The 57,180-nt window shown below is 61.0% G+C and carries 51 protein-coding genes (1 of these 51 only partly in view); 13 read left to right on the top strand and 38 right to left on the bottom strand.

From position 1 onward, the window contains the following. Positions 1 to 35: 35 nt before the first annotated feature. The 5 genes from KVG87_RS05145 to KVG87_RS05165 all read right to left on the bottom strand — a co-directional run bounded on the left by KVG87_RS05145 (position 36) and on the right by KVG87_RS05165 (position 7,316). A complete protein-coding gene (locus tag KVG87_RS05145; protein ID WP_122692366.1) occupies positions 36 to 1,061 on the bottom strand; it encodes a putative 2-aminoethylphosphonate ABC transporter substrate-binding protein in 1,026 nt (341 codons plus the stop codon). A 37-nt stretch (positions 1,062 to 1,098) separates the two neighbouring features. Next, positions 1,099 to 2,823 carry a putative 2-aminoethylphosphonate ABC transporter permease subunit gene (locus KVG87_RS05150; RefSeq protein ID WP_217849624.1) on the bottom strand — a complete coding sequence of 575 codons (1,725 nt, stop codon included), beginning with the start codon at positions 2,821 to 2,823 and terminating at the stop codon, positions 1,099 to 1,101. Further along, entirely contained in the window at positions 2,823 to 3,899 is a 1,077-nt protein-coding gene (locus tag KVG87_RS05155; RefSeq protein WP_076564467.1) for a putative 2-aminoethylphosphonate ABC transporter ATP-binding protein, read from the bottom strand. Before KVG87_RS05155 ends, KVG87_RS05150 begins: the two co-directional genes overlap by 1 nt. Positions 3,900 to 4,130: 231 nt before the next feature. Next, a complete protein-coding gene (locus KVG87_RS05160) occupies positions 4,131 to 4,994 on the bottom strand; it encodes a LysR family transcriptional regulator (protein WP_038861192.1) in 864 nt (287 codons plus the stop codon). A 15-nt stretch (positions 4,995 to 5,009) separates the two neighbouring features. Beyond that, on the bottom strand, positions 5,010 to 7,316 hold the full coding sequence (locus tag KVG87_RS05165; RefSeq protein WP_217849626.1) for a heavy metal translocating P-type ATPase: 2,307 nt from the start codon (positions 7,314 to 7,316) through the stop codon (positions 5,010 to 5,012). An 84-nt stretch (positions 7,317 to 7,400) separates the two neighbouring features. Here KVG87_RS05165 and cadR point away from each other — a divergent pair, with 84 nt between their 5' ends. Continuing rightward, positions 7,401 to 7,850, top strand: a complete 450-nt coding sequence (gene cadR, locus KVG87_RS05170; RefSeq protein ID WP_016772685.1) for a Cd(II)/Pb(II)-responsive transcriptional regulator — start codon at positions 7,401 to 7,403, stop codon at positions 7,848 to 7,850. A 125-nt stretch (positions 7,851 to 7,975) separates the two neighbouring features. On the opposite strand, the gene KVG87_RS05175 is transcribed toward cadR, so the two are convergent. From KVG87_RS05175 to KVG87_RS05185, 3 genes are all read right to left on the bottom strand, one after another. Continuing rightward, the gene (locus tag KVG87_RS05175) at positions 7,976 to 8,947 is read right to left on the bottom strand and encodes a thymidylate synthase (RefSeq protein WP_217849628.1); all 972 of its coding nucleotides are present in this window, start codon (positions 8,945 to 8,947) and stop codon (positions 7,976 to 7,978) included. Between the two features lie 50 nt (positions 8,948 to 8,997). Then, the gene (gene lgt / locus KVG87_RS05180) at positions 8,998 to 9,813 is read right to left on the bottom strand and encodes a prolipoprotein diacylglyceryl transferase (RefSeq protein WP_016772683.1); all 816 of its coding nucleotides are present in this window, start codon (positions 9,811 to 9,813) and stop codon (positions 8,998 to 9,000) included. A gap of 79 nt (positions 9,814 to 9,892) precedes the next feature. Beyond that, complete coding sequence (locus KVG87_RS05185; RefSeq protein WP_016772682.1) at positions 9,893 to 10,675, bottom strand: sulfite exporter TauE/SafE family protein; 783 nt, start codon at positions 10,673 to 10,675, stop codon at positions 9,893 to 9,895. A gap of 130 nt (positions 10,676 to 10,805) precedes the next feature. Here KVG87_RS05185 and KVG87_RS05190 point away from each other — a divergent pair, with 130 nt between their 5' ends. After that, entirely contained in the window at positions 10,806 to 11,552 is a 747-nt protein-coding gene (locus KVG87_RS05190) for an NRDE family protein (RefSeq protein ID WP_076564470.1), read from the top strand. 122 nt (positions 11,553 to 11,674) lie between these two features. Here KVG87_RS05190 and ptsP read toward each other — a convergent pair whose 3' ends face one another. Together ptsP and KVG87_RS05200 are read right to left on the bottom strand one after the other, a co-directional pair. Continuing rightward, on the bottom strand, positions 11,675 to 13,954 hold the full coding sequence (gene ptsP, locus KVG87_RS05195; RefSeq protein ID WP_041476855.1) for a phosphoenolpyruvate--protein phosphotransferase: 2,280 nt from the start codon (positions 13,952 to 13,954) through the stop codon (positions 11,675 to 11,677). 22 nt (positions 13,955 to 13,976) lie between these two features. Further along, positions 13,977 to 14,456 carry an RNA pyrophosphohydrolase gene (locus KVG87_RS05200; protein ID WP_003229203.1) on the bottom strand — a complete coding sequence of 160 codons (480 nt, stop codon included), beginning with the start codon at positions 14,454 to 14,456 and terminating at the stop codon, positions 13,977 to 13,979. Positions 14,457 to 14,599: 143 nt separating this feature from the next. Here KVG87_RS05200 and KVG87_RS05205 point away from each other — a divergent pair, with 143 nt between their 5' ends. Further along, on the top strand, positions 14,600 to 15,256 hold the full coding sequence (locus tag KVG87_RS05205) for a histidinol-phosphatase (protein ID WP_041476856.1): 657 nt from the start codon (positions 14,600 to 14,602) through the stop codon (positions 15,254 to 15,256). 105 nt (positions 15,257 to 15,361) lie between these two features. Here KVG87_RS05205 and KVG87_RS05210 read toward each other — a convergent pair whose 3' ends face one another. Both KVG87_RS05210 and ilvA read right to left on the bottom strand, forming a co-directional pair. Next, positions 15,362 to 15,775: a DUF2269 family protein gene (locus KVG87_RS05210; RefSeq protein ID WP_076564472.1), complete on the bottom strand. Its 414-nt coding sequence runs from the start codon at positions 15,773 to 15,775 to the stop codon at positions 15,362 to 15,364. A 41-nt stretch (positions 15,776 to 15,816) separates the two neighbouring features. Next, entirely contained in the window at positions 15,817 to 17,331 is a 1,515-nt protein-coding gene (gene ilvA / locus KVG87_RS05215) for a threonine ammonia-lyase, biosynthetic (RefSeq protein ID WP_071172186.1), read from the bottom strand. Positions 17,332 to 17,648: 317 nt separating this feature from the next. Between ilvA and rpiA the strand changes: the two genes are divergently transcribed. Beyond that, on the top strand, positions 17,649 to 18,323 hold the full coding sequence (rpiA, locus tag KVG87_RS05220; protein WP_007913886.1) for a ribose-5-phosphate isomerase RpiA: 675 nt from the start codon (positions 17,649 to 17,651) through the stop codon (positions 18,321 to 18,323). A gap of 142 nt (positions 18,324 to 18,465) precedes the next feature. On the opposite strand, the gene KVG87_RS05225 is transcribed toward rpiA, so the two are convergent. The 4 genes from KVG87_RS05225 to KVG87_RS05240 all read right to left on the bottom strand — a co-directional run bounded on the left by KVG87_RS05225 (position 18,466) and on the right by KVG87_RS05240 (position 22,818). Then, complete coding sequence (locus KVG87_RS05225) at positions 18,466 to 19,383, bottom strand: SdiA-regulated domain-containing protein (RefSeq protein WP_056786260.1); 918 nt, start codon at positions 19,381 to 19,383, stop codon at positions 18,466 to 18,468. A 117-nt stretch (positions 19,384 to 19,500) separates the two neighbouring features. After that, positions 19,501 to 20,424, bottom strand: coding sequence for an SdiA-regulated domain-containing protein (locus KVG87_RS05230; protein WP_217849630.1), 924 nt, complete (start codon positions 20,422 to 20,424; stop codon positions 19,501 to 19,503). A gap of 292 nt (positions 20,425 to 20,716) precedes the next feature. Next, positions 20,717 to 21,382, bottom strand: a complete 666-nt coding sequence (locus tag KVG87_RS05235; protein WP_024014705.1) for a fumarylacetoacetate hydrolase family protein — start codon at positions 21,380 to 21,382, stop codon at positions 20,717 to 20,719. Between the two features lie 41 nt (positions 21,383 to 21,423). Continuing rightward, a complete protein-coding gene (locus tag KVG87_RS05240) occupies positions 21,424 to 22,818 on the bottom strand; it encodes a D-2-hydroxyglutarate dehydrogenase (RefSeq protein ID WP_217849632.1) in 1,395 nt (464 codons plus the stop codon). 205 nt (positions 22,819 to 23,023) lie between these two features. On the opposite strand from KVG87_RS05240, the gene serA reads away from it, so the two are divergent. After that, positions 23,024 to 24,253 (top strand): phosphoglycerate dehydrogenase, encoded by a 1,230-nt coding sequence (gene serA / locus KVG87_RS05245; RefSeq protein ID WP_024014707.1) that lies wholly within the window; start codon positions 23,024 to 23,026, stop codon positions 24,251 to 24,253. A gap of 119 nt (positions 24,254 to 24,372) precedes the next feature. On the opposite strand, the gene KVG87_RS05250 is transcribed toward serA, so the two are convergent. Beyond that, positions 24,373 to 24,798: a DUF4399 domain-containing protein gene (locus KVG87_RS05250; RefSeq protein WP_217849634.1), complete on the bottom strand. Its 426-nt coding sequence runs from the start codon at positions 24,796 to 24,798 to the stop codon at positions 24,373 to 24,375. A gap of 135 nt (positions 24,799 to 24,933) precedes the next feature. Here KVG87_RS05250 and KVG87_RS05255 point away from each other — a divergent pair, with 135 nt between their 5' ends. Continuing rightward, positions 24,934 to 25,503, top strand: a complete 570-nt coding sequence (locus tag KVG87_RS05255; protein ID WP_076564476.1) for a transporter substrate-binding domain-containing protein — start codon at positions 24,934 to 24,936, stop codon at positions 25,501 to 25,503. A 117-nt stretch (positions 25,504 to 25,620) separates the two neighbouring features. On the opposite strand, the gene KVG87_RS05260 is transcribed toward KVG87_RS05255, so the two are convergent. Both KVG87_RS05260 and KVG87_RS05265 read right to left on the bottom strand, forming a co-directional pair. Next, positions 25,621 to 26,106 carry a 2-thiouracil desulfurase family protein gene (locus tag KVG87_RS05260; RefSeq protein ID WP_076564477.1) on the bottom strand — a complete coding sequence of 162 codons (486 nt, stop codon included), beginning with the start codon at positions 26,104 to 26,106 and terminating at the stop codon, positions 25,621 to 25,623. A gap of 2 nt (positions 26,107 to 26,108) precedes the next feature. Beyond that, a complete protein-coding gene (locus KVG87_RS05265) occupies positions 26,109 to 26,741 on the bottom strand; it encodes a 2OG-Fe(II) oxygenase (RefSeq protein WP_076564478.1) in 633 nt (210 codons plus the stop codon). Between the two features lie 108 nt (positions 26,742 to 26,849). Between KVG87_RS05265 and KVG87_RS05270 the strand changes: the two genes are divergently transcribed. Then, positions 26,850 to 27,581, top strand: a complete 732-nt coding sequence (locus KVG87_RS05270; RefSeq protein ID WP_024014712.1) for a DUF2059 domain-containing protein — start codon at positions 26,850 to 26,852, stop codon at positions 27,579 to 27,581. A gap of 132 nt (positions 27,582 to 27,713) precedes the next feature. Here the strand turns inward: KVG87_RS05270 and bipL are convergent, their stop codons facing one another. After that, positions 27,714 to 28,661, bottom strand: coding sequence for a phospholipase BipL (gene bipL, locus KVG87_RS05275; protein ID WP_217849637.1), 948 nt, complete (start codon positions 28,659 to 28,661; stop codon positions 27,714 to 27,716). Positions 28,662 to 28,760: 99 nt separating this feature from the next. On the opposite strand from bipL, the gene KVG87_RS05280 reads away from it, so the two are divergent. Beyond that, the gene (locus KVG87_RS05280) at positions 28,761 to 29,339 is read left to right on the top strand and encodes a DUF6436 domain-containing protein (protein WP_056786241.1); all 579 of its coding nucleotides are present in this window, start codon (positions 28,761 to 28,763) and stop codon (positions 29,337 to 29,339) included. A gap of 102 nt (positions 29,340 to 29,441) precedes the next feature. Then, the gene (locus KVG87_RS05285; RefSeq protein WP_217849639.1) at positions 29,442 to 31,853 is read left to right on the top strand and encodes a penicillin acylase family protein; all 2,412 of its coding nucleotides are present in this window, start codon (positions 29,442 to 29,444) and stop codon (positions 31,851 to 31,853) included. A gap of 200 nt (positions 31,854 to 32,053) precedes the next feature. Here the strand turns inward: KVG87_RS05285 and KVG87_RS05290 are convergent, their stop codons facing one another. From KVG87_RS05290 to KVG87_RS05320, 7 genes are all read right to left on the bottom strand, one after another. Further along, positions 32,054 to 32,944, bottom strand: coding sequence for an ABC transporter permease subunit (locus KVG87_RS05290; RefSeq protein ID WP_217849641.1), 891 nt, complete (start codon positions 32,942 to 32,944; stop codon positions 32,054 to 32,056). Beyond that, positions 32,941 to 33,822, bottom strand: coding sequence for an ABC transporter permease subunit (locus KVG87_RS05295; protein WP_217849941.1), 882 nt, complete (start codon positions 33,820 to 33,822; stop codon positions 32,941 to 32,943). The genes KVG87_RS05290 and KVG87_RS05295 overlap by 4 nt, the downstream gene beginning before the upstream one ends. Positions 33,823 to 33,857: 35 nt before the next feature. After that, on the bottom strand, positions 33,858 to 35,000 hold the full coding sequence (locus KVG87_RS05300) for an ABC transporter ATP-binding protein (protein WP_016772662.1): 1,143 nt from the start codon (positions 34,998 to 35,000) through the stop codon (positions 33,858 to 33,860). Positions 35,001 to 35,063: 63 nt separating this feature from the next. Next, complete coding sequence (locus KVG87_RS05305; protein ID WP_217849644.1) at positions 35,064 to 36,161, bottom strand: polyamine ABC transporter substrate-binding protein; 1,098 nt, start codon at positions 36,159 to 36,161, stop codon at positions 35,064 to 35,066. Between the two features lie 186 nt (positions 36,162 to 36,347). Next, positions 36,348 to 37,460, bottom strand: a complete 1,113-nt coding sequence (locus KVG87_RS05310; RefSeq protein WP_016772660.1) for a polyamine ABC transporter substrate-binding protein — start codon at positions 37,458 to 37,460, stop codon at positions 36,348 to 36,350. A gap of 171 nt (positions 37,461 to 37,631) precedes the next feature. Next, positions 37,632 to 38,996, bottom strand: a complete 1,365-nt coding sequence (locus KVG87_RS05315) for an aspartate aminotransferase family protein (RefSeq protein ID WP_217849646.1) — start codon at positions 38,994 to 38,996, stop codon at positions 37,632 to 37,634. Between the two features lie 56 nt (positions 38,997 to 39,052). Continuing rightward, the gene (locus KVG87_RS05320; protein ID WP_016772658.1) at positions 39,053 to 40,411 is read right to left on the bottom strand and encodes a glutamine synthetase family protein; all 1,359 of its coding nucleotides are present in this window, start codon (positions 40,409 to 40,411) and stop codon (positions 39,053 to 39,055) included. A gap of 728 nt (positions 40,412 to 41,139) precedes the next feature. Here KVG87_RS05320 and KVG87_RS05325 point away from each other — a divergent pair. Beyond that, positions 41,140 to 42,516, top strand: a complete 1,377-nt coding sequence (locus KVG87_RS05325; protein WP_016772657.1) for a glutamine synthetase family protein — start codon at positions 41,140 to 41,142, stop codon at positions 42,514 to 42,516. A gap of 283 nt (positions 42,517 to 42,799) precedes the next feature. Beyond that, positions 42,800 to 43,432 (top strand): TetR/AcrR family transcriptional regulator, encoded by a 633-nt coding sequence (locus KVG87_RS05330; protein WP_041476873.1) that lies wholly within the window; start codon positions 42,800 to 42,802, stop codon positions 43,430 to 43,432. Positions 43,433 to 43,593: 161 nt separating this feature from the next. Here the strand turns inward: KVG87_RS05330 and KVG87_RS05335 are convergent, their stop codons facing one another. From KVG87_RS05335 to KVG87_RS05370, 8 genes are all read right to left on the bottom strand, one after another. Then, positions 43,594 to 43,809: a TOBE domain-containing protein gene (locus KVG87_RS05335; protein ID WP_003229256.1), complete on the bottom strand. Its 216-nt coding sequence runs from the start codon at positions 43,807 to 43,809 to the stop codon at positions 43,594 to 43,596. A gap of 106 nt (positions 43,810 to 43,915) precedes the next feature. Further along, positions 43,916 to 44,722, bottom strand: coding sequence for an aliphatic sulfonates ABC transporter ATP-binding protein (ssuB, locus tag KVG87_RS05340; RefSeq protein WP_217849648.1), 807 nt, complete (start codon positions 44,720 to 44,722; stop codon positions 43,916 to 43,918). Then, the gene (ssuC, locus tag KVG87_RS05345; RefSeq protein WP_217849649.1) at positions 44,719 to 45,501 is read right to left on the bottom strand and encodes an aliphatic sulfonate ABC transporter permease SsuC; all 783 of its coding nucleotides are present in this window, start codon (positions 45,499 to 45,501) and stop codon (positions 44,719 to 44,721) included. The genes ssuB and ssuC overlap by 4 nt, the downstream gene beginning before the upstream one ends. A gap of 9 nt (positions 45,502 to 45,510) precedes the next feature. Then, entirely contained in the window at positions 45,511 to 46,659 is a 1,149-nt protein-coding gene (ssuD, locus tag KVG87_RS05350; protein WP_016772653.1) for an FMNH2-dependent alkanesulfonate monooxygenase, read from the bottom strand. A gap of 25 nt (positions 46,660 to 46,684) precedes the next feature. After that, on the bottom strand, positions 46,685 to 47,659 hold the full coding sequence (locus KVG87_RS05355) for a sulfonate ABC transporter substrate-binding protein (RefSeq protein WP_041476876.1): 975 nt from the start codon (positions 47,657 to 47,659) through the stop codon (positions 46,685 to 46,687). Positions 47,660 to 47,748: 89 nt separating this feature from the next. Next, positions 47,749 to 48,342 (bottom strand): NADPH-dependent FMN reductase, encoded by a 594-nt coding sequence (gene ssuE, locus KVG87_RS05360; protein ID WP_217849651.1) that lies wholly within the window; start codon positions 48,340 to 48,342, stop codon positions 47,749 to 47,751. A 315-nt stretch (positions 48,343 to 48,657) separates the two neighbouring features. Next, a complete protein-coding gene (locus KVG87_RS05365; RefSeq protein ID WP_024014725.1) occupies positions 48,658 to 49,296 on the bottom strand; it encodes a peroxiredoxin in 639 nt (212 codons plus the stop codon). A gap of 291 nt (positions 49,297 to 49,587) precedes the next feature. Continuing rightward, positions 49,588 to 50,943, bottom strand: coding sequence for an OprD family porin (locus KVG87_RS05370; RefSeq protein ID WP_130928457.1), 1,356 nt, complete (start codon positions 50,941 to 50,943; stop codon positions 49,588 to 49,590). A 364-nt stretch (positions 50,944 to 51,307) separates the two neighbouring features. On the opposite strand from KVG87_RS05370, the gene tauA reads away from it, so the two are divergent. Continuing rightward, a complete protein-coding gene (gene tauA, locus KVG87_RS05375) occupies positions 51,308 to 52,297 on the top strand; it encodes a taurine ABC transporter substrate-binding protein (protein WP_217849942.1) in 990 nt (329 codons plus the stop codon). A 139-nt stretch (positions 52,298 to 52,436) separates the two neighbouring features. On the opposite strand, the gene argA is transcribed toward tauA, so the two are convergent. Next, entirely contained in the window at positions 52,437 to 53,738 is a 1,302-nt protein-coding gene (gene argA, locus KVG87_RS05380; protein WP_016772647.1) for an amino-acid N-acetyltransferase, read from the bottom strand. Positions 53,739 to 54,000: 262 nt separating this feature from the next. Next, the gene (argE, locus tag KVG87_RS05385) at positions 54,001 to 55,155 is read right to left on the bottom strand and encodes an acetylornithine deacetylase (RefSeq protein ID WP_136493149.1); all 1,155 of its coding nucleotides are present in this window, start codon (positions 55,153 to 55,155) and stop codon (positions 54,001 to 54,003) included. A 156-nt stretch (positions 55,156 to 55,311) separates the two neighbouring features. Between argE and KVG87_RS05390 the strand changes: the two genes are divergently transcribed. Beyond that, on the top strand, positions 55,312 to 56,682 hold the full coding sequence (locus KVG87_RS05390; protein WP_217849653.1) for a CYTH domain-containing protein: 1,371 nt from the start codon (positions 55,312 to 55,314) through the stop codon (positions 56,680 to 56,682). A gap of 120 nt (positions 56,683 to 56,802) precedes the next feature. Here the strand turns inward: KVG87_RS05390 and KVG87_RS05395 are convergent, their stop codons facing one another. After that, positions 56,803 to 57,180, bottom strand: the 3' portion of a protein-coding gene (locus KVG87_RS05395) for an Lrp/AsnC family transcriptional regulator (protein WP_024014730.1). The gene runs 87 nt beyond the window's last position; the window shows 378 of its 465 coding nt (coding positions 88-465); the start codon falls outside the window, past its right edge; it ends in the stop codon at positions 56,803 to 56,805.

Here is a 57,180-nt window from a genome sequence, read left to right on the forward strand (position 1 = left end):
TGCTCGCGAAGGGGCCTTGTCAGTCGATAAAGATCTTACTTGGCGACAACTTTCTCGGACTTGCCGTCATACCGCTTGCGCCATTCAGCCAGGATCTCGTCGCGATTCTTCGAGGCCCAGGCAAAGTCGTTCTTGATCAGACGCTGCTCATAGTCGGCTGGCAATTCGGTCTGCGGCTTGGCAATCCCCGGCTGCGCGAGCACGGCGAAGTTCTCTTTGTACAGATCCATCGCCTCGGCGCTGGCAGAGAAGTCCGCCAGTTTCTTCGCTGCCTCTTCATGCGGCGTGCCTTTGATCACCGCTGTCGCTTCGATCTCCCAGCCCAGACCTTCCTTCGGCAGGATGATGTCCAGTGGCGCGCCCTGGCGTTTCAGCTGTACGGCTGGATATTCAAAGGAAATCCCGATCGGAAACTCCCCCGCCGCCGCCAGTTTGCACGGCTTGGAACCGGAGTGAACGTACTGGCCGATGTTCTGGTGCAGGCCGTCCATATACGCCCAGCCCTGCTTCTCGCCGAAGGTCTGCAGCCAGGCGCTGACGTCGAGGAAACCGGTGCCGGACGACGCCGGATTGGGCATGACGATCTTGCCCTTGTACTCAGGCTTGGTCAGGTCCTGCCAGCTCACGGGCTTGGTCAGACCTTGCTTCTCGGCCTCGACGGTGTTGAAGCAAATGGTCGCGGCCCACACGTCCATGCCGACCCAGGCTGGCGGGTTGGCGGCGTCGCGGTAGTTCGCGCCGATCTTGCCGAGATCCTTCGGTGCATAGCTTTGCAGCATGCCTTGCTGATCGAGAATCGCCAGGCTCGACGCGGCCAGGCCCCATACCGCGTCAGCCTGCGGTCGAGCCTTTTCGGCGAGCAGTTTGGCGGTGATGATCCCGGTGGAATCGCGCACCCATTTGATCTCGACGTCCGGGTTGGCCTTTTCAAAGGCCTCCTTGTAGGACTTCAGTTGTTCGGCTTCGAGGGCGGTGTACACCGTCAACTCGGTTTTTGCCGCGAAGGCATTCAGGCTGAAAGTCGCGAGCACAGCAGCGGCCAGGGCCATAGGCTTGAACATGAGCGTTTTCCTGTAGTTGAGTTGATCGGGTTTGCAATCAGTGACCGGGCGCGGTTTGCCGCCAGGCCTGGGAGCGGCGCAACAGGCCGCGCGAAGCCCACGCCAGCAGCAGCGACACGCCGGCCGAGGTGAACAGAATCAGGGTCGACATCGCCGCCGCGCCGCCCACGTTGCCGGCGTCATCCATGTTCAGCACCGCCACCGCCGCGAGGATGGTGTCGGGGCTGTAAAGGAAGATCGCAGCGGAAACCGTGGTCATCGCCGAGACGAACAGGTAGCGCACGATGTCCAGCAGCGCCGGCAGGCAGATCGGCACGGTGACGCGCAGGTAATGCCGGTACAGCGGCGCCTTCAGCGACAGCGCCGCAGCCTCGAACTCAGCATCGAGCTGGCGCAGCGCGGTGGTCGCGGTCATTTGTGCGGTGGTCAGATAGTGCGCAATGGTGCAGACGATCAGCAGCGTCATTGTCCCGTACAGCACGTGCAGCGGATTGCCGCTGAGGTTGAAGAAGAAGACGTAGCCCAGGCCCAGCACCAGCCCCGGCACCGCCATCGGCACGAAGCTGAGCATGCGCAAAGCCAGGTTCAACCCGCGCTGGGTGCGGGTTTTCTCCATCAGATAGGCGCCAGTGAAAATCAGCACGCTGCCAATCAGCGCCGTGCCCAGCGCCATCTTCAGACTGTTGCCGTAGGCGAGCCAGCCACCGCCGGCGGTCTCGTTGAACTGATAGTGGTTGAGCGACAGCGACAGGTTGTACGGCCAGAACTTCACCAGCGACGAGAACACCGCCATGCCGAACACCAGAATCAACGCCGCGCTGATCAGCAAAACAATGGCCAGATAGCAGCCGTCGCGCAGCTTGCACGGCAGCGGTTTGAACACCTGCGCGCGTCCGCTCATCGAGTCACCATGGCGGCGACGCAACCAGGCATCGACACCAAAGCTGAACAGCGCCGGCAGCAACAACACCATGCCGATCAACGCGCCGCGCCCGAATTGCTGCTGGCCGACCACGGCTTTGTAGGCTTCCAGCGCCAGCACTTGATAGTCGCCACCGACCACCACCGGCACACCAAAATCGGTAATCGTCAGGGTGAACACCAGACAGAACGCGGCGAACACCGCCTGGCGCGTCGCCGGCCAGGTGATGCTGCGAAACGCCTTGGCCGGACTGGCGCCCATGCTCGATGCGGCATCGAACAAACGTGCATCGGCCAGCGACAATGCCGAGAGCAAAATCATCAGCGCATGGGGGAAGGTGTAGATCACCTCGCCCAGCACAATGCCCCAAAACCCGTAGATATTGTCCGAGAGCAGTCCACGCAGCATGCCCTGATTGCCGAACAGATAGACCAGCGCAATTCCCGGCAGCATCGACGGCGCCATCAGCGGCAGCAGGGAGATCCCGCGCCAGATGCCTTTGCCCGGAATCAGCGTGCGTTGCAGCGCGTAGGCAAACAGGTAGGCCAGCGGTACGACAATGGCCGCAACGCTGAGGGACACTTTCAGGCTGTTGCCGAGCAGCCAATGGAAATTGGCGCTGGTCACCAACTCTTTCGCCGCGAGCCAGCCACCGCCCTGCCCGGCGTCGTTGCTGAAGCCGCGCCAGAAGATCGCCAGCAACGGCAGCAGCACCGCGAGGCCGAGCAACACCAGCAGGAGGACTTTGCCGCCGAGCACGAACAGGCGATCGCCGATCTCGGCTTTCGAGGACTGTCGCACCTGCTTGTGCGGTAGCGGCAGCGCGAGGTTGCTGTTCATCAGGCGAACACCTGCAAACTGCGCGGCGGCAAGGCGACCATGATCTGCTGGGCGCCGAGGCGCGGCATGGCTTCTGGCGCGATTTCGGCGAGCAGTGCGTGGCCCGGCAATTGATCAAGTTCGAAGCTCATCCGGCAGCGGTTGCCGAGGAAAGTGACTTCGCGAACCCTGGCCGGGAACAGGTTCTCTTCGTGCACCAGCGGGTTGACGTTGATCGCCTCCGGGCGGCAGAACAGTCGACCCGAAGCGCCGTGTACGCTGCCCTCGGCCAGGCGCAGATTCATCCCGCCGACCTGGGCGTGACTGTCGCTGCTGCGCTGGAACGGCAGCCAGTTGCCCTGGCCGACAAACTCGGCCACGAACGGCGTGGCCGGACGGTTGTAGATTTCCTGCGGCGTGGCGTACTGCTCGACACGGCCGTTGTTCATCACGGCGATGCGATCGGCCATCAACATCGCTTCGTCCTGATTGTGCGTGACCATCAGCGTGGTGATGCCGAGGTTGCGTTGCAGCTGACGCAGCTCGGTGCACAGATGCTCGCGCACCCGCGCGTCGAGGGCCGACATCGGTTCATCGAGTAATAACAGCGACGGCGCCGGCGCCAATGCGCGAGCGAGCGCTACTCGCTGTTGCTGACCGCCGGACAATTGCCCTGGGTACTTTTTCTCACTGCCAGTGAGGCCGACCAGTTCCAGCATCTGACCGACACGCCGGCGCACTTCATCGCGACCGCTGCCCGCGAGGCCGTAGGCAATGTTCGCCTCGACCGTCAGATTCGGGAACAGCGCGTAGGACTGGAACAGAATCCCGTAATCCCGCGCTTGCGGGGCAAGATGCGAGACATCGCGATCGCCCAGATACAGCTCGCCACTGTCCTGCTGTTCCAGCCCGGCAATGCAGCGCAGCAATGTGGTCTTGCCACAGCCCGAGGGGCCGAGCAGGCACACCAGTTCACCGGCGGCGACGTCGAGGGAGACGTTATCCAGCGCAGTGAACGCACCGAAACGCTTGTGCACGCCGCGCACTTTCATCGGCGCGCCGGGGTTGGTCAGGGCAGTTGCGATGGCAGGATTCATGGACAGGCCTCATCAAACGGATGAGGCCAATCCTAGAGTTGTAATGCGTCCGTCATGTGGCAGCGAGGCAAAAACGGCTGATAGTGGTATTCGGTAATTTGGGTTGCTGATTTGTCGCCTGAACTGGCGCCTTCGCGAGCAGGCTCGCTCCCACAGAAGTCGCACGTTGTGAATACGATCAATGTGGGAGCGAGCCTGCTCGCGAAGAGGCCAGCTCGCACACTGAAGATCTCAGGCCGGGGACATTTCCTGTGCCAAGCCGAGAAACGCCGCCGGCAACCGCGCACCCTTCCTCTCTTTGAGGCAATACAGATACTCCGGAATCTGCGGCGCATTCTCGATGGTCAGCACGCGCAACTGCGGATCATGCGGCACCTCCTGCCGCGCAATGATGCTGATACCGATATTGCGCAGCACGGCTTCACGAATCGACTCACGGCTGCCGATCTCCAGCAACGGCCCGAAACTGACCCCGGCGCTGGCCAGCAACTCTTCGGTCAAGCGCCGCGTGGTCGAACCCGGCTCGCGCATCAACAACGTATGCCCGGCCAGTGCGTTCAGCGTCACATGTTCCTGCGCCGCCAACGGATGATTGCGATGCACCGCCAGCACCAGCGGATCGGTGCCGAGTACCCGGCGAATCAACCGCGCATCATCGAGCAACTGCGACGATGCCGCGACATCCACGCGGTAATCCTCCAGCGCTTCCAGCACCTGCTGCGAGTTGCCGATTTCCACCGACACTTCCACCTGCGGCAAACGCTCGCGGAAGGTCTTCACCAGATCGAGGATGTAATACGGCGCCGTCGCGGCAATGCGCAACGTGCCCTGGACCTGACCGCTGTTGCGCAGGAAAAACTCGATGTCGGCCTCTTGCTGCAACAGGGTCTTGACCATCGGCAGCAAGCGCGCGCCTTCGTCGCTGACGCTCAGTCGGCGGCCGCCACGGTAGAACAACTCCACCGAGTACTGACTCTCCAGATTGCGGATTTGCGTGGTCACGGTCGGTTGGCTGAGGCCGAGTTTTTTCGCCGCCAGCGTGATGCTGCCCAGGCGGGCGACCATGTAAAACGCTTTCAGCTCGGCACTCAGCACAACCATCCCTCACGTTTACTTGCGCAGCAGGCGCAAACCGTTGAACACCACCAGCAGGCTCACGCCCATATCGGCAAACACCGCCATCCACATGGTGGCAAGCCCGGCAAAGGTTACCGCAAGAAATATCGCCTTGATCACCAGCGCCAGTGCGATGTTCTGTTTCAGAATGCTCGCGGTGTTGCGCGACAGGCTGATGAACGCAGGGATCTTGCGCAGATCGTCGTCCATCAGGGCAACATCGGCGGTTTCGATCGCGGTGTCGGTGCCGGCGGCGGCCATGGCGAACCCGATCTCGGCGCGGGCCAGTGCCGGGGCGTCGTTGATGCCATCGCCGACCATACCGACCCGGTGGCCCTGCTTGTACAGATCTTCAATGGCTTGCAGCTTGTCGGTCGGCAGCAAATCGCCGCGCGCCTCGTCGATGCCGACCTGGGCGGCAATCGCTTGCGCGGTGTGGACGTTGTCGCCGGTCAGCATCAGGGTTTTCACCCCGAGTTCATGCAACTGAAGAATCGCCTCGCGGCTGGTTTCCTTGACCGTATCGGCGACGGCGAACAGTGCCAGTGGGCCTGAGCTGTCGAGCAGCAGCACCACGGATTTGCCCTGCTTTTCCAGCGCGAACAGCTTTTCTTCCAGCTGCGGCGAGCACAGGCCGAGCTCTTCGACCAGACGATGATTGCCCAAGTGATAAGTCTGGCCGTTGATGTCGCCTTTGACGCCCCGCCCGCCCAGCGCGGCGAAGTTATCCACAGGCAGTGCGGCGAAGTTTTTATCCACAGCGGCATTGGCAATCGCCAGCGACACCGGGTGATCGGAGCGACCGGCCAGCGCGGCAGCGATGGCCGGCGCGCTGGCATCGGCCGTCGGGTCGAGTGACAGGTAATCGGTCTGCACCGGTTTGCCGTGGGTGATCGTGCCAGTTTTATCCAGCGCCAGATAATCAAGCTTGAAGCCGCCCTCCAGATACACGCCGCCCTTGACCAGAATGCCCTTGCGCGCCGCCGCCGCGAGGCCGCTGACGATGGTCACCGGGGTGGAAATCACCAGTGCGCACGGGCAGGCAACCACCAGCAACACCAGCGCGCGGTAGATCCAGTCGAACCACGCCGCGCCCATGAACAATGGCGGGATGATCGCCACGGCCAAGGCGAAGACGAACACCGCCGGGGTGTAGATTTTCGAGAATTGATCAACGAAACGCTGCGTCGGCGCCCGCGCGCCCTGGGCCTGTTCGACGGCATGAATGATCCGCGCCAGGGTCGAATTGTTCGCCGCAGCGGTCACCGTATATTCCAGCGAACCGGCCTGATTGATGGTGCCAGCGAAGACTTTATCGCCGACAGTTTTCTCCACCGGCAGGCTTTCGCCGGTGATCGGCGCCTGGTCGATGGTCGAGCTGCCGCTGACCACCGCACCGTCGAGCGCAATCCGCTCGCCGGGTTTCACCCGCACGCGGGCGCCGAGATCGACGCTTTTAACCTCTTGTTCGCGCCAGTTGCCGTCGGCCTGCAAGACCGTGGCTTGCTCGGGGGTCATTTGCATCAAGCCACTGATCGCGTTGCGCGCGCGATCCAGCGAGCGTGCTTCGATCAGCTCGGCGACGGTGAAGAGGAACATCACCATCGCCGCTTCCGGCCACTGGCCGATGAGGATCGCGCCAGTGACGGCGATGCTCATCAGCGCGTTGATGTTGAGGTTGCGGTTCTTCAGGGCAATCCAGCCCTTTTTATAAGTGCCAAGGCCGCCGCTGAGGATCGACACCAGCGCAACGACTGCCACCACCCAGTCCGGCGCGGCGCTGGTGAAATGAATGACTTCGGCGCCCAGCGCGGTCAGGCCGGACAGCGCCAGTGGCCACCAGTGTTTTTTCACCGCAGCCGGTGCCGGCGCATCGACGCCCGCCTGCAGCGGCTCGGCGTGCATGCCGAGGGATTTGATCGCCTCGGTGATCGGCTCGGTGCCCGGAAGATTGTGGGTCACGCCAAGCACGCGGTTGATCAGGTTGAATTCCAGCTGCTGCACACCGGCCAGTTTGCCGAGCTTGTTCTGGATCAGCGTCTGCTCGGTCGGGCAGTCCATTGCCTCGATGCGGAAGCTGCTCAGGCGCGCGTCGGCGCTGGTCTTTTCGCTCAGTTGCACCAGGGCAGGCGCTGCGGCTTTCGACGAGCAGCAGGAGTCTTCGTGCGAATGAACCGGGGCCGGCGCAGCTTTCGAAGCGCAGCAGGAATCGCCGCCATGCGCATGTTTATGCACGGGCTGCAATTTATGACTGTGATCGTGACCGTCGCCGGGCTTGTGGGTGTGCAGGGAATCGCTCATTGGTTGCGTCCATGAAGGTGCCTGTTGCCAAGTAAAGACCCTGTAGCCACTATAGGGTCAAGCACCCTTTTGGAGATGGCCGTCATGAAGATCGGCGAACTGGCGAAACTCACCGACTGCGCCGTGGAAACCATCCGCTACTACGAGCGCGAAAATCTCCTGCCGGAACCGGCGCGCAGCGACGGCAATTACCGCGTGTACACCCAGGCCCACGCCGAGCGCCTGACCTTCATCCGCAACTGCCGCACCCTCGACATGACCCTCGAAGAAATCCGCAGCCTCCTCGCCCTGCGCGACAGCCCGCAGGATCAGTGCGAGAGCGTCAATGCGCTGATCGACGAACATATTCAGCACGTGAAGGCGCGAATTGATGGCTTGCTGGCCTTGCAGACACAACTGCTCGACCTGCGCCAACGCTGTGGCGAAGGGCCGGAGGCGGATCAATGCGGGATCTTGCAGCGGCTGGAAGTGAGTGGCGGGGTTGTTGCGACGGAGGTTGAGCATTCCCACGTCGGCCGCAGCCACGGCCACTAAGCACACCGCAAAAACAAATGTGGGAGCGAGCCTGCTCGCGAAAGCGGTGTATCAGTCGACACATCTGTGACTGACACGCCCTCTTCGCGAGCAGGCTCGCTCCCACAGGGATATTGCGGTGTGGTTTAGACCGCCATCGGCGCAGTCATCGGCGGATGGTGCTCATAGCCTTCCAGCGAGAAATCGCTCGGCTCGACCAGCTCCAGCCATTCCGGCTGATACACACCGGTCTTGGCAAACTTCGGCACGCGGTCGGAGATTTTCAGTTTCGGCATGGCAAACGGCTCGCGCTTGAGCTGTTCGTTGAGCATGTCCAGGTGGTTTTCGTAGACGTGCGCATCGCCGATGAAATAGGTGAACCAGCGCGGCGTGTAACCGGTCAGGCGCCCGATCAGGCTCAGCAGTGCGGCGCCCTCGGTGAGGTTGAACGGCGTGCCCAGGCCCAGATCGTTGGAGCGGATGTAGAGCGTCAGGGAGATTTCCTTGGTCTCGACGTTCGGGTGGAACTGGTACAGCAGATGGCATGGCGGCAGGGCCATTTCATCGAGCTGGGCGACGTTCCAGCCGTGGAACAGAATGCGGCGGCTGCCCGGATCCTTGATGATCGTGTCGACGCACTGGCGTACCTGATCGATCGCCTTGTACAGCACGACGTAGGCCTGGCCGTCTTCCTCGCCCTGAGCGATCTGCTTGTAGCCGTTGCTCAGGGTCTGTTCGATGGCGGCAGTGTTGCTCAGCGGGATCTGCTTGTACGCCGGCCACTTGCGCCATTGCACGCCGTAGATTTCACCGAGGTCGTCGTCGCCCTGGCGGAACGGGTTGGCCAGCCACTGTGCGTTTTCGTTGGCGTTCTGGTCCCAGACCTTGCAGCCCAGCGCGCGGAATTCAGCGGCGTTGTTCACGCCACGCAGAAACCCGCACATCTCGCCGATGGCCGATTTGAAGGCCATCTTGCGCGTGGTGATCGCCGGGAAACCTTCCTGCAGATCGAAACGCAGCATCGCTCCCGGGAAACTGATGGTGTTGATGCCGGTGCGGTTGGCCTGCTTGGTGCCGTTCTGAATGACGTGCGAGACCAGTTCGAGATATTGCTTCATGAGTTACCTGTGTCCTTTGAGCCCCGGCGTCGCGCGCCGGGGTTCGTAGTTTAAGCCGTCGGCGCGAGCGGCGCTGCCGGGGCGCGACGATAGGCCAGCCAGATCAGCAACAGCCCGCCGACGATCATCGGCACGCAGAGCACCTGACCCATGGTCAGCCAGTTCCACGCCAAGTAGCCGAGCTGAGCATCCGGGACGCGGACGAACTCGACGATGAAACGGAAGATGCCGTAGAACAACGCGAACATGCCGGAGACCGCCATGGTCGGGCGCGGTTTGCGCGAGAAGATCCACAGGATCAGGAACAGCGCCACGCCTTCGAGGGCGAACTGATACAACTGCGACGGGTGGCGCGGCAACTGCGCCGGATCGCTGAACGGCGGGAACACCATCGCCCACGGCACGTCGGTGGCCTTGCCCCACAGCTCGGCGTTGATGAAGTTGCCGATGCGCCCGGCGCCCAGGCCGATCGGCACCATCGGCGCGACGAAGTCCATCAGCTGGAAGAACGACTTGCCATTGCGCTTGCCGAACCACAAGGCCGCGAGCATCACGCCGATGAATCCGCCGTGGAACGACATGCCGCCCTTCCACACTTCGAAAATCAGCGTCGGGTTGGCCAGGTACGCGCTCAGGTCATAGAACAGCACGTAACCCAGACGGCCGCCGACGATCACGCCCATCGATAGCCAGAACACCAGATCGGAGAGTTTCTCCTTGGTCCAGGTCGGGTCGAAGCGGTTGAGCCGGCGCGACGCCAACAGCCACGCGCCGCCGATGCCGATCAGGTACATCAGACCGTACCAGTGGATTTTCAGCGGACCGATGGCCAGGGCCACCGGGTCGATCTGCGGGTAAGGCAGCATTGCGACTCCTTGTTAGAGTTGAAAGCGAAATTCCCGGGCGACGCTGCCACCTCAGGATTAAGCCAGGATTGCCACGCGGTCAGAGCAGAAAGCTCAAACCCACGCAGAACAGCAAAGCGGCGAACAGCCTTTTCAGCAAGCGCGGCGACAATCTGTGCGCCAGACGCGCGCCGAGCCGAGCGAAGACCATGCTGGTCAGGGCGATGCCCAACAATGCCGGCAAATACACAAAACCGAGACTATGGGCCGGCAACAACGGATCGTGCCACCCCAGAATCATGAAACTTGCTGCACTGGCCAGAGCGATCGGCAGGCCACAGGCCGACGAGGTCGCCACCGCCTGCTGCATCGGCACGCTGCGCCAGGTCAGAAACGGCACGGTCAGCGAGCCGCCACCGATGCCGAAAATCGCCGAGGCCCAGCCAATCACCGTACCGGCGGCAGTCAGACCGAGTTTGCCCGGCACCGTTCGGCTGGCCTTGGGTTTGACATCCAGCGCCAGTTGCACGGCGATCACCAGGGCAAATACGCCGATGATCTTTTGCAGGTTCGGCCCGGAGATCGCTTCTGCGGTCAGCGCCCCGAAACCGGCACCGAGCAGGATACCCACGGTCATCCAGCGAAAAATCGCCCAGCGCACCGCGCCCCGGCGGTGATGCTCACGCACGGCGTTGACCGAGGTGAAAATGATCGTCGCCAGCGACGTGCCCACCGCCAAGTGCGTAAGAATCGACTGATCGAAGCCCTGCAAAGTGAAGCTGAACACCAGCACCGGGACGATGATGATCCCGCCGCCAACGCCAAACAGCCCGGCGAGCACGCCCGCACAGGCGCCGAGCGCCAGGTAGAGCAGAAATTCCATGACCGTCTCCAGCACTCGTCGGCAAAACAGGAGCGGCATGTTAACGGATGCGCAGCGTTCTGCTCCACTGGCGATGGATGCACGGACGCCGGATGCGTAGAGTGGGCAAAAAACACACAAGGACCACCTTATGTGCCTGATCGTTTTCGCTTGGCGCCCGGGCCATGCCCAGCCGCTGATCGTCGCGGCCAACCGCGACGAATTCTACGCCCGCCCCAGCCTGCCATTGGCGCCGTGGCCCGAGGCGCCGCATGTGCATGCCGGGCGTGATCTTGAAGCTGGCGGCACGTGGCTGGGGATCGGCGCCAACGGACGCTTCGCCGCGCTGACCAATATCCGCGATCCACAGCAGCCATCGGCAACCAAATCCCGGGGCGAGCTGGTGGCGCGCTTTCTTGCGGGTGATCTGTCGATTGACGATTATTTGAGCGATGTGGTGGGTCGTGCCGCCGAATACGCCGGGTTCAATCTGCTGCTGGGCAATGCCCATGAGTTGTGGCACTTCAATGCGCGGGCGTCAGAGCCGGTGATGTTGCAGCCCGGGGTTTATGGTTTATCCAACGCGGGGCTGGATACGCCCTGGCCGAAACTGCTCAAGGCCAAGGCTGCGTTGAGCGCGGTGCTGGATGATCCGCAGCCGGAGCGCTTGTTGACCTTGCTCAGCGATGCGCAGACCGCACCCGAGGCCGAGTTGCCCGATACCGGGGTGGGCATGGCGACGGAGTCGTTGTTGTCGAGTGTGTTTATTGCCAGCCAGAGCTATGGGACCCGAGCGAGTACAGCGTTGATCGTGCGAGCGGACGGTACGCGGCGGATGGTAGAGCGCAGCTTTGGGCCGTACGGTGGGCATTTGGGCGAGGTGGAGATTGTGGTTTAGCGGTGCCTGAACTGGCGCCTTCGCGAGCAGGCTCGCTCCCACATGGGTTTCGTGATCGATACGAATCCCTGTGGGAGCGAGCCTGCTCCGGGCGGCGTTCCGACGAAGAGGGCATCAGCCTTTTAGAGAGCCTTGGTCACCACCGGCGAATTCATCTTCGCCAACCCGAGATTCTTCAGCGCCAGTTGCAGCGAGCTGTGGATAACCTGCGGGTTATCGATCTTCATCAATTCCGCCAGCATCTCCTGGGCCTTGCTCAGGTTCACCTGGCGCAACATCCACTTCACCTTCGGCAGGTTGGTGGCGTTCATCGACAAGCTGTCGAAACCCATCGCCATCAACAGCACCGCCGCCGCCGGATCACCGGCCATCTCGCCGCAGATACTCACCGGTTTGCCTTCGGCGTGGGCGTCAGTGACCACGGTTTGCAGGGCTTGCAGCACCGCAGGGTGCAAATAGTCGTAAAGGTCGGCGACGCGCGGGTTGTTGCGGTCGACCGCCAGCAGGTACTGGGTCAGGTCGTTGGAGCCGACGGAGAGGAAGTCGACCATCCGCGCCAGTTCCTTGGTCTGGTACACCGCTGCCGGGATTTCGATCATCACGCCGATCGGCGGCATCGGCACGTCGGTGCCTTCGTCGCGCACTTCGCCCCAGGCACGGTGGATCAGGTGCAGGGCTTCTTCGAGTTCGTGAGTGCCGGAGATCATCGGCAGCAGAATCCGCAGGTTGTTCAGGCCTTCGCTGGCCTTGAGCATCGCGCGGGTCTGCACGAGGAAGATTTCCGGGTGGTCGAGGGTGACGCGGATACCGCGCCAGCCGAGGAACGGGTTGTCTTCCTTGATCGGGAAGTACGACAGCGACTTGTCACCGCCGATGTCGAGGCTGCGCATGGTCACCGGTTGCGGGTGGAACGCGGCGAGCTGTTCGCGGTAGATCGCCAGTTGTTCCTTCTCGCTCGGGAAGCGCTGGTTGATCATGAACGGCACTTCAGTGCGGTACAGACCGACCCCTTCGGCGCCACGCTTCTGCGCCCGCGCCACATCGGCGAGCAGGCCGGTGTTGACCCAAAGCGGCATGCGGTGGCCATCAAGGGTCACGCACGGCAGGTCGCGCAGGGTGTCGAGGCCCAGCGCCAGTTGTTTCTCTTCTTCGACGACTTCGGCGAACTGCTTGCGCAGTACTTCGCTGGGGTTGGTGTAGACCTCGCCACGGGTGCCGTCGACGATCATTTCGATGCCGTCGACCTTGGCGTACGGCAGGTCGACCAGGCCCATCACCGTCGGAATGCCCATGGCCCGGGCCAGAATCGCGACGTGAGAGTTACCCGAACCGAGTACCGAAACCAGACCGACCAGCGTGCCTTCCGGCACCTCGCCGAGCATCGCCGGCGTCAGCTCTTCGCTGACCAGAATGGTTTTTTCCGGGTAGACCAGGTTCTGCTGGCGCTCTTCCTGCAGATAGGCGAGCAGACGGCGGCCAAGGTCTTTGACGTCCGAAGCACGCTCGCGCAGGTAGGCGTCGTCCATCAGTTCGAAACGGTTGACGTGCTCAGTGACCACCTGACGCAGCGCGCCCTGAGCCCACTGCCCCGTCTTGATCACGGTGGTGATTTCGCTGCCCAGCGAGGCATCGTCGAGCATCATCAGGTAGACGTCGAACAGCGCGCGTTCTTCCGGGCGCAGCTGGGTCGCCAGTTTGGCGGACAAGGCGCGCATGTCGGCGCGCACGCCTTCGATGGCGGTCTTGAACAGCGCCAGCTCAGCGTCGATGTCGGTGATGGTCTTGTCCGGCACCACGTCCAGGTCCGCCGGCGGCAGCATGACCACGGCGGTACCGACGGCAGCACCCGGCGAACCCGGTACGCCGACGAACTTGGCTTCCTGAATGCCCTTGCCCTGCCGGCCCAGACCACGGATCGAACCGGTGGCCTCGGCGTGGGCGATCACGCCGGCAAGCTGCGCGCTCATGGTCACGAGGAAGGCTTCTTCACCTTCGTCGAACTGGCGGCGTTCTTTCTGCTGGATGACCAACACGCCGACGACGCGGCGGTGGTGAATGATCGGTGCACCGAGGAACGAGGCGTAACGCTCTTCACCGGTTTCGGCGAAGTAGCGATAACGCGGGTGGACCGAAGCGTTCTCGAGGTTCAGGGGTTCTTCACGCGTGCCGACCAGACCGACCAGACCCTCGTTGGGGGCCATGCTGACCTTGCCGATCGAGCGCTTGTTCAAGCCTTCGGTGGCCATCAGGACGAAGCGATTGGTTTCCGGATCAAGCAGGTAGACCGAGCAGACCTGGCTGCCCATGGCCTCTTTGACGCGCAACACAATAATCCCCAACGCCGCCTTGAGATCCTTGGCGGAGTTAACTTCCTGGACGATCTTGCGCAGCGTATTGAGCATGGCTCGGGGTCGAACTCCGTCGTCAGTCGCGCGCTAAAAGGCGCGGGGCAAGCTCTTTGAGAGCGCGTCGATACACCTCGCGCTTGAATGTCACCACCTGGCCCAACGGATACCAATAGCTGACCCAGCGCCAGCCATCGAACTCCGGTTTACCGGTCAGATCCATCCGCACCCGCTGCTCGTTGGAGATCAGGCGCAGGAGAAACCATTTCTGTTTCTGGCCGATGCACAGCGGTTGGCTGTGGGTACGCACCAGGCGTTGCGGCAAACGATAGCGCAACCAGCCTCGGGTACAGGCCAGTATTTCAACATCTTCACGTTCCAGGCCAACTTCTTCGTTCAGCTCGCGGTACAAGGCGTCTTCCGGCGTCTCCTCGGGGTTGATCCCCCCTTGCGGAAACTGCCAAGCGTCCTGATTGATACGGCGAGCCCATAGCACCTGGCCGGCGTCATTCGTCAGAATGATCCCGACATTGGGGCGGAAACCATCGGGGTCGATCACGGCAACAACCTCGCAAACGCATGTCGCCGCATTGTTCCACAAAGCTTGATCAGGCGGCAACGAAGGTTCCTACCTTATGTGCACTCTTGTGAAAAGACCGTATTCTTGTCGCCTTTTTACTGACTTTTCAGCGGGTAACTGCAATGCGCCTGGCTTTATTCGATTTGGACAACACCCTTCTGGGCGGCGACAGCGATCACGCCTGGGGCGATTATCTGTGCGAGCGCGGCTTCCTCGACCCGATCGCCTACAAGGCGCGCAACGACGAGTTCTATCAGGATTACCTGGCCGGCAAGCTGGACAACGCCGCCTACCTGAACTTCTGCCTGGAAATTCTCGGCCGCACGGAAATGGCCGTGCTTGAGCAATGGCACAGCGATTACATGCGCGACTGCATCGAGCCGATCGTGCTGCCCAAGGCACTGGAGCTGCTGAAAAAACACCGCGATGCCGGCGACAAACTGGTGATCATCACCGCCACCAACCGCTTCGTCACCGCGCCGATCGCCGTGCGCCTGGGCGTGGAAACGCTGATCGCCACCGAATGCGAAATGATCGACGGCCGCTACAGCGGGCGCAGCACCGACATTCCGTGTTTCCGTGAAGGCAAGGTCACGCGCCTCAATCGCTGGCTGGAAGAGACCGGCTATTCGCTTGAGGACAGCTATTTCTATAGCGATTCGATGAATGATCTGCCGCTGCTGGAGCAGGTGGCGAATCCGGTGGCGGTGGACCCGGATCCGAATCTGCGGGCCGAGGCCGAGAAGCGTGGCTGGCCGGTGATTTCGTTGCGCGACTGATATCGCCTTCGCGAGCAGGCTCGCTCCCACATTGGACCTGTGTCATTCACAAATCCCCTGTGGGAGCGAGCCTGCTCGCGAATGGCCGCAACCGGGCCTCAAGCCTTAAACCGGCTTCGCCCCCATCAACGCCGCTATGGCGACAAATCCGACGCCGCTGACAATCGCCAGGGCCAGATTGAACTTGCGATTGCCCACCCCGCTTGTCCACAGCCGATCCAGCCGGACCAGCAGCCAGACCGCACTGAATGTGGCCACGGCGTAGATCACGCTGGATCCCAGAATCCACAATTGGCCCAATGGCCAGCCAACCAGATGCACCAGCCACCAGCCGGTGAAAGGCATGCTGAGCATGCCGATCAGCATCAGACACCAGATGAACAGCCAGGGACGGCGCATCGTACTGGCCGGGCCTTCGCTGCGATTACGCCAGGTCAGGGCGGCGAGCCCCAGCCCGCTCGCGAGGATGACCACGGTCGCCGCGACGTGAAGGACTTTCAGGGTGGTCAGGGTTTCCATGTCGTTCTCTTCCGTAGATCCATGCCCATCAGCGTAGCCGCTTAGCCAAGAAACAGCTGATAGGCCGGGTTGTCGCTTTCATCCCAATACGGGTAGCCGATTTCCGCCAGTGCCGCCGGCACCAGATGACGTTCGTCATGGGGCACTTGCAGGCCGGCGACCACGCGGCCGTCCGCTGCGCCGTGGTTGCGGTAGTGGAACATCGAGATATTCCAGCGCCCGCCGAGCTTGTTGAGGAAGTTGAACAAGGCGCCCGGACGCTCCGGGAACTCGAAACGCAGCACCACTTCATCGACCACCTGCGCCGCGCGGCCACCGACCATGTGGCGGATGTGCAGCTTGGCCAGTTCGTTGTCGGTCAGGTCGATGACCGGGAAACCCTGCTCGGTCAGGCTCGCCAGCAAGGCGCTGCGCGGGTCGTTGTCCGGGTGAGTCTGCACGCCAACAAAGATGTGCGCTTCGCTGCCGGTGTTGTAGCGGTAATTGAATTCAGTGATCTGGCGCTTGCCGATGGCTTCGCAGAACGCTTTGAAGCTGCCGGCCTTCTCGGGAATGGTCACGGCGATGATCGCTTCGCGACCCTCGCCCAGCTCGGCGCGCTCGGCGACGTGGCGCAAACGGTCGAAGTTGACGTTGGCGCCGGAGTCGATGGCGACGAAAGTCTGGCCGCTGACGCCACGCTGCTCGACGTACTTCTTGATCCCGGCCACGCCCAATGCGCCCGCAGGCTCGGTGATTGAGCGAGTATCGTCGTAGATATCCTTGATTGCTGCGCAGATCTCGTCGGTGCTGACAGTAATCACTTCGTCGACGTAATCCTTGCAGATCTCGAAGGTGTACTGGCCGATCTGCGCCACCGCCACGCCGTCGGCGAAGATGCCGACGGTCGGCAGAACCACGCGTTCGCCCGCTGCCATTGCCGCTTGCAGGCAGTTGGAATCGTCCGGCTCGACGCCAATTACCTTGATGTCCGGACGCAGGTATTTCACGTACGCCGCGATACCGGCGATCAGGCCGCCACCGCCGACCGGGACGAAGATCGCGTCCAGCGGCTGCGGGTGCTGACGCAGGATTTCCATGGCCACGGTGCCCTGCCCGGCAATGGTGTGCGGATCGTCGTACGGGTGGATGTAGACGTAGCCTTTTTCGTCGACCAGTTTCAGCGAGTAAGCCAGCGCTTCCGGGAACGAGTCACCGTGCAGCACCACTTTGCCGCCGCGCGAACGCACGCCTTCGACTTTGATTTCCGGGGTGGTCTTGGGCATGACGATGGTGGCTTTGACGCCCAACACTTTCGCCGCCAGAGCCAGACCCTGCGCATGATTGCCCGCCGACGCGGTGACCACGCCGCGGGCGCGCTCTTCGTCGCTCAGTTGCGTCAGCTTGTTGTAGGCGCCGCGAATCTTGAACGAGAACACTGGCTGCAAGTCTTCACGCTTGAGCCAGATGTCATTGCCCAGCCGCTCGGAGAGCTGGCGGGCGTTCTGCAGCGGGGTTTCTACGGCAACGTCATAAACGCGCGAGGTGAGGATCTTTTTGACGTACTGTTCGAGCATCGGAAAGCATCACTGGCGATTGGGCGGGACCAGCGAGTCTAACCCGCCTTTTGCCGAGGCGACCACACTAAACAGGTGGTTTTAAGGTCTGGGAACCCTTTCTTGAGTGAGCACTGTCGTGGCGAGGGGATTTATCCCCGTTGGAGTGCGAAGCGCTCCCCAGCATTTTTTCAGTTACACCGCGTTCCAAGGTCTTACGACGACTGCGTCGCCGAACGGGGATAAATCCCCTCACCACAGCTTGTTTCCCCCTCTACCACCGCGAGGCCTATAATGCCGGCCTTTCTGCCCAACCCTTGCCCGCTTCCGGAGCCCGCATGACCCAGGATCAACTCAAACAGGCCGTGGCCCAGGCCGCCGTCGACTTCATCCTGCCGAAACTCGACGACAAGAGCATCGTCGGCGTCGGCACCGGCTCCACCGCCAATTGCTTCATCGACGCCCTGGCCCAGCACAAGGGCGCGTTCGATGGCGCGGTCGCCAGCTCCGAAGCCACCGCCGCGCGCCTCAAGGGCCATGGGATTCCGGTGTATGAGCTGAATACCGTCAGCGATCTGGAGTTCTACGTCGACGGCGCCGATGAGAGCGATGCGCACCTGAACCTGATCAAGGGCGGCGGCGCGGCCCTGACCCGCGAGAAGATTGTCGCCGCAGTGGCCAAGACCTTCATCTGCATCGCCGACGCCAGCAAACTGGTGCCGGTACTCGGCGAGTTCCCGCTGCCGGTAGAAGTGATCCCGATGGCCCGCAGCCACGTGGCCCGCCAACTGGTGAAACTCGGTGGCGACCCGGTGTACCGCGAAGGCGTGCTGACCGACAACGGCAACATCATCCTCGACGTGTTCAACCTGCAGATCACCAACCCGGTGGAGCTGGAAGCACAGATCAATGCCATCGTCGGCGTGGTCACCAACGGCCTGTTCGCCGCGCGCCCGGCGGATCTGTTGTTGCTGGGCACCAGTGAGGGTGTGAAGACGCTGAAGGCTGAGTAACAGACTGCCCACTTGCCATGGGCTGATAAATAACCTGTGGGAGCGAGCCTGCTCGCGAAAGCGTCGGGTCAGTCAACATATTCAGAGACTGATCAACCGCCTTCGCGAGCAGGCTCGCTCCCACAGTGTTTTGTGATGTCAGTTAGTTTGGTGTGGGTTTTTTGAATACGTAAAACAGATTCGGCTCGCTCACCAGGTACAACGTGCCGTCATCATCCATTGCAATTCCCTCCGCCTGCGGCACGGTTTTCTGCAAACCCTGACGCCCGCCGCTGATCGACATGGTGCTCAACGGGCGCCCGTCGACATCCAGCTCGATGATCAACCGCGACTCGTCCGACAGCGCCAGCAAGTGCCCGCTGCGCTCGTCGTACTGCAGACTCGAAAGATCACGCACAAACATCCCGGCATCGCGCTTGGGGTTGTTGATCACGTGCACCGCGTAGGTCTTGTCCGGTTTGAAATGCGGGAAGCCGTGGACTTCGTAGATCAGCATCGGGTCGCGTTCTTTCGCCACGAACAGCCGCTTGCCCACAGAATCATAAGCAAGCCCTTCGAAACCCTTGTTGCCGGACATGTGCACGCCAAGGGTCATTTGCTCGGCATCCTCGGCATCGAGAAAAGTGGTGTCGGCCTCGAGGTGAATCTTGATCAGGCGTTGCTGACGCTCGTCGGTGATCACGTAGGTGTCGGCACTGATGTACTCGACGGCTTCCGGATCGCCAAACCCCACGAGAGCGATGCGCCGCAGAATCTTGCCTTCCAGGGACAATTCGACCAGTTCGGAATTCTTGTTGGTGACCGTGAACAGACTTTTGCGCACCGGATCGTAGGTCAGCGCCGAGACGTCATCGTCGAGCCCCTCGATCGGCCGCGCCTCGATCGTCACCCGATACTGGTCGAGCCCGATCGCCTCGCTGCTCACCGGTTGCCACAGCGTGTGCAGGTTGAACCAGGCGCGCTCGAACAGACGCAGGTATTGGCCGATCGCGATCAACGCAATCAGGACAATCATCAACAGGACGAGAATCAGCGGTTTGGGGCGGGCAAGTCGACGCATTCAGGCAGGCTCGGATTCATGACAGGCCGATGAAATATCACGCCCGTCTGAATTGAAGCTTAATGGCCACTTGCCTCGCACGACAACTGCGCAATTCCGCAATTGCTGTAGGGAAAGTTACCGATGTTTTTCGAATCGGTAGAACAGGTTCGGCTCGCTGACCATGTACAGCGTGCCGTCCTCATCCATGGTCATGCCTTCGGCGCGGGGAATGGTGTCTTTCAGACCGTTGAAATTCCCAAGCAACGTCATGAAGCTGACTTGCTTGCCATCCTCGTCGAGTTCAAGCAACAGATGTGAATCCGCCGACAGCACCAGCAGATGGCCAGTGCGCGGATCGACAGCCAGCGCCGACAGGTTGCGCAGATCCAGCTGATCGCTGGCCAGTTTCTGCTTGTCGCCCTGCAGGGTCTGGCCGCCATCGCTTTTCCAGGTGAACAGCGCTGGCGGGCGCTCCTCACCCAGAATCAGTTGCTGATTGCGCCGGTCCCAGGTGATGGCCTCAAAAGCCTTGTTCTGGTCTTTCGACGGCCCAAGGTCGTACTTCGGAAAATCAGCAATGTTCAGCTCCCGAGTCGCGGCATCGACCTTGACGATCGACAACGTATGCTCACGCTCATCGACAATGGCCAGCAAACCGTTTTCCATGACCGTCAAGCCTTCCGGATTGCTCCACCCCACCAGCGGCATCTTGCGCAACACGTCGCCCTCAAGCGTCAGCTCGACCAGGAAGGCATTCTTGCCCATCACCGCAAACAGGGTCTTGGTCTGCGGGTTGTAGGCCAGGTCCGAGGCTTCGTCTTTCTCCATCCCCGGCAGCAGCTTGGCATCAATCACCACTTGGTAATCCGGCAGCCACACGCTCTCCTTCTGCTCAGCCTTGCTCTCGAAGCGCTCCAGCACCCATAGCACGCCGCGATCATCCCAATGCATGGCGAACGCCAGCCCATAGGCTGCGGCGATGACCAGCAACAGCCAGACATACCAGCGCAGGACGAAGCGCGAACGGGAGGGGGATTTCTGCTGAGTTCGAGATGCCATCGAGGGATGCGTTCCGTTAATTCAGGCCAAGGGTAATAGCACAAAGAGGCCGGCTGAGACGCCAGAATCGCGGGAATTATCCAGAGAGGATGTGAAAAAAACGGGAAATGGCGGGATTGGCGTGTGCATTTTGCCAGCAGCAACACATTACAGATATGGAATGGCCCTTGTGGCGAGGGGATTTATCCCCGTTGGCGCGCGAAGCGGGCCCAAAAATCTTGGGCCTGCTGCGCAGTCCAACGGGGATAAATCCCCTCACCACAAAGCTCACCCCCTGCAAGGGGTTCTGCGGTTAGCGCACGCTGCTGCTGAAGCTGCTCGCCCCCGGCAGTTCGAGGACGATTTCATCGCCGACGTTCAGCGGGCCGACGCCCACTGGCGTGCCGGTGAGGATCACGTCGCCGGCCTGCAGCGAGAAGCAGCCGGCCATGTGCTGGATCATCGGCACGATCGGGTTGAGCATCGCGCTGCTGTTGCCGTCCTGGCGCACTTCGCCGTTGATGGTCAGGCGGATGCCGATGTCGGTCAGGTCAGCGAAGGTGCTGCCGACCACGAACGGCGCGATCACCGCCGCGCCGTCGAACGACTTGGCGATTTCCCACGGCAGGCCCTTGGCTTTCAGCTCGGCCTGCTTGTCGCGCAGGGTCAGGTCCAGCGCCGGGGCGAAACCGGAGATCGCATCAAGGACTTCTTCACGGCTTGGTTTGGTCGACAGCGGCTTGCCGATCAACACGGCGATTTCCGCTTCGTAGTGCACCGAACCGCGCTCGGTCGGAATGCTGAACCCGCCTTCCAGCGGCACCACGCAACTGCCCGGCTTGATGAACAGCAGCGGCTCGGTCGGCACCGGATTGTCCAGTTCCTTGGCGTGTTCGGCGTAATTGCGGCCAATGCACACGACTTTCCCGATCGGGAAGTGAATGCGCGTGCCGTCGACGTACTGGTGCTGATAGCTCATTTACCGACTCCTGCCTTTATTGATTCAACAGAGATTACCGATCAAACCGGGAAAATCTTGCCCGGGTTCATGATGCCGTTCGGGTCGAACACTGCCTTGACCGCTTTCATGTACTCGATCTCGGCCGGCGAGCGGCTGTAGGTCAGGTAATCACGCTTGGTCATGCCCACGCCGTGCTCGGCCGAGATCGAGCCGTTGTATTTCTCGACGGTTTCGAACACCCACTTGTTGACGGTGGCGCACTTGGCGAAGAACTCGTCCCTGCTCAGATTTTCCGGCTTGAGGATGTTCAGGTGCAGATTGCCGTCGCCGATGTGGCCGAACCAGACGATTTCGAAATCCGGGTAGTGCTCGCCAACGATCGCGTCGATTTCGCGCAGGAACGCCGGCACTTTCGAGACGGTAACCGAGATGTCGTTCTTGTACGGCGTCCAGTGGGAGATGGTTTCGGAGATGTACTCGCGCAGCTTCCACAGATTGTGCAGCTGGGTTTCGCTCTGGCTCATCACGCCGTCGAGCACCCAGCCCTGTTCTACGCAGTGTTCGAAGGTTTCCAGCGCGCTGTTGGCCACTTCTTCGGTAGTCGCTTCGAATTCCAGCAGGGCGTAGAACGGGCACTCGGTCTCGAACGGCGCCGGCACGTCACCACGGCCCATGACCTTGGCCAGGGCCTTGTCGGAGAAGAATTCGAACGCGGTCAGGTCGAGCTTGCCCTGAAAGGCATGCAGCACCGGCATGATCGAATCGAAATCGGCGGTGCCGAGGACCATCGCCGTGAGGTTTTTCGGCGCGCGATCGAGGCGCATGGTCGCTTCGACGACAAAACCGAGCGTACCTTCGGCGCCGATAAACAGCTGACGCAGGTCGTAACCGGTGGCGTTCTTGATCAGGTCCTTGTTCAGTTCGAGCACATCGCCCTTGCCGGTGACGACCTTCATGCCGGCCACCCAGTTGCGGGTCATGCCGTAGCGAATCACTTTGATGCCGCCGGCATTGGTGCCGATGTTGCCGCCAATCTGGCTGGAACCCGCCGAGGCGAAGTCGACCGGATAGTACAGGCCGTTTTCCTCGGCGACGTTCTGCAGATGCTCAGTGACCACACCCGGCTGGCACACGGCGGTGCGGTCGGTGAGGTTGACGTCGAGAATCTGGTTCATGTAATCGAACGAAACCACCACTTCGCCATTGGCCGCCACCGCAGCGGCGGACAACCCGGTGCGCCCGCCGGACGGCACCAGCGCGACCTTGTGGGTGTTGGCCCAACGCACCACGGCCTGCACTTGCTCGATGGTTTTGGGAAACACGATGGCGCTCGGTGCCGGGGCGAAGTGTTTGGTCCAATCCTTGCCGTAAGTGCTCAGGGAGTCGGCGTCGGTGAGGACTTTGCCAGGCTCAACCAGGGTCTTCAGTTCATCAATCAGCGCAGGATTGGTCATCGACAGAACTCTCGAACAATTCATGGTCATCCTGAGAACGCTTCACGTCGCAGGAATGAGTGTTTAGCGGGGTGGCTATGCTAGCATACCGACCCCGCAGGACAGTGCCCAAGGCCAGATCCGCGGTGACGGCTTTGTTGCCGTGCGGGTCAGCTCCAGGCTGCTCCCTCCCTGCCATTTTTCTCCGGGATACAGGTTTACGCAGATGAGCAAGACTTCTCTCGATAAGAGCAAGATCAAGTTCCTTCTTCTCGAAGGCGTCCACCAATCGGCTGTCGACGTCCTCAAGGCGGCGGGCTACACCAGCATCGAATACCTGACTGGTTCCTTGCCGGAAGCCCAGCTCAAGGAAAAGATCGCTGACGCTCACTTCATCGGCATTCGCTCGCGCACGCAACTGACCGAAGAGATCTTCGATCACGCGAAGAAACTGGTCGCGGTCGGCTGTTTCTGCATCGGCACCAACCAGGTTGACCTCAGTGCGGCCCGCGAGCGCGGTATTGCCGTGTTCAACGCGCCGTACTCCAACACCCGTTCCGTAGCCGAGCTGGTACTGGCCGAAGCGATCCTGCTGCTGCGCGGCATCCCTGAGAAGAATGCATCCTGCCACCGTGGCGGCTGGATCAAGTCCGCCGCCAACTCGTTCGAGATCCGTGGCAAGAAGCTGGGCATTGTCGGCTACGGCTCGATCGGCACGCAGTTGTCGGTGCTGGCTGAAGGCCTGGGCATGCAGGTGTTCTTCTATGACACCGTGACCAAGCTGCCACTGGGCAACGCTACGCAGGTCAACAACCTGCACGAGCTGCTGGGCATGTCCGACATCGTCACCCTGCACGTACCGGAAACCGCCGCCACTCAGTGGATGATCGGCGAGAAGGAAATCCGCGCCATCAAGAAGGGCGGCATTCTGATCAACGCCGCGCGCGGCACCGTGGTCGAGCTCGACGCCCTGGCGGACGCGATCAAGGACAAGCACCTGATCGGCGCGGCCATCGACGTGTTCCCGGTGGAACCACGCTCCAACGATGAAGAGTTCGAAAGCCCGCTGCGTGGCCTCGACAACGTGATCCTGACCCCGCACATCGGTGGCTCGACCGCCGAAGCGCAAGCCAACATCGGTCTGGAAGTGGCAGAGAAACTGGTCAAGTACAGCGACAACGGTACTTCGGTGTCGTCGGTCAACTTCCCGGAAGTGGCCCTGCCGGCTCACCCTGGCAAGCACCGCCTGCTGCACATCCACGAGAACATCCCGGGTGTGATGAGCGAGATCAACAAGGTCTTCGCCGAAAACGGCATCAACATCTCCGGTCAGTTCCTGCAGACCAACGAGAAGGTCGGTTACGTGGTGATCGACGTCGACGCCGAATACTCGGAGCTGGCGCAAGAGAAGCTGCAACACGTCAACGGTACTATCCGTAGCCGCGTGCTTTTCTAAAAGCAGCTACAAGCTGCAAGTTACAAGCGGTAAGTGAAAGCGCTTTGCCTTTACTTGCCGCTTGCAGGTAGCCACTTGAAGCTGAATAAAAAAGGGAGCCCCCGAAAGGCTCCCTTTTTTTATTTCACGTTGACCGTGATTTTTTCCGAAACGATCGATGGGTCGAACGGCATGTGGCCGCTGTCGCCGAGGATCAGTTGCAAGGTGTGCTTGCCGGGGGCCAGTTTGATCGTGGCTTCGGTCTGCGCCTTGCCGAAATGCATGTGGTGCGCGTCAGTCGGGATCGGCGCGCCTTCGGCCGGCAGGTCGTCGACGTCGATCAGCAGGTGATGGTGGCCGGTGTTCTTGGTGGTGTCACCCGCCGGGGCCAGCGCGATGTTCTTGACGCCGAACTTGACCTTGAATTCCTGCGAGACGGTGGCGCCGTCCTCGGGAGAAACGATGAACACTTCAGCATCCTTCGGCGCCGGTGTCGCCGCACTGGCCAGCACCGAAACACTCATCAGCACACCGGCCAACGCTGCACGAGACATAAAGCTTTTCATTTTCTTCTCCAGTTTTTCCGTAAAATCCGCACGGTCATGACAACTTCATGACCATTCGTTGTCGAAGGCACTCGACAACCATAGCAAAGCGAGCCTGAATCAGAGCGTCGCGATAATGATTTCAAAGGAGTGACCATGCGCTTGCTGCCTGGCCTGATCTGCCTGCTACCCCTTCTGAGCCCGCTGGCTCACGCCGAACTGATTGATGACGTCAACGACCGTGGCGAGCTGCGCATAGCCCTTGAGGCTAATACACCGCCCTTCAATTACAAGGAGGGCGACACCCTCACGGGGTTCGAGGTCGAGCTTGGGCAACTGATCGCCAACGAGCTGGATGTACGCGCCGACTTCATCGTCACCGACGAGGGCGACCTGCTCCAGGGCGTTGAAAGCGGCAAATACGATGTCGCGCTCAACCACATAGCACTGACACCCGAACTCAAGGATCGTTTCGACTTCAGCGAGCCGTACGGCCAGGTCGACGGGCAATTGCTGGCGAAGAAGGACGAGACGCCGCGGCCGATGGTGCTGGTGCAGGCGTTGACCGAAGCGAAGCCGAAAGCGGCAGCGCCGGTCGAGCTGGCGATCCCGTTTCAGAAGGGTAATCCGGCATTTCAGGCCAGCCTCAAGAGCGCGCTGCAGCGGATCAAAGACGACGGACGCCTAGCGGCGCTGTCGAAGAAGTGGTTCACCGAAACCAAGTGAACATAAAACCTGTAGGAGTGAGCCTGCTCGCGATAGCGGTTCGTCAGTCGAGTAATCATTAACTGACCCACCGCTATCGCGAGCAGGCTCACTCCTACATAAGATTGCGGCGGTCTCTTAGATAAGTGCTGCCAGGGCCTGCGCGGCTTGCGGCAGCTCAAGCTCACTGAAAACCCGAACCCCATGACGCTTGAGCAACGCCGCCGTCACCCCTTCGCCATTGACCTTGACCCCACTGAACGTGCCGTCATACGTCAACAGATTCCCGCAAGACGGACTGTTGGCCTTGAGCACCGCCACCCGAATGCCGTGCTTTTGCACCAGCTCCAGCGCTTGCCGCGCGCCCTCGAGAAATTGCGCACTGACATCCTCGCCATCGGTAGTGATCACAGCAGCAGTGCCATCCAGCACCTCACCGCCCTGCCCGCCGGGAATCTCCGCCGCCGCCCTCGGCGTCGGCAATCCACCGGCCACCTCCGGACACAACGGCACTACCCGCCCTTCTTCGATCCACTGCTCAAGCAGATCAAACGGCCCGCTCGCGCCACCGTCATAGCGCACGCGATGGCCCAGCAGGCAGCGACTGACCAGGATCTTTTCCATGTTCAGAACGGCTCGTTGCCACGGCGACGGAACCAGCCAGTCAGCGACAGGCGCTCGCGATGGGCCGGCAACACTTCGTGGGGCACTTCGCCGGAGAGAAACACCACCAGACAGCCGCCGGTCGGCTGTACGTCATGCACACGTTCTTCGCCCAGGTACATGCGCAACTGGCCACCGTCCTCCGGCAACCAGGCCTCGTTGAGGTAGATCACCGCCGAGACCATGCGCCGGTCATCATCGCGAAAGCGGTCGAGGTGCTTGAGGTAAAACGCGCCGGGCGGGTACAGGGCGAAATGGCATTCGAAATCTTCAAGCCCCAGAAACAAGCCACGATTGAGCGCCTCGCGCAGACTGTCCATCAGGCTCAGGTAGCGGTCAGTGGCGTCGGCCTGACCCGGGTCGATCCACTGGATGTGATCGCCGCGAATACCCTCGCGAATCTCCGAAAACGGCCCGCGTCCGACCGCCGCCGGCGCCAGCTCACCCTCGGCTTCACGTTTACGGCACTCGGCCGCCAGCGCCCGGGTCAGATCGGCGGGCAGGAAGATGTTCTGCTGCGACCAGCCGTGCTCGGCCAGGTCGTCGACAATGCGTAACAGCAGCGGGTGTTCAGAGGATATCGGCATGGCGCGCATAGTATGCCGACGGCAACAAATCCGACAGAGCCACGCAGCGCCTTGCTACGAATTCTCGACAAGTACCGGCACCGCACGGACAATAGTCCGCTGCTGACAGGAGTCCCTATGCGCCGTTTGCTTTTTTCACTGTTGATGTTCTGCGTATTGCCCGCCTGGGCGGACGGCCACGATCAGTTGTACAAGGTCGCCGGCTGGCCAGAACAACGCGCGCATTTCAACGATGCCCTGAGCGCCGCCCAGCAGCGCTATCAGAACAGCCTGCCGCCTGCGGTATTTCAGGCGCTGGTCAACAACAGCAATCAACGCTTTGCCGCGCAGGCCATGGATCAGCGTGCCGAAGCGCAACTGCGGCAGAAACTCGCCGACCCGAAACCGGCGCTGACCTTCTTCCAGTCACCACTGGGCAAGAAAATCGTCGCCGCCGAATTGCTCGCAACCCGTCGCGATCAACTGGCAAAAAATGCCCAGGGCCTGCCGAAGATGCAGGCCAGCGACAGTCGCTTGCTGATCATCGGCCATCTCGCCCAGGCCCTGCCGGCCCGTGAGGCTGGCGCCGAGGTCAGCCTGGCGATTGCCGGCGTGGCAGCGGACAGCTTGAGTTCGATGATTCCGGGATTGCTTGGCGGTGGACAGGCACAGGGCATGCTGAATGGTCAGCGCCAGCGGCTGATGGATCAGATCGGCGCCGATCTGAACAACACGTTGCTCTACGTCTATCGCGATTTGTCGGATGAAGAGCTGGAAGAGTTTGCGACGTTTGCCGAGTCGACCGAGGGCAAGGCTTACTACCAGGCGGCACTGGCGGCGATTCGGGCGGGGTTGGCGGTCGGCCAATAATCTTCGTTGCCTGAAAGATCGCATTCGCGAGCAGGCTCGCTCCCACATTGGATCATCAGTGGACACAAAATGTGTGAGCATCCCGAATTCCCTGTGGGAGCGAGCCTGCTCGCGAAGAGACCCGCACAGCCGCTACAGATTCCTGCCCCTGATCCGCTTGCTCAAAAATTCGAAATACTCCTCACGCATCTCCGCCGTTTCATTGGCCAGGTGATGCCGTGCCTCGGCCAGCAGCAGAATCTGCGGCCGGTCGAACTTCCATTTCAACACCTGCAGATTGTGCTGCCAGTCGACAGTCATGTCCGCCTGCCCCTGAATGATCAGCGGCCGTCGCGGACTTTTTTTTGCGTGCTCGACGCGGATGATCCAGCGCGACAGCGCGCCCACCCATTTCGTTGGCAGGCGCCTTGGCTGTAACGGATCGGCCTGCAGAAACGGCAGAAAATCCGGATCGTTGGAATTCTCGCTAAAGCGTCGCACCACGCCGCGCACAAACGGCCGCAGCAGGTAATAACTCAACTGCGACCAGCCCCACGCCCTTGGCCTTACCAATGGCGCCAGCAGAATCACCTGCCCTTGCGCTGGACTGTTCTCGCCATGGTTGAGCAGGTGATCGACGACAATCGCGCCACCGGTGCTCTGCCCGCACAAATGCCAAGGCTGCGGCAGCGCGATCGAGTTCGCTTCAGCGAACAGCGCCTGCAACACGTCCTGGTATTCAGAGAAATCACGAATGCTTGCCCGTGGCCCGCTCGACAGACCATGGCCCGGCAAATCGCAGGCGATCACGGCGAAATCCTGATCCAGCGCCCACTCGATCACATGCCGGTACAGGCCGATGTGATCGTAGTAACCATGCAGCAGAAACAGCGTCGACTTGACCTTCTCCGGCCACCAGCAATGGCTGACCAGCTCGTAGCCATCGACTTCGAAACGACCCATGCCGCGCCAGACATCGCGCTCGGCGAAGTCGGTCTTGTAGAAGCGCTGATAAGCCTTCGCCTCATCCGATAACGGCTGCCACTCGGCCAATGGCTTGAGGCTCGCGCGTAAATGATCGGGGTCGAAAGTATCAGGCATGCGGACATTCCAAAGCGGTAAACGGACTTTATCGGCCTGCGATATTCATCTGTAGAGGCAGACATGGCAAGCTAGCCGGCCTTTCGAGGATCGAAAACCATGCGCTCGCCCTACCGCACCGCACTGTTCGCCAGCCTGCTCGCGCTGATCTGCGCCGGGGTGCTGTGGGCGGCGTATGACTGGTTTCAGGGCCGCTATCTGCGCGCGTTCAGCGAACATACGGCGGTATTTTCCGGTGACCCGCTGCGCCTGCCGGACAACCTCGCCGGGCCGGGCAATATCCGCCTGGTGCACTTCTGGGACCCGGCCTGTCCGTGCAATGTCGGCAATCAACAGCACCTGAGCGAGATGGTCGAACAGTTCGGCGCGCGTGGCGTGGAGTTCTTCGCCGTGCAAAAGCCCGGCAGCCACGGCCAGTTGCCCGCCACCCTCGCCAGCCTGAAAACCATCATCGTCCTGCCCGGCGCCGAACAGATCCCCGCCAGCCCTGCCGTGGCGATCTGGGATCGCAGCGGCAAACTCGCCTACTTCGGCCCGTACAGCGAAGGCTTGACCTGCAACTCCAGCAACAGCTTTATCGAACCGATCCTGCATGCCCTGACGGAAGATCGCCCGGTCAATGCTACCCACACCTTGGCGGTGGGTTGTTATTGCCCATGGCCGGCGGACGCGAAGTAAGGCATTCCGGACTTTTCAAGGACAGCGCTGCACCGCACAGATGCTCTGTGCTAAATGTTTGCAGCCCGACGGGCGGCCTTCCCGCCTGCACAAGGAGTCACCATGAAGCGTGCGTTGATCGTCGTTGCCTTGCTCATCGTTGTCCTGCTCGGCGCCGCCGGCGGGTATATCTACAGCAAGCAGCCGACGCGCCAGGGCCAGGTCGAGCTGCGCAACCTGCAGGGCTCGGTGACCGTGCGCTATGACGAGCGCGGTGTGCCGCATATCCGCGCCGAGAACGAAACCGACCTCTATCGCGCCCTCGGTTATGTGCACGCGCAGGACCGCCTGTTCCAGATGGAAGCCATGCGCCGCCTCGCCCGGGGCGAGCTGGCCGAAGTGCTCGGGCCGAAACTGCTCGACACCGACAAACTGTTTCGCAGCCTGCGCATTCGCGAGCGTGCGGCCAGTTACGTCGCCAGCCTCGACAAGCAGTCGCCGGCGTGGAAGGGCCTGCAAGCCTATCTGGACGGCATCAACCAATATCAGGACAGCCACGCCGCGCCGATCGAGTTCGACGTGCTGGGCATCCCCAAACGGCCGTTCACTGCCGAAGACAGCATCAGCGTCGCCGGTTATATGGCCTATAGCTTTGCCGCCGCATTTCGCACCGAGCCGCTGCTGACCTACGTGCGCGATCAGCTCGGCGCCGATTACCTCAATGTGTTCGATCTCGACTGGCAGGCCAAAGGCGTTCTGGCCACCGATCACACCCGGCACGCACCGGCCCTCGCCGCCGGCGACTGGCAGGACCTCACCGCCCTCGCCCGCCTCAGCGAACAGGCGCTGCTCGACAACGGCCTGCCGCAGTTTGAGGGCAGCAACGCCTGGGTGATTGCCGGCAGCCGCAGCCAGAGTGGCAAGCCGTTGCTGGCCGGCGATCCGCATATCCGTTTCTCGGTGCCGTCGGTATGGTACGAGGCGCAGCTGTCGGCGCCGGGTTTCGAGCTGTACGGCCATCATCAGGCGCTGGTGCCGTTCGCGTTTCTGGGACACAACCTCGATTTCGGCTGGAGCCTGACCATGTTCCAGAACGACGATCTCGACCTGATCGCCGAGAAGGTCAACCCGGACAACCCCAATCAAGTCTGGTATCGCGGTCAGTGGACCGAGATGCTCGTCAGCGAACAACAGATCAATGTGAAGGGGCAGGCGCCGGTGACCCTCACCTTGCGCCAGTCCCCGCACGGCCCCATCGTCAACGATGCCCTCGGCAGCGCTGCCGGCAAGACCCCGATCGCGATGTGGTGGGCGTTCCTCGAAACACCTAACCCGATCCTCGACGGCTTCTACCAGCTCAACCGCGCCGACACGTTGGCCAAGGCCCGCGCGGCAGCGGCCAAGGTGCAGGCGCCGGGCCTGAATCTGGTGTACGCCAACGCCAAAGGCGATATCGCCTGGTGGGCCTCGGCCTTGCTGCCCAAACGTCCGGCCGGGGTGCAACCGGGCTTCATCCTCGACGGCAGCACGCCCGAGGCGGACAAGGACGGCTACTACCCGTTCAGCGCCAACCCGCAGGAAGAGAACCCGGCGCGCGGCTATATCGTCTCGGCCAACTTCCAGCCCGTGTCGCCGACCGGCATGGAGATTCCCGGTTATTACAACCTTGCCGATCGCGGTCAGCAGCTTGACCGTCAGCTCAGCGACAACCGGGTGAAGTGGAGCAACGAGGCCAACCAGCAACTGCAACTGGGCACGGCGACCGGTTACGGCCCGCGTCTGTTGGCGCCACTGTTGCCGGTGTTGCGTGAGGTGGTCAGTGATTCGGCGCAGCTCAAACTGGTCGAGCAACTGGCGCAGTGGCCCGGCGACTATCCGCTGAATTCGATCAGCGCGACGGTGTTCAACCAATTCCTCTACGACCTTGCCGATGCGGCGATGCGCGATGAGTTGGGCAACGACTTCTTCGAAACACTGCTGTCGACGCGGGTGATCGACTCCGCGCTGCCACGCCTGGCGGCCAAGGCGGATTCACCGTGGTGGGACAATCGCAGCACGCCGGCCAAAGAAACCCGCGCCGATGTCGTGCGCACGGCGTGGGCGGCAAGCATGGCGCATCTGAAACTGACCCTCGGCGACAACGTGGCGGGCTGGCAGTGGGGCGCGGCGCACACCCTGACTCACGGCCATCCGCTGGGGCAGCAGAAGCCGCTGGATCGCCTGTTCAACGTCGGCCCGTTCGCAGCGCCGGGCAGCCACGAAGTGCCGAACAACCTCTCGGCGAAGATCGGCCCGGCGCCATGGCCGGTGACCTATGGACCGTCGACGCGGCGTCTGGTGGATTTCGCCGATCCGGTGCATGGCTTGACGATCAACCCGGTCGGCCAGAGCGGCGTGCCGCTGGACAAACACTATGACGATCAGGCCGAGGCGTATGTGGAGGGGATATATGTGCAGGCGCATTTCAGCGAGGAAGAGGTGCTGGCGAATACGCGCAGTACGTTGAAGCTGCTGCCTGCGCGGGTTGCGCCATAAATCCCGGCTGGATTGGCAGGCCCCTTCGCGAGCAGGCTCGCTCCCACAGGAGATTGCATTCCAAATGTGGGAGCGAGCCTGCTCGCGAAAGCCCTGTGTCAGCCGACATCCGAGTCGACTGACATTCCGTCTTCGCGAGCAGGCTCGCTCCCACATTTACAACCGGGTTGGCCTCAGGGTTGAGGCCAACCTGATATTGCTTAGGCCGCCTCCGGCGCAGGCGCGCGGCGTGCGTCCGGTTGCTTCCACGAATCAGCCGCGCTTTCTTCGATGGCTTGCTGGATGGCTTTCTTGCGGGCTTCTTCGGCGCGGCGGCTGAAGAACCAGACGAGGAAGGTCACCAGCGACACCGCCAGCAGAATCAGGCTGGCCACGGCGTTGATCTCTGGCTTCACGCCCAGGCGCACCGCCGAGAACACTTCCATCGGCAGGGTCGTCGAACCCGGGCCGGACACGAAGCTCGCCAGCACCAGGTCATCCAGCGACAGCGCGAACGACATCATCCCGCCCGCCGCCAGCGACGGCGCGATCATCGGGATGGTGATCAGGAAGAACACCTTCCACGGCCGTGCACCCAGGTCCATCGCCGCCTCTTCGATCGACAGGTCCAGCTCACGCAAGCGCGCTGACACCACCACCGCCACATACGCCGCGCAGAACGTGGTGTGGGCGATCCAGATGGTGACGATGCCGCGCTCCTGCGGCCAGCCGATCATCTGCGCCATGGCCACGAACAGCAGCAACAGCGACAGACCGGTGATCACTTCCGGCATCACCAGTGGTGCAGTCACCAGGCCGCCGAACAGCGTACGGCCCTTGAAGCGGGTGATACGGGTCAGCACGAACGCTGCCAGGGTACCCAGTGCCACCGCAGCAACCGCGGTGTAGCAGGCGATTTCCAGCGAGCGCAGCACCGAGCCCATCAGTTGCGAGTTGTCGAGCAGGCCGACGTACCACTTGATCGACCAGCCGCCCCACACCGTCACCAGTTTCGAGGCGTTGAACGAGTAGATGACCAGGATCAGCATCGGCAGATAGATGAACAGCAGACCCAGTACCAGCATCAGGCTGGAGAAACGGAAGCGCTTCATTCTTTACCCTCCATTTCCTTGGCCTGACTCCGGTTGAACAGAATGATCGGCACAATCAGGATCGCCAGCATCACCACCGCCAAGGCGGACGCCACCGGCCAGTCGCGGTTGTTGAAGAACTCTTGCCACAACACCTTACCGATCATCAGGGTTTCCGGGCCGCCGAGCAGTTCCGGGATCACGAACTCGCCGACCACAGGAATGAATACCAGCATGCAGCCGGCGATGATGCCGTTCTTGGACAATGGAATGGTGATCTTCCAGAAGCTGTTGAACGTGCTCGAACCCAGATCGGACGCGGCTTCCAGCAGACTCTGATCGTGTTTGACCAGGTTGGCGTACAGCGGCAGGATCATGAACGGCAGGTACGAATAGACAATCCCGATGTACACCGCCAGGTTGGTGTTGAGGATCTGCAGCGGCTCGTCGATCAGGCCCATGCTCATCAGGAACCCGTTGAGCAGGCCGTTGTTGCTGAGGATGCCCATCCACGCGTAGACGCGGATCAGGATCGCCGTCCAGGTCGGCATCATGATCAGCAGTACCAGCACCGTTTGCAGCTCTTTCCGGGCAGTGGCGATGGCATAGGCCATCGGGTAACCGATCAGCAGGCAGAGCACGGTGCTGATAAAGGCCATTTTCAGCGAACCGAGGTACGCCGCGATGTACAACTCGTCGCCGGCCAGCAACGCGTAGTTGCCCAGGTTCAACAGCAGCTGCAGCTTCTGCTCGGCGTAGGTGTGATCTCGGTGGCACGGCGGGATCGCCACGTCGGCTTCGGCGAAGCTGATCTTCAGAACGATGAAGAACGGCAGCATGAAGAACAGGAACAGCCAGATGAACGGCACCCCGATGACCAGCTGCCGGCCATTGGGGATGATTCGGTTTATACGGCGTTTGAATTTGCGCATGTTCATGAGCGAAGTACCACGCCGCTATCGTCTTCCCACCACACGTAGACCTGATCGCCCCAGGTCGGACGCGCGCCGCGACGTTCGGCGTTGGCGACGAACGACTGCACCAGTTTGCCGCTCGGCAATTCGACGTAGAACACCGAGTGTCCGCCCAGATAAGCGATGTCGTGGACCTTGCCGCTCGACCAGTTGTACTCGCAGGTCGGCATGTCGGCGGTGACCAGCAGTTTTTCCGGGCGAATCGCGTAGGTGACCGACTTGTCCTGCACCGAGGTGCTGATGCCGTGGCCGACGTAGATCTGCCGGTCGAGGTCCTTGCAGGTGATGGTCGCGTGGCCTTCGGCGTCGTCGATCACTTCGCCTTCGAAGATGTTGACGTTGCCGATGAATTCGCAGACCAGACGGCTGGTCGGGGTTTCGTAGATGTCGATCGGGCTACCGATCTGCGCGATCCAACCGAGGTGCATGATCGCGATGCGCTCGGCCATGGTCATGGCCTCTTCCTGGTCGTGGGTCACCATCACGCAGGTCACGCCGACGCGCTCGATGATTTCCACCAGTTCCAGTTGCATCTGCGAACGCAGTTTCTTGTCCAGTGCACCCATCGGTTCGTCGAGCAGCAACAACTTCGGGCGCTTGGCCAGCGAGCGGGCCAGGGCCACGCGCTGACGCTGACCGCCGGACAGTTGATGCGGCTTGCGCTTGGCGTACTGGCTCATCTGCACCAGCTTGAGCATCTCGGCCACGCGGGCGTCGATTTCAGCCTTGGGAATCTTGTCCTGCTGCAGGCCGAAGGCGATGTTCTGCGCCACGGTCATGTGCGGGAACAAAGCGTAAGACTGGAACATCATGTTGATCGGACGGTCGTACGGCGGCATGTCGGTGATGTCGACGCCGTCGAGGAAAATCCGCCCTTCCGTGGGCCGTTCGAAGCCTGCAAGCATCCGTAGCAAGGTGGATTTGCCCGATCCCGAACCGCCGAGCAGAGCAAAAATTTCGCCCTTCTTGATTTCCAGGGACACGTCGTCCACGGCAATCGTCTCGTCGAACTTCTTCGTGACCCGGTCGATTTTGACCAGCACCTGTTTCGGTGTCTGGTCGCCCTCGAGGGCTTTCTTGTAGGCGCCGGAGGCAACTGCCATTTACGAAACTCCCAACAGAAGCAGCAGTTCGCCCCGCAAGACGAACCCTGGATAGTTTGTGCGTTATTTGCCCGACTTGACCTTGGTCCAGCTACGGGTCATCAAACGCTGAATATTGGCTGGCAACTCGGTCGACACGTAGGTCTTGTCGAGGACTGCTTGCGGTGGGTAAACCGCTTCATCGGCGCGAATGGATTGCTCCATCAGCTTGTCCGAACCCGGGTTGGGGTTGGCGTAACCGACGTAATCACTGACCTGGGCGATCACCTCAGGTTTCAGCAAATAATTGATGAAGGCGTGGGCCTCTTTGACGTTGGACGAATCCTTGGGGATCGCCAGCATGTCGAACCACAGCGCACCGCCCTCTTTCGGGATCGAATAGGCGATGTTGACGCCCTTTTTGGCTTCCTCGGCACGGTTCTTCGCCTGGAAGATGTCGCCGGAGAAACCGATGGCCACGCAGATGTCGCCGTTAGCCAGATCGCCGATGTACTTCGAGGAATGGAAATAGGTCACGTAAGGACGCACCGCGAGCAGCTTGGCGGTGGCCTTTTCGTAGTCCTTGGTGTTGGTGCTGTTGGCGTTCAGGCCCAGGTAATTGAGCATGGTCGGCATCATTTCGTCAGCCGAATCGAGGAACGCGACACCGCAGCTGTGCAGCTTCTTGATGTTTTCCGGCTCGAACAGCACGGCCCAGGAATCGATCTTGTCGATACCGAGCACGGCCTTGACCTTGTCGACGTTGTAGCCGATGCCGTTGGTGCCCCACAGATACGGTACGGCGTAGAGGTTGCCGGGGTCGTTCTGTTCCAGGCGCTTGAGCAGCACCGGGTCGAGGTTGGAATAATTCGGCAGCTGCGCCTTGTCGAGCTTCTGGAACGCGCCTGCCTTGATCTGCTTGCCAAGGAAGTGGTTCGACGGCACGACCACGTCATAACCGGTGCGCCCGGCGAGCAGCTTGCCTTCCAGGGTTTCGTTGGAGTCGAAAACGTCGTAGACCGGTTTGATCCCGGTCTCTTTCTCGAAGTCGGCCAGGGTCGATTCGCCGATGTAATCGGACCAGTTATAAATATGCACCGTACCGGCGGCCTGGGCTCCGACAGCGATTGTCAGGCCGGCAGCGGCCAGCAGGGCTTTGCGCAAAGAAGAAAATACAGGCAAGTGGAGGTCCTCTAAATTGATTGGGCCCAAGTTGCCCCGCGCTGCATGACAGCCATGGCTGCCCGACAACAAAACCGGCGCGCAACTTACCCTCGAAAAACCGATCCAGCAAAACTTTCTGTCATTTAATTAGCCGCTGGCCGCCGTCGCGACGACGACGGCCAGTGGTTGTGACGACAAACCGGCTTATTTGCCCGATTTGATCTTGGTCCAGCTGCGGGTGATCAGACGCAGTGTGGCGGCGTCCAGATCGCTGATCGCATAGAGTTGCTTCTTCACTTCAGCCGAAGGATAGATGCTCGGGTCGCTGGTGATGTCCTTGTCCACCATAGGCGTCGCCGCCTTGTTGCCGTTCGGGAAACGCACGGCGTTGGTGATGCCGGCCATCACTTGCGGCTCCATCAGGTAGTTCATGAACTTGTAGGCGGCTTCGACGTTTTCGGCATCCTTGGGAATGGCGACCATGTCGTAGAAAGTACCGGCGCCTTCTTTCGGAATGGTGTAGGCCAGCTTGACCTTGTCACCGGCTTCCTGAGCGCGGGTCTTGGATTGCTCCAGGTCACCCGAGTAACCGACGGCGACGCAGATGTTGCCGTTGGCCAGATCGGAGATGTACTTGGAAGAGTGGAAGTAGGCGACCGAAGGACGGATCTTCAGGAACAGGTCTTCGGCGGCTTTCAGGTCAGCCTTGTCCTTGCTGTTGGTCGGCTTGCCCAGATAGTGCAATGCCGCCGGAATCATTTCGGTCGGGGCATCGAGGAAGCTCACGCCGCAGCTTTTGAGTTTCTCGATGTTTTCCGGCTTGAACACCACGTCCCACGAATCAATCTTGTCGATGCCCAGCGCAGCCTTGACCTTGGCCGGGTTGTAGCCGATGCCGATCGAGCCCCACATGTATGGGAAGGCGTGTTTGTTGCCCTGGTCGCTGGCATCGCCAACGGCCTTGAGCAGGTCTTCGTCGAGGTTTTTCCAGTTCGGCAGCTTGGACTTGTCCAGCTCCTGGTAAACGCCGGCCTTGATCTGCTTGGCGAGGAAATTGTTGGAAGGCACCACGATGTCATAACCGGACTTGCCGGCCAGCAGCTTGGCTTCCAGGGTTTCGTTACTGTCGAAGACGTCGTAGACGACTTTGATCCCGGTGGCTTTTTCGAAGTTGGCCACGGTGTCCGGCGCGATGTAGTCGGACCAGTTGTAGACGTGCAGCACCTTGTCGTCCGCGTGCACCGCACCCGCCATCATGCCCGCCATGGACAGCGCGAGCAGAGTCTTGCCAGCTAGCTTTTTACCTAATGCCTTCATGCGTCATGCTCCAAATTTTTCTTTTTTGAACCACTTTGTTCAGCGGCCGAACCCGGACAACTGGAACCGCGGCTAGTCTGGCAAGATCCGAGGCGGTCTTTCAACAAAAGACCAGCCTTTCTGACAGCTTTGAGCGAGTGCGCCGCAGCTCCCCCGCCCAAAGCCTAGCACCTAGGCCTGTAGCGCACCGAGGGTCAGGTCCAGACACTTGCGTGCTTTTGTAACCAGCTCATCGATCTCGGCTTTGCTGATCACCAGCGGCGGCGCGATGATCATGGTGTCGCCCACCGCGCGCATGATCAGGCCATTGTCGAAGCAGAACTGCCGGCAGATCATGCCCACACCCTTGCCTTCGTAACGCTTGCGCGTGGCCTTGTTCTGCACCAGCTCGATCGCCCCCAGCAGACCGACGCCGCGAACTTCACCCACCAACGGGTGATCGTTCAGCTCGCGCAGACGTTTCTGCAAATACGGTGCCGTTTCGTTGTGGGCGTTCTCGATAATTTTTTCGTCGCGCAGGATGCGGATGTTTTCCAGTCCCACCGCTGCCGCCACCGGGTGCCCGGAGTAAGTGAAACCGTGGTTGAAATCGCCGCCTTCGTTGAGCACGGCCACCACCGAGTCACGCACGATCAATCCGCCCATCGGGATGTAGCCGGAGGTCAGGCCCTTGGCGATGGTCATCATGTGCGGCTTGAGGTCGTAGAAATCGCTACCGAACCACTCACCGGTACGACCAAAACCGCAGATCACTTCGTCGGCGACGAAGAGGATGTCGTACTTGGCGAGGATTTCCTTGATGCGCGGCCAGTAGGTGTCGGGCGGAATGATCACGCCGCCGGCACCCTGAATAGGCTCGGCAATAAAGGCACCGACGTTGTCGACGCCGACTTCGAGAATCTTTTCTTCGAGCTGATTGGCCGCCCAGATGCCGAACTCTTCCGGCGACATGTCACCGCCCTCGGCAAACCAGTACGGCTGGGCGATGTGGACGATGCCCGGAATCGGCAGGTCGCCCTGCTCGTGCATATAGGTCATGCCGCCGAGGCTCGCGCCGGCCACGGTAGAACCGTGATAACCGTTCTTGCGGCTGATGATGACTTTCTTGTTCGGCTGGCCTTTGATCGCCCAGTAGTGGCGAACCATGCGCAGCATGGTGTCGTTGCCTTCGGAGCCGGAACCGGTGAAGAACACGTGGTTCATGCCTTCCGGCGCCACGTCGGCAATCGACTTGGCCAGTTCCAGTGCCGGCGGGTGTGCGGTCTGGAAGAACAGGTTGTAGTAAGGCAGTTCGCGCATCTGTTTCGCGGCGGCATCGGCCAGCTCATCGCGACCGTAACCGATCGCTACGCACCAGAGGCCGGCCATGCCGTCGAGGATCTTGTTGCCTTCGCTGTCCCACAGATAAACGCCCTTGGCGTTGGTGATGATCCGCGGGCCCTTCTCTTTCAGTTGCTTGAAATCACTGAACGGGGCCAGGTGGTGATCGCTGCTCAGCGCTTGCCACTCACGGGTTTGCGGGTTGTTGCTGGTCATGCCAATTCTCCTTGTTATCGGTGAAGGCGCGACGGCTGGCCGCCGCGCCCGGCGTATCAGACGGCGAAGAGCAGGTACTCACGCTCCCACGAACTGATCACGCGCTTGAAGTTTTCATGCTCGGCCCGCTTGACCGCGACGTAGCCGGTGATGAAGGTCTTGCCGAGATACTTCTCGATGGTCGCGCTGTTTTCCATGCGCTCCAGCGCGTCCTCAATGGTCAGCGGCAGGCGCAGGTTGCGGCGCTCGTAACCACGGCCGACCACAGGCGCACTCGGGTTCAGGCCCTCGACCATGCCGATGTAACCGCAGAGCAGGCTCGCGGCAATCGCCAGGTACGGGTTGGCGTCTGCGCCCGGCAGGCGGTTTTCCACGCGACGGTTCTGCGGGCCGGCATCTGGTACGCGCAGGCCGACGGTACGGTTCTCTTCGCCCCACTCGACGTTCACCGGTGCCGAAGTGTCCGGGAGGAAGCGGCGGAACGAGTTGACGTTCGGCGCGAACAGCGGCAACAGCTCGGGAATCAGTTTTTGCAGACCACCGATGTGGTGCAGGAACAGTTGGCTCATCGTCCCGTCTTCATTGGAGAAGACGTTCTTGCCGGTCTGAATGTCGATGATGCTCTGGTGCAGGTGCATGGCGCTGCCCGGCTCGCCGGTCATCGGCTTGGCCATGAAGGTCGCCGCTACGTCGTGCTTGAGCGCGGCTTCACGCATGGTGCGCTTGAACACCAGAATCTGATCGGCCAGCGACAGGGCATCACCGTGACGGAAGTTGATTTCCATCTGCGCCGTGCCGTCTTCGTGGATCAGCGTATCGAGGTCCAGCTCCTGCAATTCGCACCAGTCGTAGACGTCTTCGAACAGCGGGTCGAATTCGTTGGCCGCTTCAATGGAGAACGACTGCCGGCCGATTTCCGGACGGCCCGAGCGGCCGATCGGCGGCTGCAACGGATAGTCGGGGTCGTCGCTGCGCTTGGTCAGGTAGAACTCCATTTCCGGCGCCACGATTGGTTGCCAGCCCTTGTCGGCATACAGCTTCAAGACTTTCTTGAGGACGTTGCGCGGCGAAAGCTCGATCGGGTTGCCTTGCTTGTCGTAGGTGTCGTGGATTACCTGCGCGGTCGGCTCGATGGCCCACGGCACCAGGTACACGGCGTTCTGGTCGGGGCGGCAGATCATGTCGATGTCGGCCGGGTCGAGCAGTTCGTAATAGATGTCGTCTTCGACGTAGTCGCCGGTCACGGTCTGCAGCAGCACGCTCTCCGGCAGACGCATGCCTTTCTCGGCGATGAACTTGTTGGTCGGCGAAATCTTGCCCCGGGTAATACCGGTCAAGTCGCCGATCATGCATTCGACTTCTGTGATCTTGCGGTCTTTCAACCAATCGGTGAGCTGGTCGAGGTTGTTACTCATAAATGCCTCTGGGCTGAGTCTCCTGACGCGATGTCAGGCAATTTTGACGCTTGCGGCGTCGCGTTAAAGGGGGCTTGCTCGCGCAGTGCCGGCTTACGCCTGGCACCGCGCATAGACAATGAAAGAGGAGCTTACCTGCCCTTGACGCTGGCGTTGCATTTCCCGTGCACTTTGCGAACGTGCAGAATCACAAGCATGACGCTGAGTGCGGCACGGGCTTTGAGAGGGAAAGAGTTCTATAGTGAAAGGAGACGCCATAAAGCGGATGCTGTGCCCGACGTCCAGAATATCGGACGCTGCCGTTTTGCCGGATGTTGACGAGAGTCTCGTCGACAGGCTGCGCGCCTTGCTGGCTGCGCTACGGACGGATTGATCGCCACTGATGTGATGAGCATGCAGACCGGACTGTTGCGAGCAGTCGGTGATGCCGATTAACGGCAGGCGAGACATGAAGCACCCCGGTATTATTGCTGTTATGGGTTTGACCGGAGCTTAGCCTTGTTCATTTTTTTACACAACACCCCCGTAAAAAATACAACACGGCCTGCTCAAGCTCGCAGCTGAGCAAGGTTCAAGGTTTGAAAAAACGCCCCAAAGTGCCCCATAAATGCCCTCCAAGCGCTTTTTCGGGGCAAAAAAGGCCTCGCTTGACTTCGGCAGGCCGTTCGGGTTGACTGAAACCAGAAAAGATCAATGATTGATATTTTTAACAACAAAGGTGTTGCATCATGTCGGTACCCCCGCGTGCCGTTCAGCTTAACGAAGCGAACGCGTTCCTTAAGGAACATCCTGAGGTTCTGTACGTTGACCTTCTGATTGCGGATATGAATGGTGTGGTGCGCGGCAAGCGCATCGAACGCACCAGCCTCCACAAGGTTTACGAGAAAGGCATCAACCTGCCGGCCTCTCTATTTGCTCTGGATATCAACGGCTCCACGGTGGAAAGCACCGGTCTGGGCCTGGACATCGGCGACGCCGATCGTATCTGCTATCCGATCCCCGATACCCTGTGCAACGAGCCATGGCAGAAGCGCCCGACCGCGCAGCTGTTGATGACCATGCACGAACTCGAAGGCGATCCGTTCTTCGCCGATCCCCGTGAGGTGCTGCGCCAGGTGGTGACCAAGTTCGACGAGCTCGGCCTGACCATCTGCGCCGCCTTCGAACTCGAGTTCTACCTGATCGACCAGGAAAACGTGAACGGCCGTCCGCAGCCGCCACGCTCGCCGATCTCCGGCAAACGCCCGCACTCGACGCAGGTCTACCTGATCGACGACCTCGACGAATACGTCGACTGCCTCCAGGACATTCTGGAAGGCGCCAAAGAGCAAGGCATCCCGGCCGACGCGATCGTCAAGGAAAGTGCCCCGGCGCAGTTCGAAGTGAACCTGCACCACGTCGCCGACCCGATCAAGGCCTGCGACTACGCAGTCCTGCTCAAGCGTCTGATCAAGAACATCGCCTACGACCATGAAATGGACACCACCTTCATGGCCAAGCCGTATCCGGGCCAGGCGGGCAATGGTCTGCACGTACACATTTCGATTCTGGACAAAGCCGGCAAAAACATTTTTGCCAGCGAGGATCCCGAGCAGAACGCCGCGCTGCGTCACGCGATCGGCGGTGTGCTCGAGACCCTGCCGGCGCAGATGGCTTTCCTCTGCCCGAACGTCAACTCCTACCGTCGCTTCGGCGCGCAGTTCTACGTACCGAACTCGCCGTGCTGGGGCCTGGACAACCGCACCGTGGCGATTCGCGTACCGACCGGCTCTGCCGATGCCGTACGTATCGAGCACCGCGTGGCCGGCGCCGACGCCAACCCGTACCTGCTGATGGCTTCGGTACTGGCCGGCGTGCACCACGGTCTGGTCAACAAGATCGAACCGGGCGCGCCTGTCGAAGGCAACAGCTACGAACAAAACGAGCAGAGCCTGCCGAACAACTTGCGCGATGCCCTGCGCGAGCTGGACGACAGCGAGGTGATGGCCAAGTACATCGATCCGAAGTACATCGATATCTTCGTCGCCTGCAAGGAAAGCGAGCTGGAGGAGTTCGAACACTCCATCTCCGACCTTGAGTACAACTGGTATCTGCATACCGTTTAAGCGGTTGCAGCTTCAAAAAACGCCGTTGGCTGATTCAGCCAGCGGCGTTTTTTTATGGCCGAACACAAAACCTGTGGCGAGGGGATTTATCCCCGTTGGGTTGCGAAGCAGCCCCAAATCCATCCCACTCGGTGTGTCAGGAATACCCGGCTCTCAGGGTTTACGACTGCTGCGCAGCCGAACGGGGCGGTGCGACGTTTCGCTAAATCCCCTCGCCACAGGGTACTGGCAGACAACACCTGAACCGCCTCGTACAATGCCCGCTGCCCCGCAGGAGACTTCCATGACGCGTCCCGCCACCGTCCGCAAACCCCGTGCCCGCAGTCAGGCGCGGATCGATTCGATCCTCGATGCCGCGCGCACCCTGCTGGCGGCCGAGGGCGTGGCCAGTCTGTCGATCTACAGCGTGGCCGAGCGCGCGCAGATTCCGCCCTCCTCCGTGTATCACTTCTTCGCCAGCGTCCCGGCACTGCTCGAAGCGCTGACCGCCGATGTCCACGCAGCCTTCCGCGCCTGCCTGCAAGCGCCGATCGATCATGATGCTTTGCGCGACTGGCGAGATCTGTCGCGACTGGTCGAACAGCGCATGCTGGAGATCTACGACGAAGACGCAGCCGCGCGGCAATTGATTCTGGCGCAACACGGCCTGACCGAAGTCACCCAGGCTGACCGCCAGCACGATCTGGAACTGGGCGACCTGATGCACAAGCTGTTCGACCAGCATTTCGAGTTGCCGAGGCTGCCCGACGATGTCGATGTGTTTGCCCTGGCGATGGAACTGGGCGACCGGGTTTATGCACGTTCGGTGCAGCAGCACGGGCAGATCACCCCACGCATGGCCGAAGAAGGGATGCGCGTGTTTGATGCCTATATCGGGTTGTACCTTCCGCCATATTTACCCAAAAGAAATCTCTAGCGCATGCACCGGCCCTTTCGCGAGCAGGCTCGCTCCCACATTTGAAATGCGTTCCCCTGTGGGAGCGAGCCTGCTCGCGAAAGCCGCGCCGCCGAATCCGCGACAGGCACAAAAAACCCCGCAGGGCTCACACCCTCCGGGGTTGTTTGTTGTTCACCGGCTTACAACTTGGCGATCGACACCTCGGTGGATTTCACAAAGGCGATCACCTCACTGCCGACCACCAGCTCCAACTCTTTCACAGAACGGGTGGTGATCACCGAAGTGACGATGCCCGAAGCGGTCTGCACGTCGATTTCCGACAGCACGTCGCCGAGGACGATTTCCTTGATCGAGCCTTTGAACTGGTTGCGCACGTTGATGGCTTTGATAGTCATGGCATTTCTCCTAGGATCGAAATGAGCTGCAAGCGGCGAGCTATAAGCTGCAAGTAAAAGCACCAGGCATGTTCTTGCGGCTTGTAGCTTGAAGCTTGCAGCTGCTTCATTGCGCCCAACGCAATTGCGTAGGCAGGGGTGAAACGGGTTCCGGCGCCGGCGGTTCGCCGGGCAGGGACAGAACACGGTTGAGCACTTCGGTTTCCAGCGCGGCGAGGCGATGCGAGCCACGCACCCTGGGGCGAGGCAGTTCGACGTGCAGGTCGAGACCGACTTCGCCGTCCTCGATGAGGATCACCCGATCGGCGATCGCCACCGCTTCACTGACGTCATGGGTTACCAGCAGCACGGTGAAGCCGTGTTGCTGCCAGAGCCGTTCGATCAGTTGCTGCATCTCGATGCGGGTCAGGGCATCCAGTGCGCCGAGCGGTTCGTCGAGCAGCAGCAGACGCGGCTGGTGAATCAGCGCCCGGGCCAGCGCGACGCGCTGCTTCTGGCCACCGGACAACGCCGCCGGCCATTCATTGGCGCGATCAGCCAGGCCCACTGCTTCCAGTGCGTCCAGCGCTTGCTGGCGCCAGTTGCCCTTGAGGCCGAGACCGACGTTGTCGATGATCTTTTTCCACGGCAGCAGCCGCGCTTCCTGGAACATCAGCCGCGTATCGTCGCGCGCCTGGCTGAGCGGCGCGGAGCCGGCCAGCAGCTCGCCGCCAGTCGGTTGATCGAGGCCGGCGAGCAAGCGCAAGAACGTGCTCTTGCCACAACCGCTGCGCCCGACGACGGCGACAAACTGCCCCGCCGGAATGTGCAGATCGATGTCACGCAGCACCTGGCGCGCGCCGAAGGTTTTTTGCAGGTTGCGCACCGCCAGCGGAGTCCCGCGCAACAGGCGTGGAGGTTGTTGAGCGGTCATGCCGCACCTCCCTTGGAAACCTGATAGGCCGGGTGCCAGCGCAGCCACACACGTTCAAGTCCACGGGCGGCGAGGTCGGCGAGTTTGCCGAGCACCGCGTAAAGCAGGATCGCCAGCACCACCACATCGGTCTGCAAGAATTCGCGGGCGTTCATCGCCAGATAGCCGATACCGGAGCTGGCCGAGATGGTTTCAGCGACGATCAGCGTCAGCCACATGAAGCCCAAAGCGAAGCGCACGCCGACCAGAATCGACGGCAACGCACCCGGCAGAATCACCTGCCAGAACAGGCTGAAACCGCTCAGGCCATAACTGCGCGCCATCTCCACCAGCGCCGGGTCGACGTTGCGGATGCCGTGGTAAGTATTGAGGTAAATCGGGAACAAGGTGCCCAGCGCCACGAGGAAAATCTTCGCTGACTCGTCGATGCCGAACCACAGGATCACCAGCGGAATCAGCGCCAGATGCGGCACGTTGCGGATCATCTGCACCGAGCTATCGAGCAGGCGCTCGCCCCACTTCGACAGGCCGGTGATGAAACCCAGCACCAGACCAATGCTGCCGCCGATGGTAAAACCGAGTGCCGCGCGCCAGCCGCTGATCGCCAGGTGCGTCCAGATCTCGCCGCTGCGTACCAGACTGACACCGGCTTCGATCACTGCCACCGGGGCCGGCAGAATCCGTGTCGATAACCAGCCCGCTGAAACCGACAACTGCCACACCGCCAGCAGCAACACCGGCAACGCCCAGGGCGCGAGGCTGTGGATAATTTTCTTCATGGCTGCGCCTCAGCTCTGCGACGCGGCTTTGGGCAGGATGTCGTTGGCGACCATCTCGCCGAACGGACTGACATAACCGGCGCTCTTCGGCAGTTCCGGGCGTTCGACGTCGAGGTGTGGGAACAGCAACTCGGCCACCCGATACGACTCTTCAAGGTGTGGATAACCGGAGAAGATGAAGGTGTCGATACCAAGATCGGCATATTCCTTGACCCGCGCTGCCACGGTCGGGCCATCGCCGACCAGCGCGGTACCGGCACCGCCGCGCACTAGACCGACGCCGGCCCAGAGGTTCGGGCTGACTTCGAGGTTGTCGCGGCTGCCGCCGTGCAGCGCGGCCATGCGTTGCTGGCCGACCGAATCGAAGCGCGCCAGCGAAGCCTGCGCACGTTGGATGGTGTCGTCGTCCAGATGCGAGATCAGCCGGTCCGCAGCCTGCCAGGCTTCGGCGTTGGTTTCACGGACGATCACATGCAGACGAATGCCGAAGCGCACGGTACGGCCGAGTTTGGCGGCTTTGGCCCGGACTTGTGCGATCTTCTCGGCCACCGCGGCCGGCGGCTCGCCCCAGGTCAGGACCATCTCGACCTGCTCTGCCGCCAGATCCTGCGCCGCTTCGGAGGAGCCACCGAAATAAAGCGGCGGACGCGGTTGCTGGATCGGCGGATACAGCAGCTTCGCGCCCTTCACGCTGATGTGCTCGCCGTCATAATCGACGGTTTCGCCTTCCAGCACACGGCGCCAGATGCGGGTGAATTCCACCGAGGCTTGATAGCGTTCCTCATGGTTGAGGAACAGACCGTCGCCGGCCAGTTCTTCCGGATCGCCACCGGTGACCAGATTGAACAGGGCGCGCCCGCCGGACAAGCGATCCAGCGTTGCTGCCTGGCGCGCCGCGACCGTCGGGGAAATGATCCCGGGGCGCAGGGCGACGAGGAATTTCAAACGCTGGGTCACCGGAATCAGCGAGGCTGCCACCAGCCACGAGTCTTCGCAGGAACGCCCGGTGGGAATCAGCACCCCACCAAAACCCAGACGATCCGCCGCTTGCGCGACTTGCTGCAGATAACCGTGATCAACCGCGCGGGCGCCTTCGGCGGTGCCAAGGTAATGGCCGTCACCGTGGGTTGGCAGGAACCAGAAGATGTTGAGGCTCATGGAGTGGTCTCCTTGTGGATTTGAATTACTGGGCTTGGGAGCTTTGGGCCACAGCGGCCGGCGGGGTCCAGATCACATCCTTGATGCTCAACGGCTTGGGAATCAGCTTGAGCTGGAAGAACGTGTCGGCGATTTTCTGTTGCGCAGCGACCACTTCCGGGGTCAGGAACAGCGCGCCGTAGCCTTGGCGTTTCACCGAGGTCAGGGTGATGTCCGCCGGCAAGCCAAGCAGTGGCGCGACCTGTTGCGTCACGTCTTCGGGATTGGCTTTCGACCATTCACCCACCGCGCGGACTTCTTCGACGAGAGTCTTGATCACCTCGGGATTTTTCTGCGCGTAAGGTTTGGTCGCCAGATAGAACTGATGGTTGTCGACGATGCCTTTGCCGTCACGCAGGGTGTGCGCTTGCAGTTGTTTCTCGGCAGCGGCCTGGTACGGATCCCAGATGACCCAGGCGTCGACACTGCCACGTTCGAACGCAGCGCGGGCATCGGCCGGCGGCAAGAACACGGTCTGAATATCGCTGTACTTGAGGCCGGCGTCTTCCAGCGCGCGCACCAGCAGGTAGTGAACGTTGGAGCCTTTGTTCAGGGCGACTTTCTTGCCCTTGAGATCGGCCACCGATTTGATCGGCGAGTCCTTCGGCACGAGGATCGCTTCGCTGTTCGGCGCTGGCGGTTCGTAGGCAACGTAGAGCAGATCAGCGCCGGCAGCTTGAGCGAAAACCGGTGGGGTTTCGCCGGTCACACCAAAGTCGATCGAGCCGACGTTGAGGCCTTCGAGCAGCTGCGGGCCGCCGGGAAACTCGGTCCATTGCACGTCGACGCCTTGCGCGGCGAGGCGTTTTTCCAGCGTGCCCTTGGCTTTGAGCAGCACCAGCGTGCCGTACTTCTGATAACCGATCCGAAGGGTCTCGGCTTGAGCTTGGGTAATGGCGCCGAAGGTGACAGCCGCAGCAAACAGAGCGACCAGACCACGACGCAAAAATACAGTGCGCATAGCGCTCTCCTTTTTGCTGTTGGGTTGTGGCTGCACCTGCTTGCCCGTTGGCGGGCGAGTAAGGCCAGTACTTCAAATTTCGATAAGGCTTAAATGCTCCAGCGAGCACTCAACAAACGTTCGTTCAGCAGGCCTGGCTCCAGCGGTTTCGGCCGGCGCGCCATGGCGCCGATGAACTGGTCCAGGGCCTCGTTTAACCGTTGCTCCAGGGCCGGCGCCAGTTGCGCGGCGGCACTGCCTTCGCCATAAGCGATCTGGCTGTCCTCGGCGAAAATGCCCTGAAGCATTTCCTGCGCTTTGAGTGCCGACAGCACGGGCTTGAGGGCGTAATCGACCACCAGCATGTGGGCGATGCTGCCGCCGGTAGCCATCGGCAAGACAACCTTGTGATTCAAGGCACGCTCCGGCAGCAGATCCAACAGGGTCTTCAGCGCTCCGGAAAACGAGGCCTTGTACACCGGCGTGGCGATCAGCAGGCCATCGGCGTTTGCGATCTGTTGCAGCAGGTCGAGGACCTTCGGACTGTCGAAGCGCGCGTGGAGCAGATCCTCGGCCGGGAAGTCCCGCACCTGATAACTCACCACTTCCACCCCTTGCTGTTGCAACCAGCGTTGCGAGCGCTCCAGCAGCACCCCGGAACGGGAGCGCAGGCTGGGGCTGCCACCGAGTGAGACGACCAGCATTGCAGATTCCTTTAAGCGTTACGGGCGATTCGCAGGCTGCGATCTCGCTTCATTGGCAGTGACCTTACCAGCTGATTTATATATCCATAAATCATATTTATTCATTTGGTTATGCGTTTAAGAAATATGAAGATAAGCAGAATCCAGGCGAAAAAAAAGGCCGTCGAAACGGCCGAAATTCCCCTGCGTTGTGATTCTGGATTCTCAAGTGCCTGGGCTGACGCCTTCGCGAGCAGGCTCGCTCCCACAGGGGAATGCATTGCAAATGTGGGAGCGAGCCTGCTCGCGAAAGCGGCGGTGACTACACCGCAAATCTCATTTGTTCGGCTGCGGCGTCAGGCGCAGGTACGGTTTCACCGCGCGATAGCCTTTCGGGAAGCGCTGCTTGATCTCGTCCTCATCCTTGAGCGACGGCACGATCACCACTTCTTCACCGTCCTGCCAGTTGGCCGGGGTGGCGACCTTATAGTTGTCGGTGAGTTGCAGCGAATCGATCACCCGCAGGATCTCGTGAAAGTTGCGCCCGGTGCTCGCCGGGTAGGTGATGGTCAGGCGGATCTTCTTGTTCGGGTCGATGACGAACAGCGAACGCACGGTCAGCGTGTCATTGGCGTTCGGATGGATCAGGTCGTAGAGATCGGAAACCTTGCGATCGGCATCGGCCAGGATCGGGAAATTGACGATGGTGTTCTGGGTTTCGTTGATGTCCTCGATCCACTTGTGGTGCGAGTCCACCGGGTCGACCGACAGCGCGATGGCCTTGACGCCACGCTGGCTGAATTCATCCTTGAGCTTGGCGGTGAAACCCAGCTCGGTGGTGCACACCGGAGTGAAGTCCGCCGGATGGGAAAACAGCACGCCCCAGCTATCGCCCAGCCATTCGTGGAAACGAATCTTGCCGGCGCTGGAGTCTTGTTCGAAATCGGGGGCGATGTCGCCGAGTCTGAGGCTCATGGTGCTGCTCCTGATGAGGGATGGGAGACAACAACTGTAGCTCGTGATCGAACAGCGTGAAAAAGAATAAATAACTAGATATCTAGATCATTAATGAATATTAAACATCTGTTCATTGGACACCGACCCGCATCGCGACGAACATCCAACGCAAGGTTCGAGAAGGCCTTGAGTTGCAGCAAAGAGGGAAATCGAGAAGGGCTTACGGGGGTGAGCCTGACTCGAAACGCAAAAGCCCCGTCCGGCGCGATGCCGGACGGGGCTTTTTTTGCTTCAGTTGCTCGGGCGCTATTACAGCAGTGGGATCGAGTAGCTGAGGATCAGGCGGTTTTCGTCCTGGTCACGTTGACCGGCGATATCGGTGCGCCACGAAGCGTTTTTCCACATGAAGCCGACGTTTTTCAACGGGCCTTCTGGAACAACGTACGCTACGGTCAGATCGCGTTCCCACTCGGAAGCGCCATTCGAAGTCTGGACGCGACCGGCGTTGTACGTATCGACGTTGTCGCCACGCAGGTAAACCATACCGGCGGTCAGGCCTGGCAAGCCAACCTTGGCGAAGTCATAGGAGTAGCGTGCTTGCCAGGTGCGCTCGCCGGCACGGGCGAACTTCTGGATCTGCATGTCGGTGATGGTGTAGTTCGACGAACCGTCGCCCTGGTTCAGCCAAGGGAAGTCGCTGCTGCCGTTGCTCACCTGGTAGCCGCCACCAAAGGTGTGACCGGCAACGGTGTAGAGGAACAAACCACTGTAGAGGTTGTTGTCGACTTTGCCGCGACCGTTGGCGAAACCAGAGTAGCTACCGTTGCTGAAGTAAGCAGGTGTGTTGCCGTTGGCGCCGTCGTCGGAACTGTTGAAGTAACGCAAGTCAGACTTCAAAACGCCCGGGCCGATTGCCCAGTTGTGAACCAGACCCAGGAAGTGTTGCTTGTAGAAATCTTCCAGGTTGCCGTAGTAGTACTGGGCAGTCAGGTCTTTGGTGATTTTGTAGTCACCACCGGCGTAGATGAACTTGTTGCTGTTAATGGTGCGCGCGCTTGCACCACCGATCGACAGCTGTTCATTGTTGCTGGAGTTACGACCTTTCACGTGCTCGATCTGGCCACCGACCAGAGTCAGGTCCTTGATCTCGCCGGAAGTGATCTGGCCACCCTGCCAGGTTTGCGGCAGCAGACGACCATCGTTAGTGACGATGACCGGGTTCTTCGGCTGCAGAGTACCCAGCTTCAGTTCGGTCTGGGAGATCTTGGCCTTGGCCGTCAGACCCAGGCTGGAGAAGTTATCAACCGCCTGACCGTTGGATTCGCTTGGGAAAACAGTGCCGCCGTAAGCAGTACCTGGGCCGCCGCCGGAGGCAACGTTACCGTTGGTGCCGCCGCCCGAATCCAGACGTACGCCCAGCAGGCCGATGGCATCGATACCGAAGCCGACAGTGCCTTGGGTGTAACCGGAAATGAAGCGCAGATCGAAGCCTTGGCCCCACTCTTCGTTGCGACTTGGTTCGGCAGTGCCATTACGGTTGTCGGTGTTGATGTAGAAGTTGCGCAGACCCAGAGTAGCCTTGCTGTCTTCGATGAAACCGGCGGCGCCTGCCTGCTGCGCCATAACCCCAACGGCCACAGCCAGGGCCAAGGTGGACTTGTTCATGTATCGCTCCTCTCGTTCTAATTCTTGTGTTCCTGGTTCGGGGTCGATTTGCCCTGAATCCTAAGATGCGCGATTAGCGCCAGACCGTGACTGCCAAGTCAATCGTAACCTTGTGTGTCTACGACCATCGTCTAATCGCCAGTGATTGGGTCCCTGCAGCGTAAAGACTTCCTGATAATCCCAAAAAGAATTTATTCATTCTTTTTCATACCATTCGGGTATATGGCCCATTAATGGCCCTTTGCGCCGGGAAACAGCGTATCGGCGCCTAAGCTCATTCCTAAATGGTATTTGTTGACCTTTTTTTAGATCGATTAGCTTTGCCGTGCTCCCAATACGGCAAATCCCATCGAAAAGGCGACGCATCATGGCGAAACGCGCACTATCAAGTCAATTTGTTACAGTTTGTGTGTCGGCACTGTTTTCTTTTTCCGCACATGCCGCCGATCTGACGGTCGGCTACCAGACCGGGATCGATCCGAGCAAAGTGCCGCAGGCCGATGGTGTCTATGAAAAAACCATCGGCGAGAAGATCGACTGGCGTCGTTTCAACAGCGGCCCGGAAGTCGTCACTGCCATTGCTTCTGGCGACGTGCAGATCGGCAACCTTGGCTCAAGCCCACTGGCGGCAGCTGCTTCACGCAATCTGCCGATCGTGGCGTTCATCGTTTCGGCACAGATCAATGCCGCCGAAGCCTTGGTGGTGCGCAACGGCAGCGGCATCGACAAACCGCAGGACCTGATCGGTAAAACCATCGCCACACCGTTCGTGTCGACCTCGCACTACAGTCTGCTTGGGGCGTTGAAGCACTGGGGCCTGACTACCTCGCAAGTCAAAGTGGTCAATCTGCAACCGGCCGAGATTGCCGCCGCCTGGAAGCGAGGCGACATCGACGGGGCGTTTGTCTGGTCGCCGGCGCTGGGCGAGATCCGCAAGACCGGCAAGACCCTGACCGACGCCGCCCAGGTCGGCCAGTGGGGTGCGCCGACCTTCGAGGTGTGGGTGGCGCGCAAGGACTTTGCCGAGAAGCATCCCGAGGTCGTGGCCAAGTTTGCCAAGGTCACCCTGGAGTCGTTCGCTGATTACGCCGCACACAAAGACAGCTGGACGGCCGACTCGGTGCCTGTGCAGAAAATCGCCAAATTGACCGGTGCCAACGCAGCAGATGTGCCGGAACTGCTGGCCGGTTCGGCGTTCCCGGATGCCAAGGCGCAGCAAAGCACCGCGCTGCTGGACGGCGGCACCGCGAAGGCCATTGCCGAAACGGCGAAATTCTTGAAGGAACAAGGCAAGGTCGAGACGGTGCTGCCTGATTATTCGCCGTACGTCAGCGCCAAATTCATCACTGACTGAATGCAGAACCCTGTGGTGAGGGGATTTATCACCGCTGGGTCGCGTAGCGACCACCTATGTTTTCACTTGGAAACGCAAGGGGACTGCTGCGCAGTCCAGCGGGGATGAATCCCCTCGCCACAGGAGACCTCGCTGTTGTTCAGAGGGTCTTTTCGAAGATCTTCGAATTGCGCTGATAGTTGTACAACGACGCCCGCGCCGCTGGCAGGCGTTCCACGCTGCTCGGCTCGAACCCGCGCTCGCGGAACCAGTGCGCAGTGCGCGTGGTGAGTACGAACAGGGTTTTCAAACCCTGCGCCCGCGCGCGGGTTTCGATGCGTTCGAGTAACTCGTCGCCGCGTCCGCCGTGGCGATACTCGGGATTCACCGCCAGACACGCCAGTTCGCCGGCATCGGAATCGGCAATCTGATACAACGCCGCACAGGCGATGATCATGCCTTCGCGCTCGACCACGCTGAACTGCTCGATCTCGCGCTCCAGCACTTCCCGCGAGCGGCGCACCAGAATGCCCTGCTCTTCCAGCGGACTGATCAGGTCGAGCAGGCCGCCGACGTCTTCAATCGCCGCCTCGCGCACCAGTTCGAACTGCTCCTGCGCCACCAGCGTACCGCCACCGTCACGGGTGAACAGCTCCGTCAGCAGCGCGCCGTCTTCGGCGTAACTGACGATATGACTGCGCGCCACACCGCCACGGCAGGCTTCGGCGGCGGCATCGAGCAACTCCGCTTGATAGTTGCTCATGCCGAGGCGCTGCAAATGGGCCGGCACTTGTTGCGGGCGCAGTTCGCGCACCAGTTTGCCGTTCTCGTCGATCAGGCCGAGCTCGGCGCCGAACAACAGCAGCTTGTCCGCGCCCAGATCGATGGCGGCGCGAGTGGCGACGTCTTCGCAGGCAAGGTTGAAGATTTCGCCGGTCGGCGAGTAGCCCAGCGGCGACAGCAATACGATCGAGCGTTCATCGAGCAGGCGATTGATCCCCTTGCGGTCGACCCGACGCACTTCACCGGTGTGGTGATAGTCGACACCTTCCAGCACACCGATCGGCCGCGCGGTGACGAGGTTGCCGCTGGCCACGCGCAGACGCGAGCCCTGCATCGGCGATGAGGCCATGTCCATCGACAGCCGTGCTTCGATGGCGATGCGCAACTGGCCGACCGCGTCGATCACACACTCCAGGGTCGCGGCATCGGTGATGCGCATGCCGTGATGGTAATGCGGGGTCAGGCCACGGGCGGCGAGGCGGGTTTCGATCTGCGGGCGCGAGCCGTGCACCAGCACCAGACGCACGCCCAGACTGTGCAGCAAGACCAGGTCGTGGACGATGTTGCCGAAATTCGGATGCTCGACGCCGTCGCCGGGCAGCATGACGACGAAGGTGCAATCGCGGTGGGCATTGATGTATGGGGACGCGTGGCGAAGCCAATTGACGTATTCGGGCATGAACCTGGGCCTGTAATAAAGAGCAGCCGAAAAAAGGGGCGAAACGAAAAACGCACAGCGGGCTGATGGTTATCGTCGGAACAGGCTTGGCGACACGCGCGCTCTCCTCATGAATACGGGTTGGGGTACAGGCAATTTACCGGGTTGATGCAAGACATTTAACCCTGTGGCAGCGAGCCTGCTCGCGAAAACGGTGGATCAGGTTCATCAATGGCGACTGACGGAACGCTTTCGCGAGCAGGCACGCTCCCACACAGGGCCGTCATCGTTCGTCTGTCGTCAGGCAGTAATGTTCAATCAACTGCCGAATCAGATGCACGGTAGGCTGCAAACGTGACATTTCAAGGTACTCGCCGGGTTGATGCGCGCAGGCAATGTCGCCGGGGCCGAGGACTATGGTTTCGCAGCCGAGGCGCTGAAGATAAGGCGCTTCGGTGCCGAACGCTACTGCTTCGGCGCGATGGCCGGTGAGCTTTTCAGCGATGCGCACCAGTTCGGCATCTTCGGACTGCTCGAACGGCGGCACTTCCGGGAACAGCGGTTTGTAATCGATTTTCACCTTATGCCGCTCGGCCACCGGGTTGAGCTTGCGCAGGATTTCCGCGCGCAGCAGGTTCGGGTCCATGCCCGGCAGCGGCCGCAGGTCGAACTCCAGCGAACACTGGCCGCAGATGCGATTGGGGTTGTCGCCGCCATGAATGCAACCGAAGTTCATCGTCGGTTGCGGCACGCTGAATTGTGGATTGCTGAATTCGCGCTGCCACAACAGGCGCAAACCACGCAGTTCGCCGATGGCATCGTGCATCGCTTCAAGCGCGCTGTGGCCCAGACGCGGATCAGACGAGTGGCCACTCTGTCCGAGGATGTCGATGCGCTCCATCATGATGCCTTTGTGCATGCGAATCGGCTTGAGCCCGGTCGGCTCGCCGATCACCGCCGCGCGGCCCAGCGGTTGCCCGGCCTCGGCCAGCGCGCGGGCGCCGGACATCGAGCTTTCTTCGTCGCAGGTGGCGAGGATCAGCAGCGGTTGCTTGAACGGCTGATCGAGCAGCGGCCGCACGGCTTCGATAATCAGCGCAAAAAAGCCCTTCATGTCGCAGCTGCCCAGTCCGACCCAGCGACCGTCGACTTCAGTGAGCTTCAGCGGATCGGTCTGCCACAACGCATCGTCATAAGGCACGGTGTCGCTGTGCCCGGCCAGCACCAAGCCGCCGGGGCCGCTGCCGAAACTGGCGAGCAGATTGAATTTGCCGGGGCTGACCTGCTGGATATCGCAGCTGAAACCCAAATCACCGAGCCAGCCAGCGAGCAGATCGATAACGGCGCGGTTGGACTGGTCCAGGTTCGGTTGGGTACAGCTGACCGATGGCGCGGCAATCAGCGCGGCGAACTGGTCTTGCATGGACGGCAATGGCATCACTGACTCCAGGTCCCGGATTGAGGCCCACTATAGAACCATCCGGCGCGCGGAATAAACCGCCGCAGGGCGTAGGAAGTTTGACTCCTGTACACTGCACGGCCTTGGCAGCCACCCATTCCCCCGGCTGCGCTCCCGATTCTGGATGTTCCGGCCATGCAAAAAGAAACTGAAATCAAACTCCGCGTCAGCCGCGAAACCCTCGCTGCCCTGCGCGAGCACCCGCTGCTGAAGAAACGCAACAAAAGTGGCTGGGAACGCCGTGAGTTGATGAACCAGTATTTCGACACCCCCGAGCGCGACCTCGCCCAGGCCAAAGTCGCCCTGCGCCTGCGCAAGGACGGTGACGAAGTGATTCAAACTCTCAAGACCCGTGGCCAGAGCGTCGCCGGTCTGTCCGAGCGTAACGAGTACGACTGGAAACTGGCGAAAGCCAAGCTCGATGTGAAGAAACTCGACGGCGAATGCTGGCCCGAGGCGCTGGCCGAGCTGGACAAGAAAACCCTCAAGCCGATCTTCACCACCGATTTCGTCCGCGAGCGCGCCGAGATCGCCTGGGGCCGTGGCAAGACCAAAGTGGTTATCGAGGCCGCGCTGGATCTCGGCCACGTAGTGGTCGGCAAACAGAAAGAAGAAATCTGCGAACTGGAACTGGAGCTGCGCGAAGGCGAGCCTGCCGCGTTGCTGGAACTGGCTGCCGAACTGGCCGAAACCCTGGCGCTGATGCCATGCGATATCAGCAAGGCCGAGCGTGGTTATCGCCTGCACGACGCCAACAGCTACTCGCTGAGCCTGCCAGCGCCGCAGCTGACCAGCGAAACCCGTCTCGACGACGCCTTCGCCGCGCTGAGCTGGCATCTGCTCGGCAGCAGCCAGCGTCTGGCCGAACAATATCGCTTCAACGGCCACTGGCGTCTGTTGCAGGACTGGGTCGAGAACCTCGCGGAAATGCGCGCCCTGCTCAGCAGCCTCGGCCAGGCTGCGCCGCGTCAGTCGACCCACGATCTGCGCGTGGCCCTCGATGCCTTGCTGGAAGACTGGCGCCCGTTGGTGCAGGTCGGCATCGAAGACGAAGACGTGCGCAAGGCCGCGCCGGAGCAGTTCCTCGAAGAACTGGAAGACCCGCGCTGGGGCCAGTTCTCGCTGAACGCCTCGCGCTGGCTGCTGGCCCGCACCTGGACCGCCGACCGCAACACCCGTGGCAACCGTCAGGGTGACGCGCAACTGCACAGCTGGTTGCCGCGTCTGCTCGGCGAAGAAGCTACTGCTCTGCAGCTGCAACGCTATCAGCAGCAACCGGAAGACCTCGCCGAGCAACTGCCGCGTATCGAACGCATTCAGGTCTGGTTGCACCATGCGCGCAACGTGCTGGACATCCCGGAAATGGATCGTCTGTACGGTGAGCTGAACAAACTGGCGCAACTGGCCAACGAGCCGACCATCACCGACGAACTGCTCGATGCGCGCAAGCATCAGGCGATTGCGGTGTACCAGAATCGCGCCTGGAAAATCCTCCTGCGCATGTGATGACCCTGTGGCGAGGGGATTCATCCCCGCTGGGTCGCAAAGCGGCCCCGTTCTTAAAAAAGCGGGGACTGCTGCGCAGCCCAGCGGGGATAAATCCCCTCGCCACAAAGGCCATCCGCACTAGACCGGCAGGCTGGTGGTGGACTTGATCTCCGACAGCGCCACGATCGAATTCACTTCCTGTATCCCCGGCACCAGCGACAGCTTCTCGAAGAAGAATCGCTCGTACGCCTCGATGTCCGCCGCGACTATGCGCAGCATGAAATCCACCGCGCCCATCAGCACATAACACTCCAGCACTTCCGGAAAGCCGCGAATCGCCTCGGTGAACTCGGTGAAGTTCGAGCGGCCGTGGGCGTTGAGTTTGATTTCGGCGAAGATCTGCGTGTTCAGGCCGATCTTCTTGCGATCCAGCAAGGTCACCTGGCCGCGAATGATGCCCTCCTCCTTCATCCGCTGAATCCGCCGCCAGCACGGCGATTGCGACAGGCCGACCTG

Origin of the sequence: Pseudomonas siliginis, from assembly GCF_019145195.1 — a bacterium.
Taxonomy (GTDB): domain Bacteria; phylum Pseudomonadota; class Gammaproteobacteria; order Pseudomonadales; family Pseudomonadaceae; genus Aquipseudomonas; species Aquipseudomonas siliginis.

Coding starts and splice junctions, on each gene's coding strand:
- KVG87_RS05230 (WP_217849630.1), bottom strand. CDS start 20,424: ATGGCATCTCGAACTCAGCAGAAATCCCCCTCCCGTTCGCGCTTCGTC.
- cadR (WP_016772685.1), top strand. CDS start 7,401: ATGAAGATCGGCGAACTGGCGAAACTCACCGACTGCGCCGTGGAAACC.
- KVG87_RS05225 (WP_056786260.1), bottom strand. CDS start 19,383: ATGCGTCGACTTGCCCGCCCCAAACCGCTGATTCTCGTCCTGTTGATG.
- KVG87_RS05290 (WP_217849641.1), bottom strand. CDS start 32,944: ATGAAGCGCTTCCGTTTCTCCAGCCTGATGCTGGTACTGGGTCTGCTG.
- KVG87_RS05355 (WP_041476876.1), bottom strand. CDS start 47,659: ATGCGCACTGTATTTTTGCGTCGTGGTCTGGTCGCTCTGTTTGCTGCG.
- KVG87_RS05315 (WP_217849646.1), bottom strand. CDS start 38,996: ATGACCAGCAACAACCCGCAAACCCGTGAGTGGCAAGCGCTGAGCAGC.
- KVG87_RS05310 (WP_016772660.1), bottom strand. CDS start 37,460: ATGAAGGCATTAGGTAAAAAGCTAGCTGGCAAGACTCTGCTCGCGCTG.
- lgt (WP_016772683.1), bottom strand. CDS start 9,813: ATGCTGCCTTACCCGCAGATCGACCCGGTGGCCCTGGCCATCGGTCCG.
- ilvA (WP_071172186.1), bottom strand. CDS start 17,331: ATGCTCGAACAGTACGTCAAAAAGATCCTCACCTCGCGCGTTTATGAC.
- ssuE (WP_217849651.1), bottom strand. CDS start 48,342: ATGCTGGTCGTCTCACTCGGTGGCAGCCCCAGCCTGCGCTCCCGTTCC.
- KVG87_RS05190 (WP_076564470.1), top strand. CDS start 10,806: ATGTGCCTGATCGTTTTCGCTTGGCGCCCGGGCCATGCCCAGCCGCTG.
- KVG87_RS05150 (WP_217849624.1), bottom strand. CDS start 2,823: ATGAACAGCAACCTCGCGCTGCCGCTACCGCACAAGCAGGTGCGACAG.
- KVG87_RS05280 (WP_056786241.1), top strand. CDS start 28,761: ATGCGCTCGCCCTACCGCACCGCACTGTTCGCCAGCCTGCTCGCGCTG.
- KVG87_RS05210 (WP_076564472.1), bottom strand. CDS start 15,775: ATGGAAACCCTGACCACCCTGAAAGTCCTTCACGTCGCGGCGACCGTG.
- KVG87_RS05270 (WP_024014712.1), top strand. CDS start 26,850: ATGCGCCGTTTGCTTTTTTCACTGTTGATGTTCTGCGTATTGCCCGCC.
- KVG87_RS05185 (WP_016772682.1), bottom strand. CDS start 10,675: ATGGAATTTCTGCTCTACCTGGCGCTCGGCGCCTGTGCGGGCGTGCTC.
- bipL (WP_217849637.1), bottom strand. CDS start 28,661: ATGCCTGATACTTTCGACCCCGATCATTTACGCGCGAGCCTCAAGCCA.
- KVG87_RS05265 (WP_076564478.1), bottom strand. CDS start 26,741: ATGCGCGCCATGCCGATATCCTCTGAACACCCGCTGCTGTTACGCATT.
- KVG87_RS05330 (WP_041476873.1), top strand. CDS start 42,800: ATGACGCGTCCCGCCACCGTCCGCAAACCCCGTGCCCGCAGTCAGGCG.
- KVG87_RS05205 (WP_041476856.1), top strand. CDS start 14,600: ATGCGCCTGGCTTTATTCGATTTGGACAACACCCTTCTGGGCGGCGAC.
- KVG87_RS05300 (WP_016772662.1), bottom strand. CDS start 35,000: ATGGCAGTTGCCTCCGGCGCCTACAAGAAAGCCCTCGAGGGCGACCAG.
- argE (WP_136493149.1), bottom strand. CDS start 55,155: ATGCCATTGCCGTCCATGCAAGACCAGTTCGCCGCGCTGATTGCCGCG.
- KVG87_RS05255 (WP_076564476.1), top strand. CDS start 24,934: ATGCGCTTGCTGCCTGGCCTGATCTGCCTGCTACCCCTTCTGAGCCCG.
- KVG87_RS05325 (WP_016772657.1), top strand. CDS start 41,140: ATGTCGGTACCCCCGCGTGCCGTTCAGCTTAACGAAGCGAACGCGTTC.
- KVG87_RS05335 (WP_003229256.1), bottom strand. CDS start 43,809: ATGACTATCAAAGCCATCAACGTGCGCAACCAGTTCAAAGGCTCGATC.
- KVG87_RS05390 (WP_217849653.1), top strand. CDS start 55,312: ATGCAAAAAGAAACTGAAATCAAACTCCGCGTCAGCCGCGAAACCCTC.
- KVG87_RS05260 (WP_076564477.1), bottom strand. CDS start 26,106: ATGGAAAAGATCCTGGTCAGTCGCTGCCTGCTGGGCCATCGCGTGCGC.
- serA (WP_024014707.1), top strand. CDS start 23,024: ATGAGCAAGACTTCTCTCGATAAGAGCAAGATCAAGTTCCTTCTTCTC.
- KVG87_RS05165 (WP_217849626.1), bottom strand. CDS start 7,316: ATGAGCGATTCCCTGCACACCCACAAGCCCGGCGACGGTCACGATCAC.
- KVG87_RS05145 (WP_122692366.1), bottom strand. CDS start 1,061: ATGTTCAAGCCTATGGCCCTGGCCGCTGCTGTGCTCGCGACTTTCAGC.
- ssuC (WP_217849649.1), bottom strand. CDS start 45,501: ATGAAGAAAATTATCCACAGCCTCGCGCCCTGGGCGTTGCCGGTGTTG.
- KVG87_RS05285 (WP_217849639.1), top strand. CDS start 29,442: ATGAAGCGTGCGTTGATCGTCGTTGCCTTGCTCATCGTTGTCCTGCTC.
- KVG87_RS05370 (WP_130928457.1), bottom strand. CDS start 50,943: ATGAACAAGTCCACCTTGGCCCTGGCTGTGGCCGTTGGGGTTATGGCG.
- KVG87_RS05365 (WP_024014725.1), bottom strand. CDS start 49,296: ATGAGCCTCAGACTCGGCGACATCGCCCCCGATTTCGAACAAGACTCC.
- KVG87_RS05250 (WP_217849634.1), bottom strand. CDS start 24,798: ATGAAAAGCTTTATGTCTCGTGCAGCGTTGGCCGGTGTGCTGATGAGT.
- KVG87_RS05235 (WP_024014705.1), bottom strand. CDS start 21,382: ATGAGCTATCAGCACCAGTACGTCGACGGCACGCGCATTCACTTCCCG.
- ssuD (WP_016772653.1), bottom strand. CDS start 46,659: ATGAGCCTCAACATCTTCTGGTTCCTGCCAACCCACGGTGACGGCCAT.
- KVG87_RS05240 (WP_217849632.1), bottom strand. CDS start 22,818: ATGACCAATCCTGCGCTGATTGATGAACTGAAGACCCTGGTTGAGCCT.
- KVG87_RS05320 (WP_016772658.1), bottom strand. CDS start 40,411: ATGAGTAACAACCTCGACCAGCTCACCGATTGGTTGAAAGACCGCAAG.
- ptsP (WP_041476855.1), bottom strand. CDS start 13,954: ATGCTCAATACGCTGCGCAAGATCGTCCAGGAAGTTAACTCCGCCAAG.
- argA (WP_016772647.1), bottom strand. CDS start 53,738: ATGCCCGAATACGTCAATTGGCTTCGCCACGCGTCCCCATACATCAAT.
- rpiA (WP_007913886.1), top strand. CDS start 17,649: ATGACCCAGGATCAACTCAAACAGGCCGTGGCCCAGGCCGCCGTCGAC.
- ssuB (WP_217849648.1), bottom strand. CDS start 44,722: ATGACCGCTCAACAACCTCCACGCCTGTTGCGCGGGACTCCGCTGGCG.
- KVG87_RS05175 (WP_217849628.1), bottom strand. CDS start 8,947: ATGAAGCAATATCTCGAACTGGTCTCGCACGTCATTCAGAACGGCACC.
- KVG87_RS05155 (WP_076564467.1), bottom strand. CDS start 3,899: ATGAATCCTGCCATCGCAACTGCCCTGACCAACCCCGGCGCGCCGATG.